Annotated in this window: 55 protein-coding genes and 1 pseudogene (2 of these 56 cut by a window edge); 15 read left to right on the plus strand and 41 right to left on the minus strand. The window is 70.1% G+C overall.

The window, feature by feature from the left end; genetic code table 11:
* From AB0H88_RS45975 to AB0H88_RS46000, 6 genes and pseudogenes are all read right to left on the minus strand, one after another.
* On the minus strand, nt 1-854 hold the 5' portion of the coding sequence (locus AB0H88_RS45975; RefSeq protein ID WP_357655551.1) for an NADH-quinone oxidoreductase subunit N. The gene continues 853 nt to the left of window position 1, outside the view; 854 of the gene's 1,707 nt are visible here — the first part of the coding sequence; it begins with the start codon at nt 852-854; its stop codon lies off the left edge, out of view.
* Nucleotides 851-2,662 carry an NADH-quinone oxidoreductase subunit M gene (locus tag AB0H88_RS45980; RefSeq protein WP_357655554.1) on the minus strand — a complete coding sequence of 604 codons (1,812 nt, stop codon included), beginning with the start codon at nt 2,660-2,662 and terminating at the stop codon, nt 851-853. Before AB0H88_RS45980 ends, AB0H88_RS45975 begins: the two co-directional genes overlap by 4 nt.
* Nucleotides 2,659-4,566, minus strand: a complete 1,908-nt coding sequence (locus tag AB0H88_RS45985; RefSeq protein ID WP_357655557.1) for an NADH-quinone oxidoreductase subunit L — start codon at nt 4,564-4,566, stop codon at nt 2,659-2,661. The genes AB0H88_RS45980 and AB0H88_RS45985 overlap by 4 nt, the downstream gene beginning before the upstream one ends.
* 203 nt (nt 4,567-4,769) lie before the next feature.
* Nucleotides 4,770-5,054, minus strand: a pseudogene (gene nuoK, locus AB0H88_RS45990) (NADH-quinone oxidoreductase subunit NuoK); the annotation flags it as partial.
* Nucleotides 5,054-5,617, minus strand: a complete 564-nt coding sequence (locus AB0H88_RS45995; RefSeq protein ID WP_357655559.1) for an NADH-quinone oxidoreductase subunit J — start codon at nt 5,615-5,617, stop codon at nt 5,054-5,056. The pseudogene nuoK and the gene AB0H88_RS45995, both read right to left, overlap by 1 nt.
* Nucleotides 5,614-6,465: a 4Fe-4S binding protein gene (locus AB0H88_RS46000; RefSeq protein ID WP_357655562.1), complete on the minus strand. Its 852-nt coding sequence runs from the start codon at nt 6,463-6,465 to the stop codon at nt 5,614-5,616. The genes AB0H88_RS45995 and AB0H88_RS46000 overlap by 4 nt, the downstream gene beginning before the upstream one ends.
* A gap of 208 nt (nt 6,466-6,673) precedes the next feature.
* Between AB0H88_RS46000 and AB0H88_RS46005 the strand changes: the two genes are divergently transcribed.
* On the plus strand, nt 6,674-7,873 hold the full coding sequence (locus AB0H88_RS46005; protein WP_357655564.1) for a serine/threonine-protein kinase: 1,200 nt from the start codon (nt 6,674-6,676) through the stop codon (nt 7,871-7,873).
* Between the two features lie 92 nt (nt 7,874-7,965).
* Here AB0H88_RS46005 and AB0H88_RS46010 read toward each other — a convergent pair whose 3' ends face one another.
* The 5 genes from AB0H88_RS46010 to ndhC all read right to left on the minus strand — a co-directional run bounded on the left by AB0H88_RS46010 (nt 7,966) and on the right by ndhC (nt 11,509).
* Complete coding sequence (locus tag AB0H88_RS46010) at nt 7,966-8,934, minus strand: hypothetical protein (protein ID WP_357655567.1); 969 nt, start codon at nt 8,932-8,934, stop codon at nt 7,966-7,968.
* Between the two features lie 129 nt (nt 8,935-9,063).
* Entirely contained in the window at nt 9,064-10,005 is a 942-nt protein-coding gene (locus AB0H88_RS46015; RefSeq protein ID WP_357655569.1) for a complex I subunit 1 family protein, read from the minus strand.
* Nucleotides 9,998-10,531: an NADH-quinone oxidoreductase subunit C gene (locus AB0H88_RS46020; RefSeq protein WP_357655571.1), complete on the minus strand. Its 534-nt coding sequence runs from the start codon at nt 10,529-10,531 to the stop codon at nt 9,998-10,000. The genes AB0H88_RS46015 and AB0H88_RS46020 overlap by 8 nt, the downstream gene beginning before the upstream one ends.
* On the minus strand, nt 10,528-11,007 hold the full coding sequence (locus tag AB0H88_RS46025) for an NADH-quinone oxidoreductase subunit B family protein (protein WP_357655695.1): 480 nt from the start codon (nt 11,005-11,007) through the stop codon (nt 10,528-10,530). The genes AB0H88_RS46020 and AB0H88_RS46025 overlap by 4 nt, the downstream gene beginning before the upstream one ends.
* A gap of 130 nt (nt 11,008-11,137) precedes the next feature.
* Nucleotides 11,138-11,509 carry an NADH-quinone oxidoreductase subunit A gene (gene ndhC / locus AB0H88_RS46030; protein WP_357655572.1) on the minus strand — a complete coding sequence of 124 codons (372 nt, stop codon included), beginning with the start codon at nt 11,507-11,509 and terminating at the stop codon, nt 11,138-11,140.
* A gap of 85 nt (nt 11,510-11,594) precedes the next feature.
* Here ndhC and AB0H88_RS46035 point away from each other — a divergent pair, with 85 nt between their 5' ends.
* The 4 genes from AB0H88_RS46035 to AB0H88_RS46050 all read left to right on the plus strand — a co-directional run bounded on the left by AB0H88_RS46035 (nt 11,595) and on the right by AB0H88_RS46050 (nt 17,339).
* Nucleotides 11,595-13,070 (plus strand): polysaccharide deacetylase family protein, encoded by a 1,476-nt coding sequence (locus AB0H88_RS46035; protein WP_357655575.1) that lies wholly within the window; start codon nt 11,595-11,597, stop codon nt 13,068-13,070.
* Between the two features lie 245 nt (nt 13,071-13,315).
* Nucleotides 13,316-15,160, plus strand: a complete 1,845-nt coding sequence (locus AB0H88_RS46040) for a 2-oxoacid:acceptor oxidoreductase subunit alpha (RefSeq protein WP_357655578.1) — start codon at nt 13,316-13,318, stop codon at nt 15,158-15,160.
* A complete protein-coding gene (locus tag AB0H88_RS46045) occupies nt 15,153-16,199 on the plus strand; it encodes a 2-oxoacid:ferredoxin oxidoreductase subunit beta (protein ID WP_357655579.1) in 1,047 nt (348 codons plus the stop codon). The genes AB0H88_RS46040 and AB0H88_RS46045 overlap by 8 nt, the downstream gene beginning before the upstream one ends.
* Before the next feature lie 72 nt (nt 16,200-16,271).
* Nucleotides 16,272-17,339, plus strand: coding sequence for an acyltransferase (locus AB0H88_RS46050; RefSeq protein ID WP_357655582.1), 1,068 nt, complete (start codon nt 16,272-16,274; stop codon nt 17,337-17,339).
* 35 nt (nt 17,340-17,374) lie between these two features.
* Here AB0H88_RS46050 and AB0H88_RS46055 read toward each other — a convergent pair whose 3' ends face one another.
* From AB0H88_RS46055 to AB0H88_RS46075, 5 genes are all read right to left on the minus strand, one after another.
* Nucleotides 17,375-18,250, minus strand: a complete 876-nt coding sequence (locus AB0H88_RS46055; RefSeq protein ID WP_357655585.1) for a Gfo/Idh/MocA family oxidoreductase — start codon at nt 18,248-18,250, stop codon at nt 17,375-17,377.
* On the minus strand, nt 18,247-19,560 hold the full coding sequence (locus AB0H88_RS46060; protein WP_357655587.1) for a hypothetical protein: 1,314 nt from the start codon (nt 19,558-19,560) through the stop codon (nt 18,247-18,249). Before AB0H88_RS46060 ends, AB0H88_RS46055 begins: the two co-directional genes overlap by 4 nt.
* A gap of 11 nt (nt 19,561-19,571) precedes the next feature.
* Complete coding sequence (locus AB0H88_RS46065) at nt 19,572-20,864, minus strand: hypothetical protein (RefSeq protein ID WP_357655588.1); 1,293 nt, start codon at nt 20,862-20,864, stop codon at nt 19,572-19,574.
* A gap of 86 nt (nt 20,865-20,950) precedes the next feature.
* On the minus strand, nt 20,951-23,047 hold the full coding sequence (locus AB0H88_RS46070; protein WP_357655591.1) for a glycosyltransferase: 2,097 nt from the start codon (nt 23,045-23,047) through the stop codon (nt 20,951-20,953).
* Nucleotides 23,048-23,067: 20 nt separating this feature from the next.
* Nucleotides 23,068-23,889 carry a WecB/TagA/CpsF family glycosyltransferase gene (locus AB0H88_RS46075; RefSeq protein ID WP_357655593.1) on the minus strand — a complete coding sequence of 274 codons (822 nt, stop codon included), beginning with the start codon at nt 23,887-23,889 and terminating at the stop codon, nt 23,068-23,070.
* A gap of 105 nt (nt 23,890-23,994) precedes the next feature.
* Between AB0H88_RS46075 and AB0H88_RS46080 the strand changes: the two genes are divergently transcribed.
* Nucleotides 23,995-24,540 carry a dTDP-4-dehydrorhamnose 3,5-epimerase family protein gene (locus tag AB0H88_RS46080; RefSeq protein WP_357655596.1) on the plus strand — a complete coding sequence of 182 codons (546 nt, stop codon included), beginning with the start codon at nt 23,995-23,997 and terminating at the stop codon, nt 24,538-24,540.
* Nucleotides 24,541-24,593: 53 nt separating this feature from the next.
* On the opposite strand, the gene AB0H88_RS46085 is transcribed toward AB0H88_RS46080, so the two are convergent.
* A complete protein-coding gene (locus tag AB0H88_RS46085) occupies nt 24,594-25,886 on the minus strand; it encodes an O-antigen ligase family protein (protein ID WP_357655599.1) in 1,293 nt (430 codons plus the stop codon).
* A 32-nt stretch (nt 25,887-25,918) separates the two neighbouring features.
* Complete coding sequence (locus tag AB0H88_RS46090) at nt 25,919-26,644, minus strand: hypothetical protein (RefSeq protein WP_357655602.1); 726 nt, start codon at nt 26,642-26,644, stop codon at nt 25,919-25,921.
* Between the two features lie 107 nt (nt 26,645-26,751).
* Here AB0H88_RS46090 and AB0H88_RS46095 point away from each other — a divergent pair, with 107 nt between their 5' ends.
* Nucleotides 26,752-27,648: a DUF6492 family protein gene (locus tag AB0H88_RS46095; RefSeq protein WP_357655603.1), complete on the plus strand. Its 897-nt coding sequence runs from the start codon at nt 26,752-26,754 to the stop codon at nt 27,646-27,648.
* 61 nt (nt 27,649-27,709) lie between these two features.
* Here the strand turns inward: AB0H88_RS46095 and AB0H88_RS46100 are convergent, their stop codons facing one another.
* Nucleotides 27,710-28,516: a hypothetical protein gene (locus AB0H88_RS46100; RefSeq protein WP_357655606.1), complete on the minus strand. Its 807-nt coding sequence runs from the start codon at nt 28,514-28,516 to the stop codon at nt 27,710-27,712.
* A 292-nt stretch (nt 28,517-28,808) separates the two neighbouring features.
* Here AB0H88_RS46100 and AB0H88_RS46105 point away from each other — a divergent pair, with 292 nt between their 5' ends.
* Complete coding sequence (locus AB0H88_RS46105; RefSeq protein ID WP_357655607.1) at nt 28,809-29,777, plus strand: glycosyltransferase; 969 nt, start codon at nt 28,809-28,811, stop codon at nt 29,775-29,777.
* On the opposite strand, the gene AB0H88_RS46110 is transcribed toward AB0H88_RS46105, so the two are convergent.
* From AB0H88_RS46110 to AB0H88_RS46145, 8 genes are all read right to left on the minus strand, one after another.
* A complete protein-coding gene (locus AB0H88_RS46110; RefSeq protein ID WP_357655610.1) occupies nt 29,746-31,200 on the minus strand; it encodes an oligosaccharide flippase family protein in 1,455 nt (484 codons plus the stop codon). The two genes, AB0H88_RS46105 and AB0H88_RS46110, sit on opposite strands and share 32 nt — an antisense overlap.
* A 22-nt stretch (nt 31,201-31,222) precedes the next feature.
* On the minus strand, nt 31,223-32,203 hold the full coding sequence (locus AB0H88_RS46115) for a hypothetical protein (protein ID WP_357655612.1): 981 nt from the start codon (nt 32,201-32,203) through the stop codon (nt 31,223-31,225).
* Complete coding sequence (locus AB0H88_RS46120) at nt 32,191-33,474, minus strand: DUF4910 domain-containing protein (RefSeq protein ID WP_357655614.1); 1,284 nt, start codon at nt 33,472-33,474, stop codon at nt 32,191-32,193. Before AB0H88_RS46120 ends, AB0H88_RS46115 begins: the two co-directional genes overlap by 13 nt.
* Nucleotides 33,475-33,524: 50 nt before the next feature.
* A complete protein-coding gene (locus AB0H88_RS46125) occupies nt 33,525-34,547 on the minus strand; it encodes an NAD(P)-dependent oxidoreductase (RefSeq protein WP_357655616.1) in 1,023 nt (340 codons plus the stop codon).
* A 6-nt stretch (nt 34,548-34,553) separates the two neighbouring features.
* Nucleotides 34,554-35,204: a PIG-L family deacetylase gene (locus tag AB0H88_RS46130; RefSeq protein WP_357655618.1), complete on the minus strand. Its 651-nt coding sequence runs from the start codon at nt 35,202-35,204 to the stop codon at nt 34,554-34,556.
* Nucleotides 35,201-35,974 carry a sugar phosphate nucleotidyltransferase gene (locus AB0H88_RS46135; protein WP_357655621.1) on the minus strand — a complete coding sequence of 258 codons (774 nt, stop codon included), beginning with the start codon at nt 35,972-35,974 and terminating at the stop codon, nt 35,201-35,203. Before AB0H88_RS46135 ends, AB0H88_RS46130 begins: the two co-directional genes overlap by 4 nt.
* The gene (locus AB0H88_RS46140) at nt 35,971-37,188 is read right to left on the minus strand and encodes a class I SAM-dependent methyltransferase (protein ID WP_357655623.1); all 1,218 of its coding nucleotides are present in this window, start codon (nt 37,186-37,188) and stop codon (nt 35,971-35,973) included. The genes AB0H88_RS46135 and AB0H88_RS46140 overlap by 4 nt, the downstream gene beginning before the upstream one ends.
* 61 nt (nt 37,189-37,249) lie before the next feature.
* A complete protein-coding gene (locus AB0H88_RS46145) occupies nt 37,250-38,167 on the minus strand; it encodes a hypothetical protein (RefSeq protein WP_357655626.1) in 918 nt (305 codons plus the stop codon).
* A gap of 234 nt (nt 38,168-38,401) precedes the next feature.
* On the opposite strand from AB0H88_RS46145, the gene rfbC reads away from it, so the two are divergent.
* Nucleotides 38,402-39,010, plus strand: a complete 609-nt coding sequence (rfbC, locus tag AB0H88_RS46150; protein WP_357655627.1) for a dTDP-4-dehydrorhamnose 3,5-epimerase — start codon at nt 38,402-38,404, stop codon at nt 39,008-39,010.
* Here rfbC and rfbD read toward each other — a convergent pair.
* The 12 genes from rfbD to AB0H88_RS46210 all read right to left on the minus strand — a co-directional run bounded on the left by rfbD (nt 38,930) and on the right by AB0H88_RS46210 (nt 48,623).
* Complete coding sequence (gene rfbD, locus AB0H88_RS46155) at nt 38,930-39,826, minus strand: dTDP-4-dehydrorhamnose reductase (protein WP_357655629.1); 897 nt, start codon at nt 39,824-39,826, stop codon at nt 38,930-38,932. The two genes, rfbC and rfbD, sit on opposite strands and share 81 nt — an antisense overlap.
* Nucleotides 39,823-40,767 (minus strand): endonuclease/exonuclease/phosphatase family protein, encoded by a 945-nt coding sequence (locus AB0H88_RS46160; protein WP_357655631.1) that lies wholly within the window; start codon nt 40,765-40,767, stop codon nt 39,823-39,825. The genes rfbD and AB0H88_RS46160 overlap by 4 nt, the downstream gene beginning before the upstream one ends.
* A complete protein-coding gene (gene rfbB / locus AB0H88_RS46165) occupies nt 40,768-41,700 on the minus strand; it encodes a dTDP-glucose 4,6-dehydratase (protein ID WP_357655633.1) in 933 nt (310 codons plus the stop codon).
* Nucleotides 41,697-42,764, minus strand: a complete 1,068-nt coding sequence (locus AB0H88_RS46170; RefSeq protein WP_357655635.1) for a glucose-1-phosphate thymidylyltransferase — start codon at nt 42,762-42,764, stop codon at nt 41,697-41,699. The genes rfbB and AB0H88_RS46170 overlap by 4 nt, the downstream gene beginning before the upstream one ends.
* Nucleotides 42,765-42,766: 2 nt before the next feature.
* Nucleotides 42,767-44,221, minus strand: coding sequence for a sugar transferase (locus tag AB0H88_RS46175; protein WP_357655638.1), 1,455 nt, complete (start codon nt 44,219-44,221; stop codon nt 42,767-42,769).
* A gap of 268 nt (nt 44,222-44,489) precedes the next feature.
* Complete coding sequence (locus AB0H88_RS46180; RefSeq protein ID WP_225298795.1) at nt 44,490-44,840, minus strand: hypothetical protein; 351 nt, start codon at nt 44,838-44,840, stop codon at nt 44,490-44,492.
* A 101-nt stretch (nt 44,841-44,941) separates the two neighbouring features.
* Nucleotides 44,942-45,589, minus strand: coding sequence for a GntR family transcriptional regulator (locus tag AB0H88_RS46185; RefSeq protein ID WP_357655640.1), 648 nt, complete (start codon nt 45,587-45,589; stop codon nt 44,942-44,944).
* The gene (locus AB0H88_RS46190) at nt 45,586-46,764 is read right to left on the minus strand and encodes an EamA family transporter (protein ID WP_357655643.1); all 1,179 of its coding nucleotides are present in this window, start codon (nt 46,762-46,764) and stop codon (nt 45,586-45,588) included. Before AB0H88_RS46190 ends, AB0H88_RS46185 begins: the two co-directional genes overlap by 4 nt.
* Before the next feature lie 19 nt (nt 46,765-46,783).
* The gene (locus AB0H88_RS46195; protein WP_357655646.1) at nt 46,784-47,161 is read right to left on the minus strand and encodes a hypothetical protein; all 378 of its coding nucleotides are present in this window, start codon (nt 47,159-47,161) and stop codon (nt 46,784-46,786) included.
* A gap of 93 nt (nt 47,162-47,254) precedes the next feature.
* Nucleotides 47,255-47,737 carry a GNAT family protein gene (locus AB0H88_RS46200; protein ID WP_357655698.1) on the minus strand — a complete coding sequence of 161 codons (483 nt, stop codon included), beginning with the start codon at nt 47,735-47,737 and terminating at the stop codon, nt 47,255-47,257.
* Nucleotides 47,738-47,787: 50 nt separating this feature from the next.
* Nucleotides 47,788-48,147 (minus strand): MmcQ/YjbR family DNA-binding protein, encoded by a 360-nt coding sequence (locus AB0H88_RS46205; RefSeq protein ID WP_357655649.1) that lies wholly within the window; start codon nt 48,145-48,147, stop codon nt 47,788-47,790.
* Nucleotides 48,148-48,203: 56 nt separating this feature from the next.
* Complete coding sequence (locus tag AB0H88_RS46210; RefSeq protein WP_357655652.1) at nt 48,204-48,623, minus strand: VOC family protein; 420 nt, start codon at nt 48,621-48,623, stop codon at nt 48,204-48,206.
* A 130-nt stretch (nt 48,624-48,753) separates the two neighbouring features.
* Between AB0H88_RS46210 and AB0H88_RS46215 the strand changes: the two genes are divergently transcribed.
* Nucleotides 48,754-49,569 (plus strand): SRPBCC family protein, encoded by an 816-nt coding sequence (locus AB0H88_RS46215; protein WP_357655653.1) that lies wholly within the window; start codon nt 48,754-48,756, stop codon nt 49,567-49,569.
* Between the two features lie 42 nt (nt 49,570-49,611).
* Complete coding sequence (locus AB0H88_RS46220; RefSeq protein WP_357655656.1) at nt 49,612-50,244, plus strand: TetR/AcrR family transcriptional regulator; 633 nt, start codon at nt 49,612-49,614, stop codon at nt 50,242-50,244.
* 6 nt (nt 50,245-50,250) lie between these two features.
* On the opposite strand, the gene AB0H88_RS46225 is transcribed toward AB0H88_RS46220, so the two are convergent.
* Nucleotides 50,251-50,640: a nuclear transport factor 2 family protein gene (locus AB0H88_RS46225; protein ID WP_357655659.1), complete on the minus strand. Its 390-nt coding sequence runs from the start codon at nt 50,638-50,640 to the stop codon at nt 50,251-50,253.
* A 162-nt stretch (nt 50,641-50,802) separates the two neighbouring features.
* On the opposite strand from AB0H88_RS46225, the gene AB0H88_RS46230 reads away from it, so the two are divergent.
* Nucleotides 50,803-51,198 carry a cupredoxin domain-containing protein gene (locus AB0H88_RS46230; RefSeq protein ID WP_357655662.1) on the plus strand — a complete coding sequence of 132 codons (396 nt, stop codon included), beginning with the start codon at nt 50,803-50,805 and terminating at the stop codon, nt 51,196-51,198.
* Between the two features lie 50 nt (nt 51,199-51,248).
* Here the strand turns inward: AB0H88_RS46230 and AB0H88_RS46235 are convergent, their stop codons facing one another.
* Nucleotides 51,249-51,830: a helix-turn-helix domain-containing protein gene (locus AB0H88_RS46235; RefSeq protein ID WP_357655664.1), complete on the minus strand. Its 582-nt coding sequence runs from the start codon at nt 51,828-51,830 to the stop codon at nt 51,249-51,251.
* 140 nt (nt 51,831-51,970) lie between these two features.
* Between AB0H88_RS46235 and AB0H88_RS46240 the strand changes: the two genes are divergently transcribed.
* The 3 genes from AB0H88_RS46240 to AB0H88_RS46250 form a co-directional block, all read left to right on the plus strand.
* Entirely contained in the window at nt 51,971-52,915 is a 945-nt protein-coding gene (locus tag AB0H88_RS46240; RefSeq protein WP_357655666.1) for an SDR family NAD(P)-dependent oxidoreductase, read from the plus strand.
* Between the two features lie 276 nt (nt 52,916-53,191).
* Nucleotides 53,192-55,162: a prolyl oligopeptidase family serine peptidase gene (locus AB0H88_RS46245; RefSeq protein ID WP_357655667.1), complete on the plus strand. Its 1,971-nt coding sequence runs from the start codon at nt 53,192-53,194 to the stop codon at nt 55,160-55,162.
* Nucleotides 55,163-55,364: 202 nt separating this feature from the next.
* A protein-coding gene (locus AB0H88_RS46250; protein ID WP_357655670.1) for a hypothetical protein crosses the window boundary here: on the plus strand, nt 55,365-56,204 show its 5' portion. Its footprint extends 474 nt past the window's final position; 840 of the gene's 1,314 nt are visible here — the first part of the coding sequence; the start codon lies at nt 55,365-55,367; its stop codon lies off the right edge, out of view.

Raw genomic sequence — 56,204 nt, forward strand, 5'->3', positions numbered from 1 at the left:
ACCGAGAGCAGCGCGGCGACCGGGATCGGCGCGCCCTGGTAGACGTCCGCCGCCCAGGCGTGGAACGGCACCACTGCGATCTTGAACGCGAAGCCCGCCACGACGAACACCAGCCCGACCGTGACCACTCCCGGTAGCCCGTGGCCGGCCGCCAGCAGCGACGAGTATGCCTCCGGCGCCCCCACCCCCGGCGCGGGGGCCTTCCCGCTGAACACCGAGGCGAGACGGGAGAGGTAGACCGTCCCCGCGATCCCGTACAGCAGCGAGACCCCGAACAGCATCACGGCCGTCGACACGACCGAGACCAGGAAGAGCTTGACCGCCGCCTCGGAGGAGCGCCCGTCGTAGCGTTTGAGCGCGGTGAGGGCGAAGACGGGCAGCGAGACCAGTTCCAGAGCCACCACCAGCATGATCAGGTCACGCGAGGCAGGCAGGGTCACCGCGCCGACCAACGTGCACAGCAGCAGGAAATACCACTCACCCGCCGGAATGCCACCCCCGGCCAGCTGGGTCATGGACATCAGCACGACCACGACGCCCGCGACCAGCACCAGCCCGGCGAAGATCAGCGTGAACCGGTCGACCACGAAGGAGCATGCCGGCTCGCTTCCGGGGCCCGCCGCGCCGGCGAGGCTTTCGGGAACGCAGAAGGTAGCCCGCGCTCCGTCACCTCGTACGGCCTGCGCCACGACGAACCCCAGGCCGACGACGACGCCCGCGAGACTGACCAGACCGAGCCCGGTCCTGGTACGTCCCCCGCTGGGGAGGAACGCGTCGAGCATCAGCACGAGCCCGGCCACCAGCGCGAGGACCAAGGGCACCGCGATGACGGAGTAGTCGATCTGCTGGATCATGACAGGGCTCCCAGCAGGGTCTGTACGGCAGGTGTGGTGAGCGAGAGGAGCAGCTTCGGCCAGAGCCCGAACAGCAGAATCAGCACGATCAACGGCACCCAGGCGGCGAACTCGTACCCCTGGATGTCCCGTAGCACCCGCCCGCCGGCACCCCCCTCGCCCTCGGCCGGCCCCGCCGCCCCCGCGACCCGCTCACTGATCGGCGACTCGCCCGCCCACGCAGCCTGCTGACTGTCCGGCGACTCGCCCGCCCACCCAGACCGCTCACTGTCCGGCAACTCTCCCGCCCACCCAGACCGCTCACTGCCCGGCAACTCTCCCGCCCACTCGGACCGCTCACTGTCCGGCAACGCGGACCCGTCGGGTGGCCAGCCGCCCACGCCAGAAGCGCCCGTGCGCGCGATGGCCGGGACCGCCTGGGCGTGTTCGGGGCGCCCATGCGTCACGCGGGACAGCATGACGAGGAAGTACGCCGCCGTCAGCACCGCGCCCAGCCCGCCGATCACCATGAACGTCAGGAACAGCCCCCGAGGCAACCCGGCCGCCGGCTGGAAGGCGCCGAAGAGGGACAGCATCTCTCCCCAGAACCCGGCCAGCCCCGGCACCCCCAGCGAGGCGATGGCCGCGAAGGTCAGCACCGACCCCAGGTGGGGCAGCGTGGCCAGCATGCCGCCACCGAGGGCACGCATGTCGGCCGTGCCGTAGCGCTCCTTGATCGCGCCGGCGAGGAAGAACAGCAGGCCGGTGATGAGGCCGTGGGCGACGTTCGCGAACAGGGCGCCGTTGATGCCCACGGTGGTCAGCGTGGCGAAGCCCAGCAGGACGAAGCCCATGTGGCCCACGGAGGAGTAGGCGATCATGCGCTTGAGATCGCGCTGCGCGAGGCAGGCCAGGGCCCCGTAGACGATGCCGACCACGGCGAACGCCCCCAGCCACGGCGCCACCGCCGCCGCCCCTTCGGGCAGGACGGGGATGGCGATCCTGGCGAAGCCGTACGTGCCCATCTTCAGCAGTACGCCGGCCAGCAGCACCGAGCCGACGGTGGGCGCCTCGGTGTGCGCGTCAGGGAGCCAGGTGTGCAGCGGCCACATGGGCGTCTTGACGGCCAACCCGACGCCGACCGCCACGAACGCGAGGATCTGTACGGCCCTGGGCATGCCCGCGCCGTGTGCCTGGCTGAGGGCGACGATGTCGAGCGTGCCGGTACGCGCCCAGACGAGCAGCAGGCCGAGCAGCATCACGACCGAGCCGAGCAGCGTGTAGAGGATGAACTTGATCGACGCGCTCCGCCGGCCCTTGCCGCCCCAGACGGCGATCAGGAAGTACATCGGGATCAGCACGATCTCGAAGAACACGAAGAACAGCAGCAGGTCGAGCGCGAGGAACGTACCGATCATGCCGACTTCGAGCACAAGCAGGGTGAACACCAGCGCCCGCGGCCGCGCACCCCCCGCTCTCGGTCGCAGCAGCTGGCCGGGGCCGCGCGCGTCTCCCCAGCTCAGATAGACGAAGCAGAGGAACGTCAGGAGGGCGGTCAGCGCGATCAGCGGCAACGAGATGCCGTCGACGGCCAGGTGGAAGTGGATCCCCAGCCCGGGGATCCATTCCCGGTCGACGGCGAACTGCGGCCGCGCCGCCTGCCCGTAGTCGAACGTCGCCACCATCACCACGGCCAGCACCAGCGCGACACCCGACACGACCAGCCCGTAGACCCGCAGCCAGGGGCGCAACACGGCGGGCGACACCAGCAGCAGCAACGCGCCGAGCAGGGGCACCGCCAGCAGCGCCACAGGAAGCCAGCCCGTCATGCGAACACCACCGCCCCCACCACGATCAGGAGGACCCCGGCGAGTACGCCGCTCACATAGAGCTGGACGTTGCCGTTCTGGGCGAGCCGCAGCAGCCCGGACAGCCCTTGCGCGGACCGCCCCGAGCCGCGCACCGCCCCGTCCACGACCACGTCGTCTGTCCTGACCACGAGCCTGGCCAGCGCCAGGGCAGGCCGGACGAACAGGGCGGCGTAGACGCCGTCCACGTAGAACGCCCGCTCGCACGGCACACGCAGGGGGCCGAGCAGGCGGGCCGGGTCGGCAAGAGGGTCGCTGCGCCAGAACGCGTACACCACCCCGGCGCCGAGCAGCGCGAGCACGACGCTGACGGCCGCCACCCCGAGCTCCACATGGAGCCCACCGGCGAACCCGAGGAGCACGGCCGGAACCGAGAGGAGCACGATGGGCACGAGCATCGTCCGTGGCGCCTCGCGGATGTCGACCACGTGGGCCGTGCCGGGCTCGGGCTCGGGGAGCGCCACGATTCTCGCCTCGCCGAAGAAGGTGCGCAGCCAGGCTCTGGTCGCGTACGCCCCGGTGACGGCGACGGTCGCGAGCGCGCAGCCGTACAGCAGCAGGGCGGCGGCATCCGTCAGACCGCCACCCGACAGAGCGCGGTCCATGGTCAGCAGGAGCTCGTCCTTGCTGAAGAAGCCGCTGGCCGGAGGCAGCCCCGCGAGGGCGGCGAACCCGATCGTCATCGTGACGAACGTGACCGGCAGCGCCCGTCTCAGGCCGCCCATCTGGCTCATCAGGTTGGAGCCGACGTGGTGGATGACCGCGCCGGCGCACAGGAACAGCAGCGCCTTGAACGCGCCGTGCGTGAGGAGGTGGAAGATCGCCGCGCTGTCGGAGCCCGCCGCCAGCCCGCCGGCCATGTAGGAGAGCTGGCTGATCGTCGAGTAGGCGAGCACGCGTTTCAGGTCGTCCTGGGCGAGCGCGGCCAGGGCGGCGCCCAGCATGCCGAGGGCGGCCATGACGGCCAGCACGTCGAGCGTGGGACGGGCGCCCTGGAAGGCGGGGAACAGCCGCGCCACGATGAAGATCCCGGCGGCCACCATGGTGGCGGCGTGGATCAGCGCGCTGATGGGGGTCGGGCCCGCCATCGCGTCGGGCAGCCAGGTGTGCAGCGGAACCTGCGCGCTCTTACCCGCCACCCCGGCCAGCAGCAGCATGGTGGCGGTCACCAGCGTGCCCGTGGACATCTCGGGCACCTTCGCCAGCACCTCCGATATCCGGAAGCTGCCCGCGGCGCCGCCGAGCACGAAGATGCCGAACAGGAAGCCGACGTCGCCGAGCCGGGTGACCAGGAACGCCTTGATGGCCGCCCGCGAGTTGCCCTTGTCCTCCCACCAGTGGCCGATGAGCAGGTAGGAGCACAGGCCCATGACCTCCCAGCCCACGTAGAGGACGAGAAGGTCGCCGGCGTAGACGACCAGCAGCATGGCGCTGGTGAACAGGCTGATGAAGGCGCTGTAGGAGGGGTAGCGCGAGTCGTCGTGGAGGTAGCCGACTGAATAGACCTGGACGGCCAGCGCCACGAGGGTCACCAGGACGCCGAGGATGCCGGACAGGTCGTCGGCCTGGAGGGTCAGCGAGATCGGGACGGCGCCGGTGCCGATGGTGCCGTAGGTGCGGCCGACGGCCGGGCCAGGCGTCGCGCCTTCGAGGAAGGCGAAGCCGGGTGTCCAGGCCAGCCAGAGCGCCAGGACCGCGGCGGCGGCCGTGGGCACCACCGCGATCCACGCCGCCCGCGTGTTGGCCGCGGAACCCCCTGAACCCGGTCTGCTCTCCGGGCGCCGGCGCGGCCAGCGCGACAGCAGCAGGCCGGCGAAGGCCGCGACGAAGGGCAGGACGACCGCTAGGAGCGGGAAGACTGTCACAACGCGCCCCCTCGCTTGGCGGGCTCGGCCGTCGTGGCCGAGTCCCCCGCCACCTCGGGCTCGCCCAGCCGACGTGTCGGCGGGTCATCCGACGTGCTGGGAGGTGCGGGATCATCCGGCATGCCGGAGCCTGCTTGGTCGCCTGGCTTACCCGCCGAGTCCGCCGGGGCGTCCGACGTGCCTGGTTCGGACAGGTCGCGGAGCTGGTCGATGTCGACCGTACGGCGGTTGCGGTAGAGGGACAGCACGATCGCGAGCCCCAGCCCGACCTCGGCGGCGGCGATCACGATGATGAACAGCGTGAGCACCTGGCCGCTGTGCAGCCGATCGCCCAGCCACACGTCGAACGCGACCAGGTTGAGGTTGACGGCGTTGAGCATCAGCTCGACCGACATCAGCACGAGGATCGTGTTGCGCCGGGCGAGCACCCCGTAGACGCCGACGGAGAAGAGGAGCGCGGAGACGACCGCCGGGTAGACGATGTGCACTAAGAACCCCCGGTCTGCTCAGGTGGCGAACCCCCGGGTATGTCCGTGCGGGACAGCACGATGGCGCCGATCAGCGCGGCCAGCAGCAGCACCGAGAGCGCCTCGAAAGGCAGCACCCACGTGCTGAACACGCTGGCGCCCAGCTCCTTCGCCGCGCCGGCGCCGGGTTTCAGCGGTGTGTACGCCGTGCGGAAGCCGTCGATCACCATCGTGACCAGGACGGCCGCCGTCGCCACCGCCACCCCGGCCGCCACCCACCGGTTGCCGCTGTCGAGATCGGCGGAGCGGCCGATCGGGGCACGGGTCAGCATGATGCCGAACAGCAGCAGGACCACTACAGCGCCCACATAGATGAGCACCTGGACCCAGGCCACGAACTCGGCGGTCAGCACCAGGTAGCCGCCGGCGAGGGCGCCGAAGGAGACGACCAGCCAGAGGGCGGCGTGGACCAGTTGCCTGGTCGTGACAACGAGCAGCGCGGATCCGACCGCCACCGCACCCAGCAGCAAGAAGACGATCTCTTGCCCGGTGGGTGACAGATAGGAGGGCACCGCCTCGGTCACGAATCCTCCTCGGACTCCCTTGTCTTTTCCGGGTCGAGCCGCCCGGGCGGGCGGATGGATCGAGGATCGGCCATCCGGCGCCCGCGTCGGCTCGTGCCAGAAGTCTGCTCCCCGCGGTCGGGCGGCGACGACGGCCGACCCGAGCCTGTGGAAAACTCTTCGGCAGATGGTCGGCCTGTGGAAGACGGGCCGGTTTCGGTGCCGGGAACCGGTCCGGAGGCGGCATCGGCGGCCGGTCCGGGGGCGGTACTGGAGGCCGGGCCAGAAGCCGCGCCGGGTGCGGGGGCAGAACCCACGCCAGAAGCCGCCCCGGACGCGGGGGCAGAACCACCCACGCCAGAAGCTGGGCCGCTGCGGTCCGCGGCAGGACCCGCGGCGCCAGGGCGGGCGGTGGACGGGCCACGGGCCGGTCGGCGGGCAGCGGTGAGTTCCTTCGGCGGCTCCGCGCCAGGGTCGTGGGCGGGAGGGGGCAGAACCGTGGGAACCCAGGTCGCGAGCCGGTCCTTCTCGTGCAGAAGGTTCCGGATGTCACCCTCGGCGTACTCGAACTCGGGCGACCAGAACAGCGCGTCGAACGGGCACACCTCGATGCAGATCCCGCAGTACATGCACAGGGCGAAGTCGATGGCGAAGCGGTCGAGGACGTTCCGCTGGCGGGGACGTCCCCCCTCAGGGGCCGGGAGGGTCTCCTTGTGCGAGTCGATGTAGATGCACCAGTCAGGGCACTCGCGCGCGCAGAGCATGCAGGAGGTGCAGTTCTCCTCGACCAGGGCGATGACGCCGCGGCTGCGCGGCGGGAGGTCGGGCCTGACCTCGGGATACTGCTGGGTCACGGATTTGCGCAGCATGTGACGAAGAGTGACCGATAGGCCCTTCGCGAGGCCGACTCCCGGTATCCGCGCCATATCAACATCATGTCGCACTTGACCGCGCAGGTGAACGCTCCAGGCCCGTTGTCCCCAAGTTTTCCACAGCTATCCACAGGCTGACCGGAGGTTATCCACAAGATGTGTCCACACCCGATATGTGAAAGTCCTGCGCGATAGTCTTCCCGCCATGTCGTACAGCCAGCCGCCCCGTCCCAGCGGCGGAGCGTGGGCGGCGGCCATCGTGTGGGCGGTGCTGCCGCTGCTGACGTGTGGGCTGGCGACGCCGTTCACGATCGGGTTCGCGGCCTACTGGCTGCGGAGCACGTGGCAGGTCGTCGCGGCTGGTTTCTATGCCATCTGCATCGGCTCGTTCTTGCTGGCGGCCGTGACCTACGCGGAGTACGACGAATTCCCGGACCCACTGTCGGGGTTGGTCACGTTCGCGCTGGCGATCAGCTGGCTGGGCGGGGTCGTCCACTCGGGCATCCTCGTCCCCAAGATGGTCAGGGCCCGCCTCAACAGACCTGTCTACCAGCCTCCCCACCAGCACCGGAGCACTCCGCCGCCCTTCGATCTGCACCAGCGCACCACCGCGCCGAGTCACCAGCGCCGGCCGCACGAGCCCGAGTGGATCGGGCACTACCGGGTGCTCCAGCCGCTCGGGCGGGGCGGGCAGGGCGCGGTCTATCTGGCGATGGCGCCCAACGGCGTACGCGTCGCGGTCAAGGTCCTGCACGACCTCGTGGACGACGTGGCGCGGGCCAGGTTCGCCAGGGAGGTGGACTCGGCGCGCCGGGTGGCGACGTTCTCCACGGCCCGGGTGCTCGACGTCAGCATCACGGGTCAGCACGCCTACATCGTCAGCGAATACGTCGAGGGTCCGTCGCTCGAACATCTCGTACGCAAGTACGGCCCGCGCGACGAGGACAGCCTGACGCGGCTGGCGTTATCCACAGCCGGAGCGCTCGCCGCCATCCACAAGGCGGGGGTTGTCCACCGCGACTTCAAGCCGAGCAACGTGCTGATCGGACCGGACGGGCCGCGAGTGATCGACTTCGGGATCGCGCGGGCGCTCGACCAGATGACGATGACCTCGGGCAAGATGGTCGGCACCCCGCCGTACATGTCGCCCGAGCAACTGTCCGGGGCGCCGGTGGGGCCGCCGTCCGACGTGTTCAGCTGGGCTGTGACGATGATGTTCGCGGCGACGGGGCGGCCGGCGTTCGGGGAGGACACGGTGCCGGCGGTGTTCAACCGGGTGCTCACCTTCCATCCGGACCTCTCGCCGTTACCGCCCGCCCTCCGCGGCATCGCGGGCTCCTGCCTCCACAAGAGCCCCGACGACCGGCCGTCCGCGTCCGACGTGATGCTGGCCATCGTCCACTGACCCGATCCACCCGGACCTGACCCGCCGACGGCCGGTGAGGCGGCCGAGGATGCCGCGATGGACCGCTTTCGGGGTCATACGAGCCGACACGATCAGGGTGTCGCGTCCCGGGAGTTGAGGGTCAGGGCGATGTACTCCTCCCGCGACACCGCATGCACAGCCAGCCTCAGCCCCTGCCGGCGCGCGAAACGATTGGCCGCGTCGGGCAGCCATGGCCCTGGGAGATGGTGCACAGCATCTTCCCGCTTATTCAGGATGACAAGTCCGGATAAATCGTCGTAGTGGTAGAGCAGCAAGCTCACCGCGTCCGCCAGCCCCTCACCGATCCGTATCTTCGGGAGCCGCGCCTTACCCTGGTTGATCTGCAGTTTCTCGTTTGGCGTGACACTGAGGTACACCCCCGTGGCAGAGCCGAGGATCAAGCCATGATCCGCACGCCACCGCTGAACGCGAGCCGACACCGGACGCACGACGAGCAGTAGGGGGCTGAAGCCCACCGCCAGCCACTTGGCCTCCACGACGTCCAAGAGCATCCGGCCGACCGCGGAGATGCCACGCCAGGCCATCCACATACCGGTCGACGCGAGGTACACCATCGCGGCCAGCCCGGCGACGCCGACGCCGATGCTCACCGGTTTGCGGTACCTGAGGAGCAGCGGTGGAGGCTGGCCGTGGAGGCGACGCCAGCCGGGAGCCCGGGCGGCGAGCACGGCGCGTACCCGGTTCGAGGGGAGGCTGCGGGCGTCGATCAGCGGGATGCCGGTTCTCGCCACGAAGTCGGTCAGGTGCGGGAAGTGCCATTCACCCGGCAGGTCGAGGAGCACCAGGCCGTCTTCGTCGAGCGCGGCCAAGCCCTGGACCGCGTGGGTCTTGGGCTTTTTGGACGACACGAGGAACGCCTGGTCGTAGCTGTAGCAGTAAAGCCTCGCGGGTCTCAGCCGTAAGGACTGGCCGGATGCGGTGTCGGTGACCGCCAGCGCGCTGCCGTCCCACGAGATGACGGTCTTGGGGCAGCGTGCCCCAGGATGCGCCCCCGCTACCGGTCGAAGCTGAACGTCCATGACGATCGTCCTCCCCCTAGGCCCCCTAGCCCCCTATCCACATAAGACGGATAAGTCGAAGGTAAAGTTTCGGGGCCCAGGAATGCCCACGTGACGGCCCAAACGACTAATGCGGTGACCACAACCGCACTAAGTGAGGACCTTCACCACGCCCGTTAGTGCCAGTTGCGCCAGCGCCAGTGGCACCAGCACCACCCAGGCCAGTTTCTGCAGTTGGTCCTCGCGCAGCCGGGGAAAGCTCACCCGCAACCAAATCACCAAAAAGGCCAACACGAACACCTTGACCAGCGTCCACACCCACCCGGCCAGCAGCGGGCCGTGCCAGCCGCCCAGGAACAGCACGGTCGTCAGGAACGACAGCACGACGATCCCGACGTACTCCGAGAGCATGAACAGGGCGAACCGCATCCCGGTGTATTCGGTCATCGGCCCCATGATGATCTCGGACTCGGCGATCGGCATGTCGAACGGCGGGCGGCGCAACTCGGCCAGTCCGGCCAGGAAGAACACCACGCCGCCGATGGCCTGCCACGGCAGCCACCACCACTGCCACGCCGACACGATCCCCGGGATGGACAGCGTGCCCGCCGCCATCGCGACGGAGGAGGCCGCCAGCACCAGCGGCAGCTCGTACGACATGAGCTGGGCGGCCGCCCGCATACCGCCGAGCACCGAGTATTTGTTGGCCGACGCCCACCCCGCCATGATCGAGCCGAGCACCCCGATCCCCATCACCGCGAGTACGAAGAACAGCCCGAGATCGAGGTCCACGCCGACGAGGCCCTGGTCGACGGGGATGGCGATCAGGACGAGCAGGTAGGGCACCAGGGCGACGCCCGGGGCGATCATGAAGATGCGCCGGTCGGCCGCGGCCGGGATGACGTCCTCCTTCTGCGCGAACTTCACCCCGTCGGCGATGAGCTGCGCCCAGCCGTGGAAGCCGCCCGCGTACATCGGCCCGAGGCGCGACTGCATGTGCGCCATGACCTTGTGCTCGGTCTGCCCGACGATCAGCGGCAGCACGAGGAACACGACGAGAATGGCGGCGAAGCGCAGCACCACGTCAAGCATCGGGTGTCCCCCAGTCGGCGGGTACGCCGGGCGGCAGCGTCTTGCGCCGGCTCGGCGAGCCGTGCCCCGATTCGCCGGGCTCCTTGGCTCCCGGCCAGGGCTTGGCGACCCGGGCGGCGAGAATGAAGTCCTTGCGCAGCGGATGCCCCTCGAACCCGTCGGGCAGCAGCAGCGGCACCAGGTAGGGGTGGCCGTCGAAGAGCACCCCGAACATCTCGTACGTCTCGCGCTCGTGCCAGTTGGCGCCCCGGTAGACGCCCACGGCCGAGGGCAGCCGCGGATCGGCGCGCGGCACCCGGGTGCGGACGAGCACGCGCTCGCACGACTCGGGGTCGTAGACATGGGCGACCACGAAGAACCCGTCGGGCGGATCGTCGACCCCGGTCAGCCAGTCGAAGAAGGTGTGGCCGGAGTCCCTGAGGAAGGTCAGGACCTCGATCCAGTCGGCCGTGGCGACGTCGACGGTGGTCTCGCCGAAGGACGTCGAGACCGAGACCCGCTCACCGAACCGCTCCTCAAGCGTCACAACTCTCCCCCGCCCGATTCCCCGTGCGAGCGGGACCAGACGTAACGGTCGCTGAGCCGCTCCGCCGCGATCTTCTCCTGGAGCTTCATGATCCCGTGGAGCAACGCCTCAGGCCTGGGCGGGCACCCGGGCACATAGACGTCCACGGGAATGATCTGATCGACGCCGTTCGTGACGCAGTAGGAGTCCCAGTAGGGGCCGCCGGTGTTGGAGCAGGCGCCGAACGAGATCACGTACTTCGGGTCGGGCATCTGCTCATAGAGACGCTTGACCGCGGGGGCCATCTTGTCGGTGACGGTGCCCGAGACGATCATCAGGTCGGCCTGGCGCGGCCCGTTGGCGAACGGGATCACCCCGAAGCGGATGAAGTCGTGGCGGCTCATCGAGGTCGCGATGAACTCGATCGCGCAGCAGGCGAGCCCGAAGTTGAACACCCACAGCGAATATCGCCGCCCCCAGTTGAGGACGAAGCGCATCGGCTTGGGCGCCAAGCGCGAGATCGGCCCCACTGTGGGCATCGGGAGATCCGTGGCTGCCATACGACCATTGTCCCTCGCGATCTCCCCCAGGAGTAGAGAGTCCCCGGGTGATCGACCGAAAAACAACCTAAGTCCAGGCGAGTACGCGCTTCCGCCAGGCATAGAGGATGCCGAGCGCGATGAACCCCAGGAAGACGAACATCTCCACGAGCGTCGTCAGCCCGTATCCCGGCGCGTCGAAGACCGTGGCCCACGGGAAGAGGAAGACGGCGTCCACGGCGAAGACCACGTACAGGTAGGTGAAGACGTAGTAGCGCACCTGAGACTGGGCCCAGCCGTCGCCGACGGGGTCGACGCCGCACTCGTAGGTGGTCAGCTTCTCGGCCGTCGGCCTGGTCGGGCGCAGGAGGCGGTTGATCAGGAGGGCCCCGGCGACGATGGCCACGCCGATCACCAGCAGCGCGGCGACCAGCACGTAGGACCCGAAGTAGCCGTCCATGTCCTGATCGTAACCCAGTCAAAGCTCCGTCCCTATCACCCCAAAACGGGGTAAACCACGTGATCTCCCCCATAACCTGGCGCTCATGCGCAAAAAGCGATTCTTCGGAGGAATCGCGCTGCTAGTCCTCTCCGCGGCAGGTGGGGGGCTGGCCGCCACCGCCTCCCCCGAGCACGACGTCATGGTCCCCGCGGAGCCGACCATGATCGACTTTGTCGACCCGGCGACCGTGGACGGTCTGGGGACCAGGAACCTGGGCGGGGACGAGGGCGAGGACGCGGGTCGCTATGTGCACCTCGCCTACCCCCGGCTGCCGAACGCCCCCCGCCTCAACGCGGCGCTGCGCGGCGAGGCCGAGCGCGTGCTGCGCGGCTTCCGCTACGCCACCAGGTTCGACGCGGCGCGACCCCGCCCCGAGCTGAACATGGACTGGCAGCTCACCGCCGCCTCCAGCGAGATCGTCGGGGTACGGCTGCGCGCCGGCGAGTCCCTCGGCGACGGCTGGAGCAACTCCACCCGGACCCTCTGGTACGACCGCAAGACCGGCCAGGCGACCGGCTCGACGGGCCTGCTCGACGGGCAGAGCGCGCTGTACGACCTCACGCGACTGGTCAGGAGTCAGCTCGACAAGCGCGGCACCCCGACGATCGCCCACGAGTTGACGGGCGACCAGTTCGACTCGATGGCCTTCAACCATGACGGGGATCTGGTGGTGGAGTTCGACGACTGCCAGATCGGGCCGTGCTCCCTCGGTCGCGTGGCCGTGGCCGTACCCGCCCGGCAGGCAGGCCCCCTGCTGTCGTCGACCGGACGGACCGCTCAGCATGCCGTACGGACGGCCGCCGAGCAGGAGCCCCCGACCGTGCCGAAGACGGTCCCGACGCCCAGCCCGGAGGCGGCCAGCAACCAGGCGGGCTCGGTCGACTGCGCCGAGACCAAGTGCGTCGCGCTGACCTTCGACGACGGGCCCGGCCCCGAAACGCCTCGGCTGCTCGACACGCTGCACGAGGAGAAGGCGCGGGCCACCTTCTTCACCATCGGCATCAACGCCGCCGCCCGGCCGGATCTGGTGCGCAGGATGAGTGCCGAGGGGCATCTGGTGGCCAACCACACCTGGGCGCACCGGGACCTGTCGCAGCTGCCGACCAGCAAGATCGCCGATTCGCTCGGCCGTACCCAGGACGCCATTGCGGCCACCATCGGCGAGCGGCCCACGCTGTTGCGCGCGCCTTACGGAGCGGTGAGCGAGGACGTCACGGACGTGGCGGGACAGATGGGCCTCGCCATCGTCGGCTGGGACGTCGACGCGGGTGACGGGCGCGTGGACGACGCCAAGACGATCACCGGCCGGGTGACCGGGCAGGTGCGCGCCGGGAGCATCGTGCTCATGCACAACGTCAACAAGACGATCGTGGACGCGGTTCCGGACATCGTCAAAAGATTGCGCGGGAAGGGTTACACCCTCGTGACTGTTCCGGAGTTGTACGGAACAGCAGGGATGCAGGCAGGACGCCTTTACCGGTCGGGGTCGGAGAGCACGCCGCATCGCCCCCAGACGTAGGCCACGCCTTGGGGGGACGTATAGTTGGCGCTCGTGACCCGAACAGTCCTCTTCGCACGGCTGCACGTAGACCTGTGCACAATCGCCGGCGGGCTGTGTCACCCCTAGTGGTTCTCCGGTAGCCCCTGATTGCCTCCGCGTTTACCCGCATTATGTGGCGAGGAAACGTGTTGAACCTCGCGAGGATCTAGCATGGAAACTGAGAACGCGCCCACAGCCACCGGCGCGTCGAGGAGGACTGAGCTGTGACGAAGCAGGTCCAGCAACTCGACCGCGTGATCATCCGATTCGCCGGAGACTCCGGTGACGGCATGCAGCTCACGGGCGACCGCTTCACCGCGGGCACCGCGGAGTTCGGCAACGACCTGTCGACGCTGCCCAACTTCCCCGCCGAGATCCGCGCCCCCGCAGGCACGCTCCCCGGTGTGTCGAGCTTTCAGCTGCATTTCGCCGACCATGACATCCTGACGCCGGGTGACGCCCCCAACGTGCTCGTCGCGATGAACCCGGCGGCGCTCAAGGCCAACCTGGGCGACCTGCCCCGCGGCGCCGACATCATCGCCAACATCGACGAGTTCACCAAGCGCAACCTGCAGAAGGTCGGCTACGCGGCCAACCCGCTGGAGGACGACTCGCTCAACGAGTGGCGCGTCCACGCGGTGGCGCTGACCTCGCTGACGGTCAAGGCGCTCGAAGGCTTCGAGCTGTCCAAGAAGGACGCCGAGCGTTCGAAGAACATGTTCGCGCTGGGCCTGCTCTCGTGGCTGTACCACCGGCCGACCGAGCACACGGTCAAGTTCCTGGAGCAGAAGTTCGCCAAGAAGCCGGAGATCGCCAAGGCCAACATCGCGGCCTTCCAGGCGGGCTGGAACTACGGCGAGACCACCGAGGCGTTCTCGGTCTCCTACGAGGTGAAGCCGGCCCAGCTGGCGCCCGGCGTCTACCGCAACATCTCGGGCAACCAGGCCCTGGCCTACGGCCTCATCGCCGCGAGCGTGCAGGCGAAGCTGCCGCTGTTCCTCGGCTCCTACCCGATCACGCCGGCCAGCGACATCCTGCACGAGCTGTCCAAGCACAAGCGGTTCGGCGTCCGCACCTTCCAGGCGGAGGACGAGATCGCGGGTGTCGGCGCGGCGCTGGGCGCGGCGTTCGGCGGCGCGCTGGGCGTGACCACGACGTCGGGGCCCGGTGTGGCGCTGAAGGCCGAGACCGTCGGCCTCGCGGTCACCACGGAGCTGCCGCTGCTCATCGTCGACGTGCAGCGGGCGGGTCCGAGCACCGGCATGCCGACCAAGACCGAGCAGACCGACCTGCTGATGGCCATGTTCGGCCGCAACGGCGAGTCTCCGCTGCCGATCGTGGCGCCGATGTCGCCGAGCGACTGCTTCGATGCCGCCATCGAGGCGGCGCGGATCGCGGTCAAGTACCGCACCCCGGTCATGCTGCTGTCGGACGGCTACCTGGCCAACGGCTCCGAGCCGTGGCGCCTGCCGGAGGTGTCCGAACTACCCGACATCTCCCAGGAGTTCACCACGGCGCCGAACGGCGACGACGGCGAGTTCCTGCCGTTCAAGCGCGACACCGACACGCTCGCCCGCCCGTGGGCCATCCCCGGCACGCCGGGCCTGGAGCACCGGATCGGCGGCATCGAGAAGGCCGACGGCACGGGCAATATCAGCTACGACCCGAACAACCACGACCTGATGGTCAGGACCCGGGCCGCCAAGATCGCCGGGGTCGACGTACCCGACCTTGAGGTCGACGACGCCGACGGCGACGCCAAGGTGCTGGTGCTGGGCTGGGGTTCGACCTACGGCCCGATCGCGGCGGCCGTACGCCGCATCAGGAAGAGCGGCGGCAAGGTCGCGCAGGCGCACCTGCGCCACCTCAACCCCCTGCCCGCCAACACCGGCGAGGTGCTCAAGAGCTACGACAAGGTGCTGCTGCCCGAGATCAACCTGGGCCAGCTCGCGCTGCTGCTGCGGGCGCGCTTCCTCGTCGACATCATCAGCTACAACCGTGTGCGCGGGCTTCCGTTCAAGGCCGAGGAGCTGGCCGGAGTCATCCAGGACGTGATCGACAGTGACTGAGCTGATCAATGGGAAGGGCCTCTCGCTCGTCCCCAAGACGGACACCAAGCAGGGCCTGAAGGACTTCAAGTCCGACCAGGAGGTGCGCTGGTGCCCCGGTTGCGGTGACTACGCGATCCTGGCCGCCGTGCAGAGCTTCCTGCCGGAGCTCGGGCTCAAGCGCGAGAACATCGTGTTCGTCTCCGGGATCGGCTGCTCCTCCCGCTTCCCGTACTACCTCAACACCTACGGCTTCCACTCGATCCACGGCCGCGCGCCGGCGATCGCGACCGGGCTCGCCGCGAGCCGGCCCGACCTGTCGGTGTGGGTGATCACGGGTGACGGTGACGCGCTGTCGATCGGCGGCAACCACCTGATCCACGCGCTGCGCCGCAACGTCAACCTCAACATCCTGCTGTTCAACAACAGGATCTACGGTCTGACCAAGGGCCAGTACTCCCCCACCTCGGAAGTCGGCAAGATCACCAAGTCGACGCCGATGGGCTCGCTGGACAAGCCGTTCAACCCGATCTCGCTGGCCATCGGCGCCGAGGCGTCCTTCGTGGCCAGGACGATCGACTCCGACCGCAAGCACCTGCAGTCGGTGCTGCGCGAGGCCACCGCCCACCGCGGCACCTCGCTGGTGGAGATCTACCAGAACTGCAACATCTTCAACGACAACGCCTTCGAACAGCTCAAGGATCCGGAGATCCGCGACGACATCACGCTGCGGCTGGAGCACGGGCAGCCGATCGTGTCGGCGTCGAAGGCGGTCGTCAGGGCGGCGAACGGCGGCATCGAGGTGGCCGACCGCGCCTCGGTGAGCGCCGACCAGATCCTGGTGCACGACGCGCACCACCCCGACCCGTCGCTGGCCTTCGCGCTGTCGCGGCTGGACGAGCCCGCGTTCGAGCACGTGCCGATCGGCATCTTCCGCTCGATCGACCGGCCCGCGTACGACGTGCTGATGGCCGAGCAGATGGAGGAGGCCGTGGCGCAGAAGGGCTCCGGCGACCTCAGCGAGCTGCTCATGGGTGGAGACACCTGGCGCATCGGCTGAAATCCTGGGTAACGCAGCTCCTTCGCGAACCGATACACATCAGATGCATCGGACTCGCGGGGGAGCTGCGGAGTGGCCGAAGCGCACAACGGGCCTAATCTATCTCGGCTGAACGCCTTCAACCTGCTGCGCCTCCTGGGAGCGCTCGCGGTCATCGTGGAGCACAGCTGGGTGCTGACCGGCCACGGGACACCGCTGACCCCGGACAGCGGGATCGGCGTCGGCGGCATAGGCGTCGGGGTCTTCTTCCTCATCAGCGGCTACCTGATCAGCACGAGCTGGCTGTCCGATCCGTCGGTACGCCGCTACACGCTCCGCCGGGCGCTGCGCATCTATCCCGCGTACGCGCTCGTCGTCGTCGCCACGGCCCTGCTGCTCGGGCCCTTGGTCAGCGCGCTGCCCGCCGCCTCCTACTTCTCCAGCTCCGGCGCCTGGAGCTACATCGCCAGAGGGCTGCTCATCCAGCCGGTGAGCTACGCGCTGCCCGGCGTCTTCCAGGGGCTCCCCTACCCGGGCGCGGTCAACGGGTCGCTCTGGACGATCTGGGTGGAGGTGCTCTGCTACGTCGGCGTGGCCGTCATGGGTCTGCTGGGGCTGCTGCGCCGCCGAACCGTCCTGGTGGGGCTGGTGCTGCTCGCGCTGGCCGCCGCCTCGGTCGTCCACCTCACCGGCTACTCCGGTCCGCTCATCCCCCTGGTGGTGTCGGCCTACGCCGCGCAGCCCGTGGCGTTCTTCGCGCTGGGCATGCTCATCCGGGAGCTGCGCTGGGTCCCGTCGCTCTGGCTGACGGTCCCCGTGGTCCTCGCGTGGTGGCTGCTGTGGGGCACGCCGGTGGCCAATCTGGCGGCGATCGCGGCCGTCACCTGCCTCACGTTCCTCATCGCCTTCCGCGCGCCGGCGTGGCTGCACCGGCCCACCGGCTCCTACGACCTGTCGTACGGGACCTACCTGCTGGCCTTCCCCGCCCAGCAGGTGCTGGTCCAGTACGGGCTCCGGGCGCCCGCGCTCGTGTTGCTGGCCACGGTCGGCATCGTGCTGCCGCTGGCCGCGCTGAGCTGGCGACTGGTCGAGCGGCCCGCGCTGCGTCTGCGGCAGCGCAAGCCCGTCCCGGTCCCGGTCCCGGTCTCGGAGATTTCTTAGCGCGGCTTCGCCCGCACCGCGGTCCCGGAGACCCCTTAGCGCGGCTCCGCCTGCTCCAGGAGCCGCTGCAGGTGCAGGCCCCGGTGTACGTCGATCTCGTGTGAGCGCCCGATCCGTACGGCGGTGGCGAACTCCGAGCGCAGGGTCGCCCTGGTCTCCGTCGAGTCCTCCGGCAGCAGTTCGGAGTCGAGCACCAGCTTGCCCTCCGGGCCGTACAGCTCATAGCGGGTCCTGCGGCGTGGCGGGACCCGGCCGCTGATCGTCAGCTGGCTGATCACCTCGTTCTCGTGCAGGCACGTCAGCGCCAGGAAGCCGGCCCGGTTGCCCGCCGGCCTGACCTCCGTGATGCGGCCCAGCGCCGCGTCGAGCAGGTCCAGGCCGTGCGGTCCGGTGTTGTAGAGCACGCCCGCGCGGGAGCGCCACGGGCTGTCGGCGAAGGTGTCGTCGAGGAACTCGCCGGTGAGCTGCATGGCGCGGGCGCCGATGGCCGGGAAGTCGCGGGCCTGCTTGAGGAACTCGCGTACGGCGGGACGGTAGCGGTTGGTCAGCACGAGTTGCGAGGCCACGCCCGTGGCGTCCACCGCGTCGGCGAGCGCCTGCGCGTCGCGTACGGTCAGCGCGATCGGCTTCTCCAGCAGCAGCGCCCGGCCCCGCCGCGCCGCCTGGACGGCCATGGCCGCCTGGACGTCGGGCGGGACGGCGAAGACCACGGCCTCACACCGCTCCAGCAGCCGCTCGTAGGAGGTGAAGGCGGGTACGCCGAAGCGCTCGGCCAGCGCCCGCGCGGCCGGGGCGCGTCTGCTCCAGACGCCCACCAGCCGGGTCTCGGGTCCGGCGGCGAAGACGGGGGCGTGGAAGTCGCGCGCCCAGGGCCCGGCGCCGACCAGGCCCACGTTCACCGGCGCGCTCATGCCGTGACCTTGTAGACGTGGTAGGTGTTCTCCCGCTCGAAGGTGTCGGTGAAGCCGCCGTCCTTCACGGGGAGGGTCCTGTTCTCGAACATGACCTCCACGCTGGAGGCCGAGGCCAGCGCCTTGGGCAGCCGCAGCGTCTGCCGGCCCGGCTGGGCGCCCGGCTTGGGCATGGCGAAGACGTAGGAGGAGCCGTTGAGGTCCTTGAGCATGGTGTCGAGTCCCGGCGCGAAGGTGTGGACGTAGGACTGGGTGTTCAGGACGGGCGCGAGCGTGCGGATCCGCCGGTTCAGCTCCGTCACGGCCGTCCGCGTCGCCTGGGCGCACGGCTCGCGCAGCACGTGCTGGCTCGGGCAGGGCCCGGCGAAGCTGTGGTTGAAGTAGATGACGCCGCGTGCCTCGTGGATGAGGGAGTTCATCACCGCGCCGGCCACCTCGTCGCCGGTGATCGAGCGCAGGCCGTTCGACCCCGGCCAGCCGAGCTCCACGAACGCGTAGATCGGCTGCCTCTTGCCGTCCAGGGCGTCGAGCTTCCTGCCCCGGTCGACGACCATGCCGTAGTTGGCGGCCCGCGGGCACCGGTCGGGCGGCAGCTTGATGAAGTTCTCGGCCTCCGGGCAGATGCCGGTGTCGGTGTACCAGTAGACGTCGGTGGACATGACGTCGGTGTAGCCGTTGACGAACTTCCTCGCCTCGTCGTCGGACTCCCACATGGCGATGCCCTTGCCGTAGTTGGCGTAGTGCAGGCGGCCGTCGCTCTTGGGCAGCTTGTCCTTCAGGGAGCGCATCGCCGTGTAGCCGCAGGGCGGCTTGTCGGGCAGGCACACCTGGCCTTCTCCGCCGTACTTGCCGCTCCAGACGCCGTCACCCGGCCCGGCGAACATGTCGGGCTCGTCGGCGATCATCCAGCCGACCGTCTCGCTGCCCGACCCCGCCAGGGGCTTGCTGGTGATCGCCGACATCCCGTTGGCGCGGATCAGGCCCATGTCGCTGTTGGCCGTCAGCTCGACGTAGGTGTTGAGCCCGGCCTCCTTGTCCATCCGCACGTCGCGTTCCTCGACCACGGACTCGAACCAGACCCCGATGGGGAAGAACGATGGATCGGTCCAACCCGCGGCGGCCGGGGCGCTGAACCTGGAGTAATAGGCCGGGCCGCCCTCCCAGGCGACGCGCGGCAGGCCGAGATCGTCGCGGGTCGACTTGGCCCGCGCGAAGACCCAGCCCACGGCGATCACCAGCAGGGCGATCACCGCGATCAGCAAAATCCGGCTGCTCGTCCTGTTCGTCCTGTTCGTCGTTCGAGAAGTCATTGCCCTCCCAGCTACGGGGCGATCCGGTAGACGTGATAGCTGTGCTCCGCGTCGAAGGTCTCCGTGAAGTGTCCCTCCCTGTCGACCGGGATGGTCCGGTCTTCGAAGATCTCCTCGATGTGACCCGCCGCCGAAAGATCACTGGGTACGGTCAGCACGCGCGGCCCCGGAGCCTGGCCCCGGCCGAGCATCGCGAACAGGTAGTAGGCGCCGTCGTGACGCTTCAGCATGGTGTCCAGCTCGGGCGCGAAGTCGTAGGCGTACGACTGGGTGTTGAGCACCGGCGCGAGCCGCGCGATCCGGCGGTCGAGCTCGGCGACCCCGTGCCTGACCGCCATACCGCAGGCGCGCCGGAGCACGTTGTCCACCTCGCAGGCGGGGTCCGTGCCGTGCGCGTCGTAGACGATCCCCCTGGCTCCGTGGATCAGGGCGCTCATCGCCGCGCCGCCCACCTGCTCGGGGGTGAGGCCGGAGAGCGAGATGATCGCGTACACCGGCTGCCGGCGGCCGTCGGCGGCGTCCAGGGTGCGCAGCCGCTCGACGGTCGCGCCGTAGTTGGCCGCCAGGCGGCACTGGGCCGCCGGGAGCTGCAGCCACCGGGTGGCCTCGGCGCAGACGTTGGGGTCGCCGTACCAGGAGACGTCGGCCGCGACCACGTCGGAATAGCCGTTGACGAACTTGGCGGCCAGCGCCTCCTCCTCCCAGTAGGCCACGCCCTTGCCGAAGGAGGCGTACCGCAGCCGGTCGCCCTTGGGCAGGCGCCCGGCAAGCGTACGCATGACGGTGTAGCCGCACGTGACGAGTACGGGGGCGCAGACGGGCTTGGTGGTGAAGCCGCGGGCGCCCGTCCAGTGCCCGTCGCCCGGTCCCGCCCATACGTCGGCCTTGTCGGCGATCAGCCAGCCCACGGTCTCGGCGCCCGCGCCGGGCAGCGGGCGGCTGGTCAGCGCGGTCATGCCGGACTTCCTGAGCAGATCGGGGCGGCTGCCGTCGGTCAGTTCGACGTAGGTGTTGATGCCCGCGGCCCGGTCCAGCGCGATCTCCCGGCCGGTCCGCGCCGAGGCGAACCAGAGCCCCACGGGGAAGAAGCCGGGGCGGGTCCAGCCCGCCCTGACGGCCGCGGCCGAGCCCTTGTAGGCGGCGGGACCGCCTTCCCAGGGCACCGTGTTCAGGGCCATCGCCGGCGCGGGCAGCGTGCTCGCGACGGGCTTCGGCGGGACGGACCGCAGCCACAGCCCGCCCCCGACGGCCACCGTCGCGGCGGTGAGCAGCGCCGCCCACCTCGTGACTGTCAGTATTCTCACGCCCGCCCTCTTCACACCACCGCTCTTCACACCACCGCTCTTCACGCCAACGCTCTTCACACCACCGCTCTTCACGCCAGCGCTCTTCAACGCCGTGCGTCTGGTGTCTGCTCGGCCAGCGCCATGAGGTCGGCCGCCCGCGCCGACCAGGAGGCGCCGGCCAGCGAGCCGCGCAGCCGCTCCGGCGACTGCGGGCCGCCTTCGGCCAGGCAGACGCGGATGGCCTCGATGAACTGCTCAGGGGTGGTCGCGGTCCTGACGCGGTCGGCGTAGTGGGCCAGCTCGTCGAACTCGGTGCTGACCACGGGCAGGCCGAGCGCCAGGAACTCCTTCAGCTTGATCGGGTTCGCGTGCTTGATCCACTCGTTGTCCAGCCACGGCATGATCGCCACATCGAAGCCCGAGCCGTAGGCGGGGATCACCGAATAGGGGCGTAGGCCCAGCCAGTGCACGTTGGGGTGCTTGGTGAGCCGTTCGATCTGCCCGTTCGCGTCGCCGACGAGCACGAGCGACGCCTCGGGCAGGCCGAGCGCGACCCGTTCCAGCAGGTCGAAGTCCACCACGAAGTCGTCCAGGGCGCCGAAGAAGCCGATCCTGGGCCCCGGGACGGCCCGCAGGTCGGCGGGCTGCCGGTCGGCCGGTACGCGGCTGAAGTGCTCCAGGTCGACCCCGTGGTCGAGGAAGCGGGCCCGCGAACCCGCGAGCGGGCGTTCCTCGGCCATGAGCCCTCGGCTGGCGTACACCACGTGGTCGGCACGTTCCAGAAGGTCACGTTCGAGGGTCTCGATCGTCCTCGTGTCGGACTCGGGGAAGGCGGAGTGGCGGTCCGAGCGGTTGAAGATCAGCGCGCGGCGGCGCATCGGGCGTACCACGTCCCAGGCGGTGGGGATGGTCACCACGATCACCGGCACCTTCAGGCCCAGCCACCGGCAGACCGCCCGTACCTGCGTCCTGACCAGCCAGGCGTTCAGCCCGCGGCCCAGGCGCGAGCCGTACAGGGGGAGCGGGAGCGGCGACATCACCCACAGGTCCGGCTCCACCCGCCGGACGAACTTGGCCACGCTGCGCAGCTTCCTGGCGATGCGCCGCAGCACGAAGGTGGAGCGGCCGGGCATCGGCATGCGCATGCCGATGCTGTTGACGATCAGCACCTTGCGCGATCCCGCGAGGTGGCGCATGAGCTGGAAGTCGGAGTGGGCCCGGTTGTGGTACCACCAGTCCTGGGCGGAGAAGCAGACGTAGGCGGGCGGCGATGGCGGGCCGCCCGGCGGCGTCGGCCACTCGGCCATCGTCGCGAGTTCGCGCAACGCCGCCCGGTGCCGCTCCCCTGCCCGCCGGCCGCGGGTGACGGCGCGCAGCGCCTCGTTCAGTGCGACCGCCAGGCGCATGAGCAGCGCGCGGGGCCTGCCGTACCGCTGCCGGTGCAGTCGCACCCGGTTGGCGGCGGCGAGGGTCCACAGCGGGCTGGAGTTGGCCTGCTCGCCACCCAGGTGGACGGCCACCGCCGCCGGCTCGTAGCGGATCGAGAAGCCGTGGTCGCGGATCTTGAGCATGTACTCGGTCTCCTCCGAGTACAGGAAGTAGCGCTCGTCGAGCGGTCCCATCGCGTCCAGGCACTCGCGCGAGACCAGCCAGGCGGCGCCCGTCGCCCAGTCGGGCGTGCCCGGTCGCTCGTAGGCGCGCGGGTCGACGACGAGCTCGCCCAGCGGCGCGTGGCGGCCCGCTCTGAGCCCGCCGAGCAGCGCCTCTCCCACGGCCCGCAGCACTGTGGGGCGCCGGCGCAGGGACAGTTGCCGCACGCCGTCGGCGCCCAGCAACTGGGGCACCGCGATGCCCGTGCCGGGCACGGCCAGCGCCTCGCGCAGCAGGCGCACCGAGCCGGGTCTGAGCCGGATGTCGGCGTTGAGTATGAGGACGTCACAGCCGGGCGCGGCGGCGATGCCCGCGTTGACGCCCGCGGAGAACCCGCCGTTGCGGCCGGTCCTGACCAGCTCGACGGGGACGCCCGTGGCGAGCACCCGCTCCACCGTGTCGTCCGGGGAGTCGTTGTCCACGACGATGATCCGGGCCGGCTCCCCTTCGCTCAGCACGGTGTCCAGAGAGCGCAGGCACTCCTCGATGACCTGCCCGCTCTGGTAGGTGACGATCACGATGGCAAGCGGCGACCGCTCGGGAACAGTCATCAGGCACCAATCTGTGGGGATCAGGAGCGCCGGCCCAGGGCCAGCCGGTGCCATGCGGCCCCGGCCAGCAGCCTGAGCGCGAAGGGCAGGTCGTCACGCAGGTAGCGGCGTACGAGTCGACGGGGTTCGAGGGCGAGCCTGAACAGCCACTCGCCGCCCACCCGCTGAATCCCGTCCGGAGCCCGCCGGAATCGCCCGGCGGCCATCGGGATGGCGGCGCCGCAGCCGAGGTACCAGGCGTGCGGCAGTTCGGGGCGGAGCGCGGCTATGACGCGTTCCTGCTTGGGAAAGCCCAGGCCCACGAAGACGAGGTCGGGCGCGGCCGCGCGGACCTTCTCCACGGTCTCCCCCATCCCCCCGGCGAGCCGCTCGAAGCCGAAGGGCGGCGCGTACACCCCGGCCACCCGCAATCCGGGGTAACGCCCGGCCAACACCTCGCCGGCCGCCTCCGCCACCCCCGGCTCGCCGCCGAGCAGGAACACCGACCGTCCCTCGCGGGCGGCCACCTCGCTGAGGGTGAACACCAGGGAGGCCCCGGTGACGCGGCCGGGCACGCGCAGACCGCCGAGCCGGGCGGCCCACACCACCGGCATGCCGTCCGCCACCACGAGTTCGGCGCCCGCCACGAGCTCGGCGAGCTCGGGATCGCGGGTGGCGGCGCGGACGATGTCCACGTTGGCGGTCACGATCATGCCGCCCAGGCCGTCGTGCCAGGCCCGCGCGAGGTGCTCGGCGACCTCCGGCTCGGTGATGGCGTCGATCCCGACGGCGCCCACCCGCGCGCGCGGCGCGACAGGTAAGGCGCGGTTCTTTGGACCGTTCTCATCCGACGAGTGGTCCATCGGAATGCCGCACCCCCCGTCTGCCGACTCACCCTTTGGACATCGGTATCGGGCTATATCCGTTACACGCTGGCGACGGCACGGACGCCGGGCCAAGATGTGCCCATGAGAGTCGAGGAAGGCGCGCTCGCGGGGACCCTGCTGTTCGTTCCGAGCCCGCACAGTGACGAGCGTGGCCTGTTCACCAGGACGTTCGACGCCGAGATCGCGACCGAGCACGGATTGGACCCGGCGGCGTTCGTCCAGGACAGCCAGTCCCGCACGGTCAAGGGCGCGATCAGGGCCATGCACGGCCGCTCCGGCCGGGGCGAGGCCAAGCTCGTCAGGTGCGCCCGCGGCGCGGTGTTCGACGTCCTCGTGGACGCCCGGCCCGGCTCACCCACCTTCGGCGAGCGGATGTCGGTGGTCCTCGACGACGAGACCTTCACGCACCTGTACGTACCGCCCGGCCTGCTCCACGGCTACCAGGCGCTGAGCGACGCCGACGTCTGCTACCGGATCGACCGGCCGCACGACCCGGCCGAGGACATCTCCGTCCGCTACGACGACCCCGACCTGGCGATCGACTGGCCGCTCCCGGTCTCGGCGATCAGCGCGCGGGATCTGGCGGCCGGCTCGTGGAAAGAGGCACGACGGCGACTGGAGGGCTGACCTCGCGGCGCGCGGCTGCCCTTTCAGCGTCCCCGCGCGCCCGGAAGCCCGGCTCAGCGTCCCCGCGCGCCCGGAAGCCCGGCCTCGCGGCGCGCGGCCCGCATCAGCGCCCCGGCCAGGCCGATGAGCAGGAACGACAGCGCGGTGGCGGTGCTGAAGGAGTTCAGGTCGAAGGTGGCCGAGCCCACCACCGGCACGATCAGGCAGGCGGCCAGCGTCAGCCCGAGGTCGCGGGTGCGGTCGTCCACGCTGATGCTCCTGACGCGGACAGCCGACCACATCCCGACGACGAAGAGGCCGGCGAACGCCAGCACGCCGATCGCGCCGCCCTGCACGGCCGTCAGCAGGTACTGGTTGTCGAAGACCGGGTGGTGCGGCGGGAACCAGGTGCCGTTGCCCCTGCCCAGCAGGGGGTGCTGCGAGAACTCCGCGATCGCCGTGGTGTAGTCGTTGGTCCGCCAGCGCAGGCTCTCGTCGTTGTCCAGGTTGGTGAACAGCCCGGCGATCGCGCCGATCAGGCCGGGGACGAGCAGCTTCATGACGACCAGGAAACCGGCGAGCGCGACGGCCGCCCTGACGCGCCGGGCGTTGGGCCAGCCGAGGAACAGCACCGCCCCGGAGGCGGCCAGGCCCAGGACCGTCGAGCGCGAGGCGGAGAAGGCCATCCCGCAGGCGATCAGCGCCACCAGGACCCACCAGCGCCGCTGCGGCTCACCGCTCTCCCGCGCGCCGAAGGCGTAGTGGAGGGCGACCGGCAGCACCATCGCGGTCACCACGCCGAACTCGATGGGGTGCCCCGCGGTCGAGGCCACCCGGTTGAGCCCGTTGCGCTCCAGGATCGTCACCTCGACCGCCCGTATGCGGCTGCCGGGGATCTGCATGTACTGGGTCACGTCGAACGACAGCAGGAACTGGATCGCGCCGATCACCCCCATGATGGCGCCGACCACCACCAGCGTCTTCAGCACCAGGTCGATCCGCTCGCGGCTCGGCACGCCGTCCACGCCGATCAGCGCGATGCCCACCATCGCCACCGCGATGACCAGCACGTGGTCGGACAGGTCCTGCTCGTACGAGGGCAGCCACCCGGCGGAGGCGTAGGCGTAGGTCGCGAGGAAGGCGAGCGCGTAGAAGTAGATCGCGTACCGCACCGCCGACGGACCCTTGGCCGCGCCGAGCGTCCTGGTGAGGTGCGCGCAGAACCACCAGACGGCGGCGAACAGCCCGATGGCCTCCGCGTAGGTGAGGTCGAACGGCAGGCCGCCGATCACCTGGCGGGCGGGCACCAGCATGAGCACCACGGTGAAGATCGCGCACAGGGTGGCGGCGTCGGCCCTGTGGGGCACCGGCCGGACGATGGACCGCTCTATCGCCACGTTCAACGCTGCAACACCGCTTCCTCGGTCCGGACATCCGCCTCGGGCGCCGCTTCCGGCCCGTCCCGCTCGTCCCTCCTGCGCCGCAGCCCGGCCATGACGCTCTCGGCGCAGAAGGAGGCGCCGAGCGCGGCGGCCACGCCCAGCGCGAACACGGCCGCGGCGCTGCGGATCTTCCCGCCGCGCTCGGGTAGCGGCTCGGTCGGGGAGACCATCTCGTTCAGGTTGATGTAGGTCTCCGGCGGGGCCTTCAGCACCTCCTGGCGCCGTTTCAGCTCGATCTTGGCCCGCTCGGCGACCCGGACCACGATCGCCCGCGCGTCCTGGGGGACCAGGCTCTTGCCCTCGATGACCACGAAGGGCGCGCTGATGAGCAACTCGGGATTGGGGTGGCCGTTGTTGACCTTGTAGGTGGTCTTGCCGTCCGCCCGGATGCCCATCTGGCCGGCCACCTCCGTGGTGTTGAGGATCTGCACCAGGATGGAGGCCGACATGTTCAGCCCGCCGTCGAAGTTGAGCAGCGGGTTGATGATCGGGTTGGGGTTCTTGGGGTTCGGCGGCCGGTACGACCCGCTCGGCGGCACCGTGAGCACCATGACCGTCGTCGAGGAGTACTGGACGGGGATCTGGGTGTAGACGCCGTAGGCGGCGGTGAGCGTCAGCAGGAACGCGGGAGCCGCGATGTACCAGCGACGCAGGAGGACGATGATCGCGCTCCAGAAGTCCAACACAGCCCCCCAGGCATGTTCCAGCCGTACGTCAAAGCATCGGCGAGGCTGCGACCAGCGTTACTTATCGCGTGTAACGTGCCAAAGCTTCTCTCCGATGAGGGTGAGTGACCAAGCCCATGGCCTCGCTGGCCGTCGTCACCCCCAGCTATGGACCCGACGCGGATCAGTTCGCCGATCTGCACCGCTCCGTGCTGGAGTACACCCCCGAAGACACCGTCCACCACGTCTTCGTGCCGCGTGCCGACCGGCGCCTGTTCGCCGCCCACGAAGGGCCCCGCTGCCGGGTCAGGACCGTGGGAGAGCTGCTGCCGAAGCGCTACGTCAAGGTGCCCCGGCTGGGCATGTGGGTCAACGCCCTGCGCCCGTGGCCGCCCGTACGCGGCTGGGTGATGCAGCAGATCGTCAAGCTGGCGGCCACGGCGGCGATGGACGCGGACGTGGTCCTGGTGGCCGACTCCGACGTGGTGCTCGTCCGGCCGACGACGGCCCAGCGCTCCCTGGTCGGCGGCCGGACACTGCTGCACCGGCTGGAGGACGGGGTGCACCCGCTCATGACGCGGCACGTGCTGTGGCACCGGGTCGCCCGCGAGCTGCTCAGGCTGCCACCGGCGCCCGAGCCGCCGCTGCCCGACTACATGAGCCCGCTCACCTTCTGGGACCCCGCCATCGTGCGCGGGCTCCAGCGGCGGCTCGCCGAGAACACCGGCCGGCACTGGGCCGACGCCTTCGGCTCCCGGCTGCACGTGTCGGAGTTCATGCTCTACGGCCTGTTCGTGGACGAGGTGCTCAGCCCGCCGGACGGGCGCCCGCCGTCGGACACCGGCCTGTGCCACAAGACCCCCGACGAGTCGCCGATGGACCTGCCGACCGCCCTGGCCTTCGCCGATCGGCTCGGGCCCGGGGCGATCGGGATGATGATCTCCGCCAAGTCGGGCACCCCGCGAGAGGTGCGGCAGGCGGCCATCGAGCGCTGCGCCGAGGTCGCCAACCGGGTTGCCTAGCTTTCAGCGCTACGCCGAGGCCGGGTTCCCCGGCCCCGAGCGCCGCGCCAAGGCGGGTTGCCTAACCCGCGCGGCCGTCCTGGTCGGGCTTTCGCTGGTCGGGGGCGATCCCCAGGAACTCGCCGTTGATCCGGGCGAACTCCTCCGTCGCGGGGCCGTCGTCGTCGCGGTCCGCGGACGGGCCGTCGTCGGATCCGCCGGAAGCGGACGACATGACCGTTGAGCGGCCGTTGAGCGCGGGCCCCTTCGCCGTTTCCGGCTCGGCGGCGGGTTCGGGGACGTCCGCTTCGTCCTCGGCCGGCTCCGCCTGGGCGGTACGGCCACGGACGCGGCGGATCCACATCAGGTAGGCGGCGCCGAAGCCGAAGAGCAGGGCGACGACCAGCACCTCCACGGCCAGCTGGATCTTGCCGCCGCCGTCGTACGCGACCGGGATCAGCGCCACGTTGTTGACCGCGATGAACGTGCTCTTCGGCGCGCCCAGCGAGGTCTGGTAGCTGGTCAGCTCCTCACGCAGGCGCCGCTCGGCCCGCTCCAGGATGCCCTTCGCCGTCTCCGCCGTCCGGCTCACGACCTTGATGTGGATGAACGGGCCCTGCGTCACGACGCCCAGCAGGTCGGCGTTCGAACGGCCGTCGTCGATGACGATCTCGGTGCTGCCGTTCTCCTCGATCCCGAGCTTGCGCAGCTCGTCCTTGCTGTTGAGCGCGAGGATGAGGATGCCCGCGACCGTCCGCAGCCCGTCGTTGTACTGCAGCAGCGGGTTGGTCAGGCCGACCGGCTTGGTGGGATCCATCGACAGGGTGCCACCGGACGGCGGCGCGGTCAGGATCAGCGACGACTCGGTCTCGTAACGCGGTGACCCCACGAAGAACGCCACTGTCGCCAGGACGAGGGCGAGGGCGACGATGGGGGGTCCAACACGCTTGTTTCGGATAAGGCCTAACAGATCGTTCCAAAAAGCCATATTTACCCGCCCAAGCCCCCGCCAGTATGGGCCAATGCCTGGCCATAAAAAAAATGGTACAGATTGCTTATCGTGACCGGCCGAGTCGATGTTACGAATCGCCGGACCTGGTTGCCGATCGCCCTGCTTCGCGAGAACATCGGCGCGACCGTACCTCAGCCTCACCTCAGCTTCCGCTAGAAGGGCTGTCCGGATGACGTCCAGATCACCGCACGTACGCTCCTCCGCCTCACTCGTCGGCCGCGCCGAACCGCCCATCGGGGTCGGCATGCCCGTCTACAACGGCGAGCCGTACCTGGAGGGCGCGCTGCGCTCGGTCCTCTCCCAGAAAGGGGTCGACTTCGAGCTGGTGATCGCCGACAACTGCTCGACGGACGGCACCGAGGAGCTCTGCCGCGAGCTGGCCAGGACCGATCCCCGCGTCCGCTACCTGCGGCGCGAGCGCAACGTCGGCATCACGGCCAACCACAACAAGGTCGTCCACGAGACCCGCGGCGAGTTCTTCTCCTACGCCACCTCCGACGACGAGTATCACGAGGACCGCCTGGCCCTGCTCTCGGCGGCGCTGCGCCGCCACCCGTCGGCGGCGGCCGCCATCTCGGGCGTCGAGGAGATCGACGAGACAGGACAGACCATCGGCACCTGGCGCGACACCGCCCCCACCGACCAACCCGACCCGGTGGCGCGTCTACGCCACCGGCTGGACAACTACGACGAGACCATGCACTTCTACGGGCTCATGCGCAGGGAGACGCTGCTGCGGGCCCGGCCGCTGGAGGCCATCCTGCCCGCCGACCGGGTGATGATCTCGGGCCTGGCGCTGCTCGGCCCGCTGGTCGTGGTGGACGAGCTGCTGCTGCGGCACCGCAACCACCCGGGCAGCAACAGCCAGGTCAACCACGCGCGGGCCTTCCGCGCCCGCGAGATGCCCGGAGACCAGCGCTTCTTCCTCCCCAACGTGGAGGAGGGCCGCGCGCTGCTGCGGGTCATCAGGAACGCTCCATTGACCCGCCGCCAGCGACTGCGCGCCTACGCGGCGCTGCGGCCCTGGCTGCGGCGCAACGCCGTGTCCATGGCCCGCAACGTCGCCCACTCGGCCATCGACGTGGCCCGCGGCCCGCGGGGACCGCTCAGCTCGTCACCACCTCGCGAATCTTCCTGATCCGGTCCCGCGAGAGCCCGGTCACCACGTACACGATCAGCCCGGCGCCTCCGGCGGCGCAGAGCCGGACGAAGTCGAAGGCGCCCTCGGTCAGCCTGGCCACCAGCCAGGCGGCCAGGCCGGCCAGCAGGCCGCCGAGGAGCAGCCGGAGGATGCCGGGCAGGACCGGTCCGAGCACGACGCCCGAGCGGCGCAGTTGCAGCGCCGTCACGGGCAGGGCGATCAGCAGCGCGACGGCCGCGTGCGCGATCGCGACGCCCCGGATGCCGTCCAGCCGGGCGCCCGCGTAGAGCGCCGGCAGCAGCACCACGGCCCAGCTCAGGTTCATCCACACGACGAGCCTGGTCGCGCCGAGCGAGGTCAGGATGTCGAAGGCCAGCGCGGTGAGCATCCGCACCACCATCAGCGCCATGAGGAAGGACAGCGCCTGGGCGGCGGGCAGCCACCGCTCGCCGTACAGGAAGGGCACCACCAGGGGCGCCAGCACGCCGAAGAGGACCGCGACGGGCAGCACCAGCGTGATCAGCATCGGCACGATCTGCTGGACGCGCGCGGAGAACGCCTCCGGGCGCTCCTCGGCGACCCGCGAGAAGCCCGGCAGCGTGACGTGGCGCAGGGCCTCGCCGACCAGTCCTGGGACCCAGCTCGACACGTTCAACGCGATCATGTAGAAGCCGAGCGTGGTCGCGCCCAGCAGCCGGCCGATGATGATCGCGTCGGCGTTGAGCACCAGCGCCTCGATGGCCAGGCTGACCGCCAGGGGCATGCCGAAGCCCAGCAGCTTGCGCGCGATGGCCCGCTCGAAGCCCAGCCGCAGCGGCATCTTGGCCCAGACGAACACCAGGACGCCGCTCACCAGGGAGTTGGCGACCGCGCCGATGACGAAGCTGTAGACGCCCGCGCCCATGAGCGCCAGCGTGATCGCCACCGGCACCTGGACGGCGATGCCCGCCATGTTCGCCTTGGCTATCTTGTCCTGCTGGAAGCCGCGGAGCATGACCGCGCTGCGTACGTTGACGAACCCGTCGATCACGATGATCACGGTGAGCAGCCGCACCACCGGCGTGGCCGAGACGTTGCCCGCCAGGCCGGTGAAGTAGGGCGCCGCCACCCAGAACAGCGCGTAGATGGCCACGCTGAGGGTGAGGACCACGGTGGTCGCGGTGACCACCATGTCCTCCAGCTTGCCCCGCCACTGCACGACGGCCGCGACGATGCCGGCGTCGTTGATGTAGAAGAGGAACTGGTTGGCGGCCAGCGCGACCGCGTACAACCCGAAATCCTCCGGGGCGAGCAGGCGGGCCAGCACGAGGCTCAGAGTGAAGGTGGCCAGCTTGGACCCACCCCGCGCCAGCAGCCCCCACCGCAGTCCCCTGCCCGCCGATCCGGCCCGGTGATCGCTGACGGGCTCGCTCGTGCTCACTACTGGCTCACTCGCTACTGGCTCACTCACTGTCCAGCACCCGTTCGAGCCAGATCTCGCGCCAGAAGGGGAAGAACTCGCGGGGGCAGTTCAGCGAGTGGACGCCCTCGCACACCACGTCCTGCAGCACGATGCAGGGCGTCTTCATCTCCAGCATCCGTCCCGTGGGCTCGTCGATGCAGCGGTCCACCCGGGCGCGCACCCGCGCGGTCCGGCCGCAGTGGCGGGCCAGCTCGGCGTCGAAGTTCATGCCGCGGTTGGACAGGTCCTCGTTGACGGTGGCCAGGATCTCCTGCTTGGACCGTACGCGGACCAGCTCGCCCGGCTGGAGGTCGAGCGTCTGGACCGGCGTGCGGCCCCTGATCTCGCCCTTCATCGTGCCCCACGGCCGGCCGCCCTTGACGCGCAACGCAGGGGGCAGCTTTCTCCTGGTCAGGTGCTGGAACCGGTTGTACAGCCCGATTCCGGTGGCCTTCAGGGTCCTGAGCACGCCGACGTTCCGCGTCCGTACGTCCGCCACGAACTGCCCCAGATCGGCCATCGGCAGCGGTACGGGCGCCGCTCGCAGCAGTTCGGTCGCCTGGCAGGAGTAGCGTTCGGTGCCGTCCTCGCCCGGCGGCTTGCGGCTGTTGATCTCCAGCAGCGGCAGCAGCCGGGAGTCCGGCACGGCGTTCGGGGGCAGCTCGTCCGCCGCGACGCGCTTGATCCACGCCTGTTTCCAGTACATGGAGCAGGCCGTCTGGCAGCCGCCGTGCGCCGAGCCGTCGCACCGCGCGCCGAGCAGGTGCACGGCGCTGTCCATGCGCCGCAGGCCCGTCTTGGTCAGCGTGTCGCACAGTTTGTGCGCCACCTTGTGCACGGTGAGGCGCTGACCGCAGAACTTCAGCATCTCCGGCATGAACGGCAGGCCGTCCAGCTCACCGCGCTCGTCCAGCGTGGCCAGGATCTCGGCCTCGCTGCGGATCTCCACCAGGTCGCCGACCCGCAGGGTCATGCTTTCCATTCCCTCACCAACTCCGCGTCTTCGAGGCTCGCCGCCGCATCTGCCACCGCCTGGAACGGGAGGCCGGCCCGTTCCGCGATGTCCAGCAGCGAGTGCGTGCCGTCCGAGAGGTTCAGCACCCAGAGCATGGCCATCTGGGCCTGCTTGGTGTCGCTCCTGCCGCCGAGCGCCCCGTACAGGCCGCGCCGGCCCAGTTGCGGCTCGCCGTAGGGGCTGAGGTTCTCCAGGCGCCGGTCTCCCTCCAGCACCCGGGTCACCTCCCAGCAGGTCTCCAGGGTGTCCGCCAGTGACTCGGGCAGCACGAACGCCGGGTCGTCCCCCGAGGTGTGGTACTCCGGATAGCCCGCGTACGTCGATCTGGTCAGGCAGCCGACGGGCAGGTCGAAGCCGGGCGAGCAGTACTGCCGCTCGTCGTAGCCGTACGGGGAGAAGTCGAGCGTGCGGTGCGGGCGCCCGGAGGAGCGCAGCACGTGCCCCACCGCCCGGTCGATCTCCGTGTCGCCGCGCCTGCTCCGCTTGTACGTGAGCGCGCCGCCGTCCCCCGCGCACGCGAGCACCAGCCCGTGCCTGACCCGCTCGACCGCGTCCCGGTTGCGGGCGAGCCAGGTAATCGACCCGATCGTGCCGGGCGCGAACAGGAAGCGGTAGGTGTAGCGCGGCGAGGCCGCCGCCAGCCGCCGGGCCAGTTGGACGGCCACCGCGATGCCCGCCAGGTTGTCGTTGGCCAGTGACGGGTGGCAGGTGTGGCAGGAGATCAGCACCTCCTCGCTCGTGCGGCCGGGCACGACGTGCTCGGCGTACGTGAGGTGGCCGTCCGCCAGCGTGGAGTCCACCACGACCTCGTACTCGCCCTCCCGGAGGCCCTCCAGCCTCTCGTGGCGCAGGCAGAACCCCCAGTCCTCGGCGTAGTAGCTCGTCCGGTAGGGGATGAGCCCCGGCTGGTCCGGCAGTGTGTGCAGGTGGCCGCGGAGCTCGGCCAGCGGCATCCGGGCCGACACCGGCACGCTGTAGCCGACCACGTGCAGGTTGGACTCGGCGAAGTCGACGACCTTGGCGCCCGTGGGGTCCTTGACGTAGGCGTCGCGGATGTTCCACTCCTTGGGCACGTTCCAGTCGAGCACCTGCGTGCCGGTGGGCACCTCGTGCACGTTCAGCGCGATGTGCTCGCCGACGATCTCCAGGGTGCGGCGGACGCCGTCTCCCGTGATGCTCCGGCACAGCGGGTAGAGACGCTCCACCAGCTGGTGCATCTCCTTTCCGAGACCGGTCACGGGGGCATCCTTTTCGAGGCCGGTCACGAGGGCATCCTTTTCGAGGCCGGTCACGAGGGCATCAGCCGCTCGTCGACCGTTCCCGCGGCCTGCCGGTCCGACAGGCGGGCCAGGCGGGTGAAGCGGCGCTCGAAGCCTTCCCTGGTCAGCCCGTGCCGCCGGTAGGCGTCGATGAGTTCGAGCGCGCCCTCCTTCACCGAGCGGCGCGCCTCGTATCCGGGCAGCGCCGCACGGATCCGCGAGAAGTCGACCCGGTAGGAGCGCGGATCGGCGCCCGTCTCCCCCGTGATGGCCAGCGTGGCGCCGGGCACCGCCTCCACCACGGTCGCCGCGATCCCGGCCACGGTGACGTTGTTCTGCTCGGTGCCGACGTTGAACGCCTCGGCGTGTACGGCCTCGCGCGGCGCGGTCAGGGCGGCGGCGAACGCGTCCGCGATGTCCAGGGCGTGCACCAGGGGCCGCCACGGCGTGCCGTCGGACAGCACACGTACCTCTCCGGACAGATGCGCGTGCCCCACCAGGTTGTTGAGCACGATGTCCGCGCGCAGCCGGGGCGAGAAGCCGAAGGCCGTGGCGTTGCGCAGGAAGACCGGCGTGAAGTCGGCGTCGGCCATCTTCAGCACCTCGTCCTCCACGCGCACCTTGGACTCGGCGTAGGGGGTCACGGGACGCAGGGGCGCCTCCTCCGTGACCAGGTCGTCCCCGCCGGCGGCTCCGTAGACCGAGCAGGTGGAGGCGTACAGGAAGCGCCGCACCCCCGCCTCGCGGGCCAGCCGGGCCAGCCGTACGGAGGCGTGGTAGTTGATGTCGTAGGTCAGCTCGGGCGCCAGCGAGCCGAGCGGGTCGTTGGAGAGTGCGGCCAGGTGCACGACCGCGTCGAATCCGGCCAGCGCCTCGGCCGGGACCTCGCGCAGGTCCAGGGCGAGCCCTTGGGGGTCGTCGGGGTGTGGTCCGAGGACGCAGTCGGCGAACAGCCCCGAGTCGAGGCCGGTCACCTCGTGTCCCGCTCCGGCGAGTACGGGGGACATGACGGTGCCCAGGTAGCCCTGGTGTCCGGTCAGCAGTACACGCATATCCGGCTAGCCTCCTGCGAGGTCGAGAGTCAGCTTGCGGGTGTGGAAGGCTTCGGCGTACCTGTCGCCGCACTCGATGCCGCGGATGCGGGCGAGCCCGAGGAAGGCTTCGTCGTCGAACCAGGGACGCCGGAGTTGCGAGGGGTAGTGCCGCCGCAGCAGGGCGACCTTCTCCGCCGCCACCTCCGGCCGCAGCGGCTGGTAGGCGGCGGGGCGGCCGAGGTCGCCGTCCCACTTGACGATCTCGTAGCCGAGCGTCAGGTGGTCGCGGAAGGCCGTGGGTACGAGTTCGGCCAGGCCCCGGTGGTCCTGGTGGGCGTCTCCGGGGTGCGGACCGAGGATCAGGTCGGGATCGGTCCTGGCCCGCAGCAGCTCCAGCGCCTCCTTGGCCTGCTCCCAGTGCGCGGGCAGCCGGCCGTCGGGCAGCTTGAGCACGCTCAGCCGCAGGTCGGCCCCGGGGCAGAAGGCGGTGAGCGCCGCGTGCTCCTCCTCCTCGCGCTCGGTGCCCCCGCCGGACAGGACCAGCGCGTCGACCTGGAGACCGGGCCGGCCCGCGCAGAGGGTGAGCAGCGTGCCGCCCGCCCCGATGGCGATGTCGTCGCAGTGCGCGCCCAGCGCGACGATCCGGCCCAGCCGGGTGGCCGTCAGCCGGATCATGCCTCCCACAGCGCCCAGGGCCTGTCGCCGCGCGAGTACGCCTCGTCCAGCTCGATCCGCTGGTTGACGGTGTCGGTCGGCCGCCAGTAGCCGCGGTGCCGGTAGGTCATGAGCCGGCCGCGCTTGGTCAGCTCCACGCAACCATCCCCCACCAGATCCCCATTTTCCGGAATGTGATCGAAAATTTCCTGACGGAGCACGAAATATCCGCCGTTGACCCAGATCGGCATCTGGGTGACCGGCGCGATGTCCCTCGCCAGCCCGTCGTCGTCGATGTCGATGCAGTGGAAGGTGCCGGGCGGCGGCACGACCATCATGGACGCCCCCACGTCGGCGGCCGTGAAGCGGTCGACGATCTCCGGCAGCGGCGCGTCGGTGAGCACGTCGGCGTAGTTGGCCAGGAACACCTCCTCGCCGTCCAGATGGTCGCGGACGCGGCGTAACCGCTCGCCGATCGGCGACGTGACGCCGGTCTGCACGAAGGAGATCGACCAGTCCGAGATGTCCTGCGACAGCAGCTCCACCTCGCCGCCGCGCAGCCGGAAGTCGTTGGAGGCGGTCTCCTTGTAGTCCAGGAAGAACTCCGTGATGTGCTGGGCGCCGTAGCCGAGGCAGAGGATGAACTCGGTGTGCCCGAAGTGCGCGTAATAGCGCATCACATGCCAGATCAGCGGGCGGGGACCGACGAGCTGCATGGGCTTGGGGACCTCGCCGGCGGCTCCGGTGCGCATCCGCGTGCCGTACCCACCGCAGAAGAGCACGACCTTCATGGCACGATCTCCAGACTCGGGATGGGAAAGACCAGCTGACCGCCCCACTCGCGGACGTAGGAGAGCTGTTCGGTGAGTTCCTCTCGCAGGTTCCACGGGAGCACCAGGACATAGTCCGGCCGGTCCTCGGCCAGGCGCTCGGGCGGCAGGATGGGGATCCGGGTGCCCGGCGTGAACCTGCCGTGCTTGTACGGATTGCGGTCCACCGTGTACGCCAGCAGGTCCTCGCGGATGCCGCAGTGGTTGAGCAGCGTGTTGCCCTTCCCCGGAGCGCCGTAGCCGGCCACGGTCTTGCCCGCCTCGGCCGCGTCGATGAGGAAGCGGAGCAGGTCGCGGCGGACCTTGGCCACCCGGGCGGCGAACTCCGCGTACCCGGCCAGCTCGTCGAGCCCGGCCCCCTTCTCCCTGGCCAGCACGTCGGCCACCCGCTCGGTGGGCTCGCCGCCCGCCTCCTCGGGCCGGGCCCAGAGCCGGATCGAGCCGCCGTGCGTCGGCAGCAGCTCCACGTCGACCAGCGCCAGGCCACCGGTGGCCAGCGCCCGCCGCGCGGAGGCGACCGTGTAGTACTGGAAGTGCTCGTGGTAGATCGTGTCGTACTGGTTCAGCTCCACGAGCGTGAGCAGGTGCTGCACCTCGATGGAGACCCACCCGTCGTCGGCCACGAGCGCGCGCAGCCCTCGGGTGAAGCCGACGACGTCGGGGATGTGCGCGTACACGTTGTTGGCCACGACCAGATCGGCCGGCCCGTGCTCGGCGCGGACCGCCGCCCCGGTCTCCGGGTCGAGGAAGGCCGTACGGGTGGCGATGCCCTTGTCCCTGGCCGCCTGGCCCACGTTGGCCGAGGGCTCGATGCCCAGGCAGCGCACCCCTCGTTCCGCCACGTGTTGCAGCAGGTACCCGTCGTTGCTGGCCACCTCGACCACGAAGCCCGGCGCGAACCGGTCCACGGCCGCCGCCACGAACTCCCGGGCGTGCTCCACCCAGGAGGTGGAGAAGGAGGAGAAGTACGCGTACTCCGTGAACGTCTCCTCCGGCTGGATCAGCGGCGGTATCTGGGCGAGCCAGCAGCTCGTGCAGACCCGCAGGTGCAGGGGGTAGGTGAGCTCGGGCTCGTCGAGACGCTCCCGGGTGAGGAACAGCTCGCAGGGCGGCGTGGCACCGAGATCGACCACGCTCGCCAGTTCGCTCGAGCCGCAGAGCCGGCAGACGGTCACCGGCCTCGGCCTCTTCCGCGCTGTAACCAACGAGCCATGGTCCCCTCCCGATGTGTGAGATTCAGTACGAACTACCGCTGGCTCGCTCCACGTGAGCCACGGCCTCCTTCTCGTACTCCGCCGACAGCTCCTCCGGGATGCGCGCCAGGTCCCCGGCGCGCATGAAGTCGCGCAGAGTGGTGCCCAGGCACGCCGCGTCCACGTTGGGCGCGCCCTTGCGCGATCTGACGTCGTCGATGTGCACGGTGCGGAAGTCGATGCTGAAGCGCGTCACGCCCGAGGTGTTGCGCACGGTCGAGTGCAGCTGGGCGCCCGAGAACAGGAGCACCCCGCCCGGCTCCATGACGAACCTGAGCTCGCCGGACAGGTCCAGGTCCTCTTCCGGCTTCGGCTGCTCGCGCGTGTCGCTGTAGATGTGCTGGGCGGCCGACGGGCGCTCCGTCCTGACCCACGAGGCGTAGTCGTAGCGGCCGCTGCCGTTGCGCACGGCCTGGGTGAAGTACTCCGGGTGCAGGGCGAAGACGTTCTCCGGCACCACGTCGTAGACGGGGATCCACCAGTTCACCTGGTTGAACGGCGCCGAGTACCAGCAGTCGCGGTGGGCGTGGTAGGCGTAGGAGATGCCCGAGTCGAGATAGCCGTCGGAGGTCGAGGTCCGCAGCCGCGGCACGTCGAAGTAGGTCTCGTCCGGTGCGAACCCCAGCTCGTCCAGCAGGACGGCGATGAGCTCCTTGCACCTCGGATGATGGATGAAGCGCGGCTTGACGTCGGCCAGCAGCGCGGCGAACCGCTCGACCGGCATGCTGTGCTGGGCGGTGGTGGGATCCGTGCCGCCGAAGGTCTCGGCGACCAGTTCGCGGGCCAAGGACACGAGCTCGCGGGACGCGGGCGAGGCCGTATAGACGAAGACGTCGCCCTGGAAGATCCTCTCGCGTCGTGCCTGGTCGTTCATCGTGCTGCCGCTGAATACCGTGGTCATCTGGACTAGCCCCCTACACGTGCGTGGTGCGAGTCGAACCGATCTCCCCTCGTAGGTCTTGCCAGGCCGTGCGTGGGGCGGGATGGGTTGCTGGCTCCCGGAAACGTACTGATGGGGATGGTGATCCTGACCCCGCTCAGGAGCACATGCCTCAATCAACTGGCATTTCGCGACTGCCATCTCACGCGTTACACACCCTGGTGGGAACGTTCCTGCTATGTCAGGATCCGGCTCATGGATCCCCTCGGTTTCGACGGCGCCTGGCTGTTCAGCCCGCGTATCCACAAGGACGGGCGCGGGCAGTTCCTGGAGTGGTTCAGGAGCGACGAACTCGACCGCCCACTGGACCTCGCCCAGGCCAACTGCTCGGTCTCGGCCAGGGGCGTGCTGCGCGGCCTGCACTACGCGGACGTGCCGCCCGGTCAGGCCAAGTACGTCACCTGCGTCTCCGGCAGCGTCCTCGACGTCGCGGTGGACCTCAGAACCGGCTCGCCCACCTTCGGCCAGTGGACGGCGGTCCAGCTGGACGATGTCTCGCGGCAGGCGGTCTACCTGGCCGAAGGGCTCGGCCACGCCTTCTTCACGCTCAGCGAGTCGGCCACCGTGATCTACCTGTGCTCCACCTCGTACGCCCCGCAACGCGAGCACGGCGTCCACCCGCTGGACCCGGCCCTCGGCATCGTCTGGCCGGAGGGCATCGAGCCGATCCTCTCGGACATGGACGCCGCGGCACCCACGCTGGCGGAAGCGGCCGAACACGGTCTACTCCCCTCCTACGCCGACTGCCTGGCCCACTACGCGAGCGCCCCAGGGCCCCAGCAGAGCCGGCCAGGCCGCGTGTAGGGCGATGGACCACTCACGCATCGGCGGCAGCCCGGCGGCCTGCCAGTTCCCGTGCGCCAGCACGCTGTTGGCGGGGCGTGGGGCGGGCCGGCGCAGGGCCGTGCTCGGGATGGGCTCTACCCGGCCTGGATCGGCCCCGAGCAGGGAGAAGAGCTCTCTCGCGTAGTCGTACCAGCTCGTCCGCCCGGCGCTCGTGCCGTGGTAGACGCCGGGCGGGGCGTCCGCCCGGCCGAGCCGGACGATCCGCTCGGCCAGGTCGCCGGTCCAGGTGGGCTGGCCGAACTGGTCGTCGACCACGGAGACGGTCGGCCGGGAGGCTTCGAGGCCGACCATCGTGCGGGCGAAGCTGCGGCCGTGGGCGCCGTAGAGCCAGGCCGTACGCACCACGTGGTGGCCGTACTCGAGGGCCGCGTGCTCGCCTGCGAGCTTGGTCCTGCCGTAGGCGTTGATGGGCCCCGTCGGGGCGCCCTCCCCGTACGGCCCGGCCCCGGCGCCGTCGAAGACGTAGTCGGTGGACAGCTGGATCAGCCGGGCGCCCAGGTCGGCGGCGACCCGGGCGAGCACGGACACGGCCGTCCCGTTGATCGCCAGGGCCTCCTCCTCGCGCGTCTCGGCGTCGTCGACGGCCGTCCACGCGGCGCAGTTGACCACCACGTCGGGCCTGGCCGCGCGCAGCGCCCAGGCGACGGCGCCCGCGTCGCACAGATCCAGCTCGGACCGGGTGAACGGGCGGACCCGCATCCCCGGCGTCGTCCGCAGCAGCTCCGTCAGGTCGGTGCCGAGCATGCCGCCCGCACCGGTGATCACCCACCTCATGCGCGCCGCCTCAGCACCAGGTCGGTGACCGTTGCGCGATGGTCGGTCCGCGGGAGGGCGAGCGTCTCGAACGAGCGCACGGCCACCCCCTCGGAGGCCAGCACGTGGTCGATGGCGACCTTGGGGACGAGGGCGGAGCGCCCGTAGTACGGCCAGGTCATGACGAGTCCCTTCCCGGTGACGGACGCGGCGTCCTGATAGCCGGTGGCGATCAGCTCCCGCAGCACCGCGTGGTCGAGCGTGGAGTTGAAGTCGCCGGCCAGGACCCGCGGCCGCTTCGCCACCGCCGGCGGCAGGACCCGGATGCTCTGCGCCCAGCACCCCGCCAGCCAGCCGCCGGCCGGCGCGCAGGCGTGCACGCCGACGACGTCCACCTCCGAACCGTCGGGCAGCGTGAGCCGGCCGCCGACGTGCTGCCACTGGCCGGCCGCGAAGCCGAGGCCCGGGCGCAGCGGGAAGCGCGAGTAGACGGCCGTGCCCAGCTGTTCCAGGTGATACGGCAACAGGGCGCGCAGACCGCCCCGGTCGAGGCGCGCCGCGAGGGCCGGGGTGAGCTCCTGCAGGGTGAGCACGTCGGGACGGCTCCGCTCGACCGCGCCGATCAGGCTCTCGGCGGGCACCGAGCCCACGCGCAGGTTCGCGGTCATCACCCGCAACGGCTGCCCTCCTGCCTCGGGGACACCCTTCGGCACCGCGCGCGGCAGCACCACCGAGGCAAGCAGCCCGCCCACCACCAGGGCGGCGTACGTGGCGGGCCGGTTGCGCAGCGCCAGAGCGAGTGCCAGCGGCACCAGCGAGCCCGCGGCGGCATAGGGGGTGAACGACACGAGCTGCGACCATCTGAGTTTGGGCTCCCATCCAGCCACGCGGAGCACCGCCCAGCCGGCGAACGGCGACAGCAGTGCCCAGAGCGCGGAGGTGAGCCAGGTGTTCTGCTTCAACTACCGGCTCGCCTTCCACCACGCCGCGTTGCTCGCGTACCAGCTGACGGTGTCCTTGAGGCCCTGCTCGAACGGGATCTCCGGACGGTAGCCGAGCGCGCGCAGCTTGCTGTCGTCGAGTGAGTAGCGGCGGTCGTGGCCTTTGCGGTCCTCGACGGGCTCGACCATGCTCCAGTCCCGGCCGCACGCCTCCAGCAATCGCTCGGTCAGCTCCCTGTTGGTCAGCTCGGCGGTGCCCGCGATGTGGTAGACCTCGCCCGGCGCGCCCTTCTCGGCCACCAGGCGGATGCCCGCGCAGTGGTCGGCGACGTGGATCCAGTCGCGGACGTTCCCGCCGTCGCCGTAGAGCGGGACCCGCTCACCGCGCAGCAGGTTCGTGACGAACAGCGGGATGACCTTCTCCGGATACTGCCTGGGGCCGTAGTTGTTGCCGCACCGGGTGATCGACACGTCGAGGCCGTACGTGATCGCGTACGCACGGGCGACCAGGTCGCCGCCCGCCTTCGACGCGGCGTACGGGGAGCGCGGCAGGATCGGCGCGGACTCCTCCCATGAGCCGTGGTCGATGGAGCCGTAGACCTCGTCGGTCGACACGTGCACCACCTTCGGGACCCCGGCCTCCAGGCACGCCTGGAGGAGCGTCTGGGTGCCGAGGACATTGGTGCGCGTGAACTCGGCCGGGCCGTCGATTGACCGGTCGACGTGCGACTCGGCGGCGAAGTTGACCACCAGGTCGTGGCCCGGCACCACCTCGCCGAGCAGTTCGGCGTCGCAGATGTCACCGTGGACGAAGGTGTGCGGCCGCCCTTCGAGGTTGGCCCGGTTGCCCGCGTACGTGAGCTTGTCGAGCACGGTCACGTCCGCGTCGCCCAGCCCGTGGACGAAGTGCGAGCCGATGAAGCCGGCCCCACCTGTCACCAGAATCCTTGTCATGAACTGATCTGCACCTTGCTGTGATCGCCCAGTACGAGGCGGTGGGCTTTGGGGGTGTCCGGAGCGGGGGTCACCTCGACGTCGTGGCCGATGAGCGAGGACTCGATCCGGCCGACGCCCTGGATGGAGGCTCGGGGCAGCACGATCGAGTATTCGATCTCGCTGCGGCCGATCGCGCAGTCGGCGCCGATCGAGGTGAACGGGCCGACATAGCTGTCCTGAACACGCGCGCCGGGGCCGATGATCACCGGGCCCACGACGCGCGAGCGTTCGACCACGGCGCCCGGCTCCACCACGACCCGCCCGATCAGCTCGCTGGCCTGGTCCACCAGGCCGCTCACCCGCCGGTCGAGCGACTCCAGCACGAGCCTGTTCACCTCCAGCATGTCGGTGACGTTGCCGGTGTCCTTCCAGTAGCCGGAGATCACTGAGGACTCCACGCGCAGCCCCGCCTCGATCAGCCACTGGATGGCGTCGGTGATCTCCAGCTCGCCGCGTCCCGACGGCTTGAGCTCGGCCACGGCGGCGTGGATGGCCGGGCTGAAGAGGTAGACGCCGACCAGCGCGAGATCGCTCTTGGGCCGGTCGGGTTTCTCCTCCAGGCCGACCACCCGGCCGGCGACGTCGAGCTCGGCGACCCCGAACTGGCGCGGATCGCCGACCCTGGTGAGCATGATCTGGGCGGTGGGCCGCTCCCTGGCGAACCGGTCCACCAGGCCGTTGATGCCGCCCACGATGAAGTTGTCGCCCAGGTACATGACGAAGTCGTCGTCACCGAGGAAGTCGCGGGCGATCAGCACGCCGTGAGCCAGGCCCAGCGGCGCCTCCTGGCGCAGGTAGGTCACCTGCAGCCCGAACGCGGAGCCGTCGCCGACGGCCGCCTCGATCTCGGCGTGCGTGTCACCGACGACCAGTCCGAGCTCCCTGATCCCCGCCTCCGCGATCGCCTCCAGGCCGTAGAACAGCACCGGCTTGTTGGCGACGGGCACGAGTTGCTTGGCCGAGGTGTGGGTGATGGGCCGTAGCCGGGTGCCCGACCCTCCGGCCAGCACGAGTGCTTTCACCGCTAGTAGGCCCCTTCTCCACGGGTGACGACGGACCAGGTCTTCCAGAGGATCTGCAGGTCGAGGATGAGGGACCAGTTCTCCACGTACCTCAGGTCGAGGCGTACGGACTCCTCCCAGCTCAGGTTCGAGCGGCCGCTGACCTGCCAGAGCCCCGTCATGCCCGGCTTGACGACCAGGCGGCGGCGGACGTCGCTGCCGTACTTGGCGACCTCCTCCGGGAGCGGTGGCCGGGGGCCGACGAGCGACATGTCGCCGCGCATGACATTGACCAGTTGGGGGAGCTCGTCCAGCGAGTATTTGCGGAGGAAAGCGCCTACCGGAGTGATCCTTGGATCGTTCCTAATTTTGAAGAGCACCCCGTCCAGTTCGTTGGCATCGAGGAGTGCGCCTCTGAGCTTCTCGGCGTCCTCCACCATGGTCCGAAATTTCAAGACACGGAACTCTTTGCCGCGTTTGCCGACCCTGATCTGGCTGAACAGCGCGGGGCCCGGACTGGTGAGGCGGATCAGCAGCACGATCGCCAGCAGCGGCACGGCCATGAGCACCAACGCGGCTCCCGCTACGAGCCGGTCGAAGATGGTCTTGACGATCTGCCTGGCGCCGTCGAACTCGGGATGCTCCACGTGCAGGAGCGGCATCCCCGCCACCGGCCTGATGCTGATCCGCGGGCCGGCGACCTCCATGAGCGCGGGCGCGACGAACAGGTCGGTACGCGCGGTCTCCAGGCTCCACGCCAGCCGCCGAAGCGCCGACCCGTCGAACTCGGGGCAGGCCGTGACGGCGACCGCGTCGGCTCCCATCCGGTACACCACCTCGGCGACGTCACCGAACGAGCCCAGCACCGGGATGCCGTCGAGGTCGACGTCCATCCGGTCCGGCGGCAGGCAGGCGCCTACGACCCGCATGCCGTGGTACGGCTGACGACGGAACTGCATGACCAGGTCGAGAATGGATTCGCGATGGCCGACGGCGATGACCTCGCGCATGTAGTCGCCGACCACTCTCCGGCTGTGCAGCCGTTTTCGCATCCTGTAGCGGAAGTACAACGTGGACAGAAGCGCCAGCGGCAGCATCGCCATCACGAAACTGCGCGCCACGACGGTCTGCGTGGCGTAGGCGCCGATCGCGACCGCGGCCATCAACCCGGCGCCGCCGTTGAAGACGGCCCTGAACTCCTCAGTGCCCTCGCCGTGCGCGCGCTGCCGGTACGCGCCACCCATCGCCAGTGCGAAGGGCCAGGCGATGGTCAGGCCCACTCCGAGAACGAACTCGGCCAACGGAACGTACGCGCCGGACAAGAGGCGGATGCCCAGCACGCAGACGCACGCGACCAGCGCGCACGCCGTGTCGCCACCCCACAGAAGCCGTAAGTACGCACGCGTCCAGATACTTGACGCGTGACGTGGTACGGCCTCGAGGAGTACGACATCGGACTCCTCAGTCCCCACCCTCATAGCACCACCCTGAAATTCTGTGCACCGCAAGTACATGACGTTCCTTGAACCTCATGGGTTGACAAGTCCCCCATGCACAATCAAGGGCGGCGGCCCCCACTAAAGAGTAAAGATCCACTCCTGCATGGGAAATACCGTTAAATGTCCACAACCGGACGGAACTCAGGGCGGGAAAGGGTTGACGGAACGATCCAAAAGTGCTGATCGACACGTCGGCAAATGTGCGGTTTATGGCAACATTTCAGCTGGTTGCCGAAATATGACGCCGCTAGTCATATTCCAGATCCGGCAGTGCGGACGGCGGGTCGGGACTCCGCCAGACGACCACGACTCCGTCATGTGCCGACTCGGCGGCGATGTGCAACCGGTCGAGGTCGAAGTCGGGCAGATAGCGCAGACGCGCCAGAAACGTGGCGTCGGTGGCCGACCTGGGTACTACGCAGCCTTCGCCGTCGCGGTCGAGCAGGATATAGAGGACGTCCTCTCCTGACTCGGTCACCACACGGACCTCGACCACGTCCTCCCAGGCAAGGGCTTCGACGCTCCCGTCCGCATAGTGACGGGTCACGCCCTCTTCCGTGACGTACACGTAGGAGTCCGGCATCGGATTGCCGTGCATGGCCGCGATTCTTGCGACTTCTGGGGTCCCGACGCAAGAGTTCGCGATATTGGGTGCGGATCTCCATCGCGAGATCGGCTCGGCAGAGGGCCTGGAGGGGCTCAGGAGAGGCTCGGGAGAGGCCTTGCGTCGCCGCCCCACGCGTGGCTGAGGTGAGCGGCCACCGCGGCCCGCGCCGCCTCGGCGGGGCCGTCGGCGATCGCGTCGAGCAGCTCCCGGTGCTCGTGTACGAGCACGTCCCTGTCCTCGTAGACCTCGCGCAGGCGGACCAGGCCGAGCCGGGTCTCGGCGGCGAGCGCGCCGTAGAGCCGTTCGAGCCGCGGGCTGCCCACCGCCTCGATCAGTGCCTGGTGCAGCGCCATGTGCTCGGCCACCGACTCCGACCACGGCGCGTCGGCGGGCAGGGCGCTCATCCGGACCAGCGCCGCCTCCGCCTCCGGCACCCGCCGTCCCGCCACCGCCGCGGCCATCAGACCCTCCAGCGGCCGGCGTACGTACATGAGATCGTCGAGGTCGGCGATCGTTACCTCGGGGACATAGGCACTGCGATTGCGCTCACGCCTGAGCAGCCCTTCGTGCACCAGCACGGCCAGGGCCTCCCGGACCGTGGGCCTGGCCACCCCGTAGGTGGCGGCGAGCTCCTGCTCGGGCAGCGCGGTGCCCGGCCCGATCTCGCCGGAGAGCACCCTGCGGCGCAGCGCGTCGGCGAGCGCGCCGACCGCGGAGACGGGTCTGAACGGCAACGTCACGGCTGCGACTCTAACGCCTCATTGGGACACGCCGTTTCCCCCCGCGGCCCTCCGGCTCGCGCCTCTTCAGCCGCCGACCTCTCCGCAAGCGGCTTTTCGGCCGGCTGCTTTTCGGGGCGCTGCTTTTCGGGGCGCTGCTTTTCGGCCGGTGCCTCTTCAGACGCCAACCTTTCCGCAAGCGGCTTTTCGGTCGGCGGCTTTTCTGGTACGGCCACGACCACGAGGCTGATCGCCAGCAGGACGAGACCGGCGACGGACACCGGGGTCAGTCGTTCACCGAGCACCAGCAGCCCGAGCAGCGCGGCGACCGCCGGCTCGGCCAGGGCGAGTGTGGCGGCCGTGGCCACCGGTGTGGTGCGCAGTCCTCTGCCGTACAGGAAGTAAGAAAGAGCGGTGGCGCCGAGGCCGAGGTACAGGGCGGCGAGCAGCCCGCGCGGCTCGGCCAGCCACTCGGTGCCCCGCCAGAGCAGGATCGGCACCATGAGGACGGCGGCGCCGCCGAACATCACCCCCATGACCGCGTTCGACGACCCGCCCGTGCTGATCGCCCGAGCGGCGGTGACGGCGTAGAACGCGTAGAGCAGCCCGCCGAGCAGCGCGAACAGCACCCCGGACACCATCTGCCCACCCGCCTGCGCACCACCGCCCACGATCAGGGCGGCGCACCCGCAGACCGCGGCGGCGGTGGCCATGGCCCACCGCCGGCTCGGCCGCTCGCGGTGCAGCATCCAAGAGAGCAGCCCGGTGAAGACGGGCCCACTGCCGATCGCGACGACTGTGCCGATGGCCACGCCGGTGCGGGCGACCGCGGCGAAGAAGCACAACTGGTAGACGGCCACGGCAACGGCTGCGACCAGCAACCCGGGAGTCACCAGCAGCCTGGGCGTGACCCGCAGTCTGGTGACCGGCGACCTGGGCGTGAGCAGCGGGCTCCGCCCGGCTCGCGCTTCGGCTCGCGCTTCGGCTCGCGCTCCAGCTCCAGCTCCAGCTCCAGCTCCGGCTCCGGCTCCGGCTCCGGCTCCGGCGAACAGGCCGAACAGGGCGAGCGCCGTGCCGCCGATGACCAGCCGGGCGGCGGCCAAGGCGATCGAGTCGGCCGAGACGAGCAGCCCCGCCGTACCGGCCGTCCCCCAGAGCACGGAGGCACCGATGACGGCGAAAGGTCCGTTCTTCATGCCTGCCATTGTCAGACAGTCAGACAATATTGTCCAACTGCTGGTCGATGAGCTGCCCGGCCGGGGCTGCCAGCTCGCCCGCATAGTCGTCGAGGACGGCGAGCCCGTCGTGGATGCTGGACGTGGTCTTGGGCGGCAGCCCCAGCAATACGTCACCCTCGACGGAGATCACCCCGTCGACGTGGAACTCGCCGTTGGCGGCCGAGATGGAGACGGCGAAGCCGAGCTCACGGCCATCGGGGAGGGTGAACGCGGTCCCGATCCGTACGCCGGCGGGCGGAAAGAAATAGGAGAAGGGCTGGCTCCGGACGAACGGGTGGTGTAATTCGGCGAGAATCTCCGCCGCTCGGCTCAATGCCGCCAGCAGGCCGGCCGCGGCCGAGCTCTCGCTGTCCACCCCCCGAGCCTAGATCAGCTCGCCCACCCATGACCAGGCGCGAGCTGTTCAGCACTCTCCGTCCAGCCGTCCGCGGGGGTGTGCGGTGGCAGGTCAGTCGGTGGCGAGGCGGGCGTGGCGTTCGACGTCGTAGCGGCGGCCGTCGTAGCGGAGCTTCTGGCGTTCGATGCCCTCCGGACGGAAACCGGCCTTGGTGGCCACCCGGCACGAGGCCGGGTTGTTGATGCGGTGTCCCAGCTCCAGCCGGTAGAGGCCGCGCTCGCGGAAAGCCCAGCGGGTCAGCTCGACCACGGCCGCCGCCGCGACACCCCTACCCCTGGCCTCGGGCACCGTCCAGTAGGAGACCCAGCCGTTGTCGTGGCCGTCGATGCCCGTCACCGCGACGTTGCCCACGACCTGCCCGAAGAGCGTGACGGCGAACGCGTGGCCCGCACCGGGCCAGGACGCGATCCAGCCCACCGCGTCCTGGAGTGAGACGATCGGCCACGACGCCTGACCTGCCATGTCGGGCGCCTGGAACGCGCGCAGCACGGTGGGAGCGTCGTCCGCGCACCACTCGCGCAGCTCGATGTCCATATCTGTCACGGTGCCTGATACTAACCGCGCCTTCCAACTCCTTTTACGCCCTATTGCCCGATTTTATGAGCAGCCTCGAAGGGGGCGACCAACTCCTTGGGCGCCGTCAAACACCATGCCTCGGCGACCAGCTCGAACAGCTCGTCAGCGTCGATCCGCCGCAGGTGCACCACCACCCACCCGAACCGGCCGGCGGTGAACTGGATCTCGAACACATCGGGCCGCTCGGCGACCAGCGCCATCTGCTCCTCGATCGTCGCCTTGAGCCCCACGGTCTCGGTCTCTTCCCACAGATAACCGAAGCCCTTGTCACGAACCTTGAGGCTGACCCAGGTGCCACCGTGATCGCCCAGGCGCGCCTCGGGCAACCGGTCCAGCAGCTTGAGGAACTCGTCGACGCTCACACCCATGCCGTCTTGTGTAGCAAACCGCGCCGACAGTTTGCGCCCGGCCGCGTCCCTGAGCCTCAGTCGTAGTAGCGGGCTTCGATCACGTTCCCGTCGAGGTCGGAGAAGTAGATCACGCCCGGCGCGATGCCCCTGGCGCCGAAGGAGTTGGCGCCGGTGCCGGTGATCTCCACGCCGTTGCGGGCCAGCCTGGCTTCGAGCGCGTCGAAGTCGTCGCGGGCGAATGCCAGACAGAAGTGGTTCAGCGGATGACCGGCGCTGCCGCTGACACCGGTGCCCTCGTCTATGCGGTTCGCCGCGTTCTGGGGCATCAGGTCGATGATCGTGTCACCGGAGACCCGCACGCTGGGGAAGGGCGCCTTGCCGTCCCTGAACTCCTCGGCACGTACCCCGGGCAGGCCGATGACCTGCTCGTAGAAGTCGAGCGCGCGAAGCTGGTCCGAGACCCAGCAGACGAGATGGTCCAGACGCACGTCCATACAGACCTCCGGTGTGGGGGATGTTGACCTCGTCCAATATGAGTTGCCCGCTATATCGCTGTCCACTTGTCGGTTTGTGAGGGAGCCGTTCGTCGGTGGGGTGAAAACGACGAGCAGAAGGAGTGTTCTGGTGAAATATCTGCTGCTGATCTGCGCGGATCCGTCCATCGAGGTGAGCGCGGAAGAGGGCGGAGCCGAAGAGTGGGTCGAGGAGATGGACCGGCGCCGGGTCCGGCTGGAAGGACACGCTCTGCGGCCCGCTTCGGAAGGGCGGTCCGTACGCGTGCGCGATGGGCGCGTACTGGTCGGCGACGGGCCGTTCGTGGAGACGAAGGAGCAGGTCGGCGGCTTCGACATCCTCGAGTGCGCCAGCCTGGAGGAGGCGGTGGAAGTGGCGGCCAAGCATCCGGCGGCCAGGTTCGGGACCGTGGAAGTGCGGGCGTTCCAGGCCGATCACGCCGTGACGGGAGCCACCACGGAGGTTCTGGTCCGGGTCGACAACTCACCCGAGGAGGTGTGGAAGCTGATCACGGACGTCTCGCGCATCGGCGAGTGGAGTCCGGAATGTACGGGCGCGACCTGGCTCGACGATGGGGACGGCCTCGCGGTCGGGAGGAGGTTCGAGGGGCGTAACCGGTTCCCCAACGGCCAGACGGGGACCGTGACGTGCGAGGTCACGGAGGTGGAGCCGGGCAGGCGGTTCGCCTGGGCGGTGCTCGACGGCCAGCGGTGGCGGGCCTCGTTGTGGAGCTATGACCTGACCTCCGACTCCGGACAAACCATCATCAAGCACACGTTCGTCCACGCGTACGGGAACAGTGGGCTGCGTCAGGCCGTACTCGACAATCCGGGTGACGCGAGCGCCAGCATCGAGGGGCGGCTGGCCCAACTGCGGACGCACATGGCCGAGACCATCAGGGCGATGACCAAGACAGAAGCTGATTAACCGCCCAGAAACCCTTCAGTCTGTCCCTATACGCTCGACGGCATGGGACGACCGCCTCGCCATGACGTTGACCGATTGCTCGACGCGGCCGCCGAGCTGGTGGCCGCGAGCGGCCCGAGCACCGTGACCGTGGCGGCGGTCGCCCGTGCCGCCCGTGCGCCGAGCGGCTCGATCTACCACCGCTTCCCCAGCCGCTCCTCCATGCTCGCCACTCTGTGGCTGCGCACGGTCGACCGCTTCCAGGACGGCTTCCTGTCAGCGCTCAACACCGAGCCCGCCGCACGAGCCGCCCCGGCCGCCGCGCGCCACGTGGTCGCATGGAGCAGGGCGCATCCGCACGAAGCTCACATCCTGCTGTACGGCCCGGCGGACTTCGACGAACCCAACTGGCCCTTGGAGGCCCGCGAACGCCTGGAACGCAGCGACCGCCGGGTCCGCAACGCCGTCCGCGCCCTGGCTGAACGGCTGGACAGGCGCGAGCCGCGGGAGGTCGAGCAGCTGTTCCTGGCCACGGTCGACCTGCCGTACGCCACGGTCCGCCGCCACCAGAGCTCGGGCCGCCCGATTCCCGCCTACGCGGAGGACCTCGTCACCAGCTGCGCCGCCACGCTGGTGGGGCAACCAGATACGTGCCCGCCACCACACCCGCTGGATCAGGCACGGCGATCGAGGTGAATGCCGTCAGCCCTTGATCGCGGTGCCCTGGGCGGAGGCGAGGCGCCAGGAGCCGTGGGAGTCGGCGGTGTACACGTGCGTGTAGCGGCTCCCGGCACTGAACGTGGCGCCTTCGGGGCTGGTGAAGTTCATGCCGGTACGTCCGACGACGATGCCCACCTCCCCATGAAAACGGACGATCGCCTCGCCGGGAAACGAATCGATCCGCGGAAACCGGAGGGACCCGGACGCCACCAGGTCGAGGACGACCTGCTTGGTGGCGACCGCCCCGTCTTCGACCCCCACCAGGAGGAAGTCGTCCGCCAGCAGTTCCTTCAGCCGGTCGAGGTCGTTGGCCACCAGGGCGTCGAAGAAGCTCTGATCGTGTTCGAGAAGAGTGTCGCGGTCCGTGCTCATGCGGGGCGTCCGTTCGTCGGTGGTCGGGGATCGACGATAAACGTTGACGCTGGTGACAAGGTCAAATGATGGCGGCACGCCCGCGGGTCTGGCGTTACACGGGTTCGGGCATACGGAGAATGCCATGGCTGACATCGATGCCGCGATGAAGGGTTGGCGATCATGTCCGCTGCGATTCGTTCCAGAAGTGCGCCCCGTCTGGTGATCGGGCTCGTAGCCGCCGCGCTGACGCTGACAACGGTCGGCGCGGGCACTACTGCCTCGGCGGTGCCTGGGGCTCGCGATAGGTCTGTCACGGTGACCGAGCGGGAGTTCTCTCTCACGCTCTCGACGACCGGCTTCAAGCCAGGGACCTACACCTTCACGATCCACAACGCGGGGACCGCTCCGCACGGCCTGACGATCAAGGGGCCCGGGGTCGACTCGACCTCCAGCATCGTCCCAGCCGGAAAGACGACGAAGCTCTCCGTCACACTGAAGAAGGGGACGTACGACCTGTGGTGCCCGGTGGACAATCACCGCGCGATGGGGATGATGACGAAGATCAGCGTGAAATAGCGAACCCCTGGCGGCGACTCAGGTCCTCCCGGGAGCGCGAGCAGGGCGCGTCAGGGCTTGGCGTCGCGACGATAGCGCAGGCCGTCCATCAGCAGGTCGAGCAGGCGGCCCGTCCGGTCGCGCTGCTCGTCCTCGCCGACGACCAGCGCCACGCCGCCCAGGCTGGCGAGCACGTCCTCCGGCTCGACGTCCGAACGCACGGTCCCCGCGGCGGCCCCGGCCGTCAGCAGTGACCCGATCGCGCCGACCAGCCGGTCGCGGCTCTCCGCGAACGGGTTGCCGCCGGACGCGATGACCGCTCGCAGCGCGTCGGCCATGCCGCGCTTGGTCGTCATGTAGTCGACGAAGCGATCCATCCAGGCGCGGGTCGCCTGGTCGGGCGGCATCGTCCGCAGCAGGCTCGCCGCGGCCTCGCACAGCCTGGTGAGCTCGTTGCGGTAGGCGGCCTCGACGAGCGCCTCGCGGGTGGGGAAATGCCGGTAAAGCGTACCGATGCCGACCCCCGCGTCCTTGGCGATCGCGTCGAGCGTCACCTCGGGGCCCTCATGGGAGAAGGCACGCACGGCGGCGTCGAGCAGCCGATCGCGGTTGCGGCGCGCGTCGGCGCGCAGCGGTCGGGATCCGGCCTGCACGGTGACTCCTGTGGATTTCGGGGGCGAGATTTGCCAAACGGAGGAGACTCCGAATACAGTCGGAGCTAATTGGAGGCTCCTCCGTTTCACATCTTACCGTTTGGGGCTCTCCCACCGCATCCCTGACAGGACTGGGAATCATGACTGCGAACACCCGCATCACCACCCCGTTCACCGCCCAATCCACCGCGGCCGAGGTGCTGGAAGGCGTCGATCTCACCGGCCGGCGGGCCATCGTCACCGGCGGGGCGTCCGGCATCGGCGTCGAGACCGCCCGCGCGCTCGCCGCGGCGGGCGCGGAGGTGACCCTCGCCGTGCGCGACCTCGACGCGGGCGCCGCGACCGCCGCCGACATCATCGCGACCACCGGCAACAAGCAGATCTTCGTCGCCCCGCTGGACCTCGCCGACCGCGGCACGGTCGCGTCGTTCGTGGCCGCCTGGGAAGGCCCGCTGCACATGCTGGTCAACAACGCCGGCGTGATGGCCTGCCCCGAGGCGCACACCCCGGACGGCTGGGAGCTCCAGTTCGCCACGAACCATCTCGGCCACTTCGCCCTGGCCACCGGCCTGCACCCCGCGCTCGCGGCGGCCGATGGCGCCCGCGTGGTCTCGGTCAGCTCCACCGCGCACCTGCGCTCCCCGGTCGTCTTCGAGGACGTCAACTTCCGTGAGCGCGCCTATGAGCCGTGGTCGGCGTACGGGCAGTCGAAGACGGCGAACGTGCTGTTCGCGGTGGAGGCGGCGCGGCGCTGGGCGGACGACGGGATCACCGTCAACGCGCTGATGCCGGGCGGCATCCGCACGAACCTCCAGCGGTACGTCTCCGACGAGGAGCTCGACCGGCTGCGCGCCGCCGCCGGCGCCTCCGGCGCGGACGTCACGTGGAAGACGACGGAGCAGGGGGCGGCCACGTCGGTGCTCGCCGCCGCGTCGCCGCTGCTCGACGGCGTCACCGGCCGCTACTTCGAGGACTGTAACGAGGCGCTGCCGAACGACACGCACTCGGCCCGCCACGGAGTCGCCTCCTACGCCCTCGACCCGGCGGCCGCGGCGCGTCTGTGGGAGCTTTCCGTCAACGCCTGACCGGTTCGCGCCTGCTAAAATATCGACTGGATCGATCGATCCCCGGCGCCGGTGAGTCTCCCCCGCGCACTTCACTCTCCCTCGCTGTTCCTGGTAGTCCGGTGCAGAGTCCCTTTTATGGATACCAAGGGATTTCCACGTCAATTCGCCCGTACCCAGCGGTTCTCGCTCGGGGTGCCCCGGGCCTTCACTGTGTCGCCCGATGGCCGTCGGGTCGTGTTCCTCCGGACTCGCGGGGGTGAGGATCGGGGCAGCTGTCTTTGGGTCGCCGACGAGATGGGTGAGCGACTGGTCGTGGCGCCCGAGACGCTCGGGGCGGAGGGAGCCGTTCCCGAGGCGGAGCGGGTTCGGCGGGAGCGGGCTCGGGAGCGGGCGACCGGGGTCGTCGCCTACGCGGCCGATACCGCCGTACGTACCGTCGCCTTCGCCGTCGACGGGCGGCTGTGGGCGGTGCGCATCGACGGCGGCGAGGCGCGGCCCGTGCCCACCGCCGGGCCGGTGGTCGATCCCCGGCCCGACCCCACTGGGAGCCGGGTCGCCTACGTGACCGGCGGCGCGCTGCACGTCGTCGAACTGGCCGACGGACGTGACCGGCGGCTGGCCGTACCCGAGGACTCGGAGGTCGTGTGGGGGCTGGCCGAGCATGTGGCGGCGGAGTCCATGGACCGGACACGCGGCTACTGGTGGTCGCCCGACGGCAGCCGGCTGCTGGCCGCCAGGGTCGACAACCGGCCCGTTCAGCGCTGGTGGATCGCCGATCCCGCCAACCCGTCCCGGCCGCCTCGCGAGATCGCCTATCCGGCGGCCGGCACGGCCAACGCCGAGGTCACGCTGCACGTGCTCGACCTCGACGGCGGCTCCGTGGAGCTGCGCTGGGACCGGGCCGCGTACGAGTACGTGACCACCGCCGGCTGGGACGCGCACGGTCCGCTGATCGGCGTGCAGAGCCGGGACCAGCGCACGCTGCGGGTGCTGACCGCCGATCCGGACACGGGCCGGACGAAGCCGCTCCACGAGCAGCGCGATGCCGCCTGGGTCCAGCTCGTCGCGGGCACGCCCGCACGGACCGCGTCCGGTGCGCTGGTGCACACCGCCGACCTGGACGGCACTCGGCGGCTGCTCGTGGACGGCCGTCCGGTCACCCCCGAAGGGCTGCAGATCCGCTCGGTCGTGGACGTCTCCGGCGAATCTGTGCTCTTCACTGCGAATGACGAGCCCACCGAGCAGCACCTGTGGACCTATGAAGCGGAGCGCGGGCCCGTACGCCTGAGCGACGGGCCAGGCCTGCACACCGGCCAGCGGGCGAACGGCGCGTCGGCCGGTGTGCGGGAGGGCGACGCGCTGGCCGGTGTGCGGGAGGGCGGCGCGCTGCTGCTCGCCTCGCACACCGAGGCCGGTCACTCGTTCCGCGTGGTGCGCGACGGGCGGCCCGACGTGGAGATCGCCTCGCTCCAGGCGGAGCCGCTGATCGTCCCGCGCGTCACGTGGTTGCGGGCGGGTGAGCGGGAGATCCGTACCGCGTTGCTGCTGCCCTCCTGGCACCGGCCGGGGTCCGGTCCGCTGCCGGTGCTGATGGCCCCGTACGCGGGACCGGCGATGCAGTTGGTGACCCGGGCCCGGCACTGGTGGCTGGCCGAGTCGCAGTGGTTCGCCGAGCAAGGGTTCGCGGTGGTGACGGCGGACGGGCGCGGCACTCCGGGACGCGGCCCCGTCTGGGAGAAGACCGTCCATGGCGACACGCTCACCGCGCCGCTCGAAGACCAGGTCGTGGCGCTGCGGGCAGCCGCCGAGCACTGCCCCGACCTCGACCTGGGCCGGGTGGGCATCCGCGGCTGGAGCTACGGCGGCACGCTCGCGGCGGCGGCGGTGCTGCGCATGCCGGAGGTGTTCCACGCTGCCATCTCAGGGGCGGCGCCGAGCGACCAGCGGCTGTACGACACCCACTGGCGGGAGCGGTTCCTGGGCCACCCGGACGAGGAACCGGAGAACTACGAGCGCTCCTCTCCCATCGGCGACGCGGCCCGGCTGCGCCGCCCGTTGCTGCTGGTGCACGGCCTGGCGGACGACAACGTGGTGGCCGCGCACACCCTGCGGATGTCGGCGGCGCTGCTGGCGGCGGGCCGCCCGCACCAGGTGCTCCCGCTGTCGGGGGCCACGCACATGCCGACCGCCGAGGCGGCTGTGGAGGGGTTGCTGCGGCACCAGCTGGAGTTCCTGCTTACCGCGTTGAACGTCTCTTCCGGCTGACCTCACGACTTGCGGCCGGGCTCGGGTCCGAAGCCCGGCCGCGGGTCCGCCGACAGTGGCGTGACGCCCGGCCGCGGGCCCGCCGACAGTGGCGCGACGCCCGGCCGCGAGCCCGCGACCAGCGGCCTGACAGCGGGACAACAGCGACCTACCAGCGGGCCGGGCCATCGTCAGAGGACAACCTCCTCCGAAGGGACAGCTCATGACATCGACCGACGGCATCCGGATGGGCGTGGTCCGCGGCATCCAGTACGGCCTGGTCGCCAAGCCCGACACGTTCGCCCCGCAGGCCCGCGACCTCGGCGCCGGGCTGCTGCGCCTGTTCTTCTACTGGTCGCAGCTCGAACCCGAGCCGGGCCGCTACGACTGGAGCGCGGTGGACGCGGTCCTGGACCAGGTCGACGACGACACCGAGCTGTGGTTCATGATCTGCGCGGCCTCACCCTGGGGCTCGACCAGGTCGACCGACCTGTTCCCCGGCTCACCGCCCACCGACCCGGCCGCGTACGAGGCGATGCTGCGCGCCCTGGTGACACACTGCGCGGGCCGCGTGCGCTACTGGCAGTGCGAGAACGAGCCGTGCATCCCGCTGTTCTGGGGCGGCACCGTGACCGAGTACCTCGACCTGCTGGCCCTGTTCCACCGGGCGGTCAAGAGCGCCGACCCGCGGGCCGACGTGGTGCTCGGCGGCTGCCCGCCCGGCGTCTTCCCCGCCCCCGAGACCCCCGATGAGGAGCGGGACTTCTTCCTGCGGCTCGTCGCCGAGGGCGCTTACGACGTCTTCGACATCCACCTGTACGGCGACCCGTACCTGATTCCCGACACCATCGACGACATCCGCACCGTGATGCGCTCGTCCGGCCCCGAGAAGCCCATCCTGGCCGGCGAGTACAACGGCCCGCTCCTCTTCCAGTATCCGGAGGTGATGGAGCACCTGTCCGACGTCATGAACTCCGGCGCCCTGACCCCTTGGCACACCTTCACCACTGCGGACTTCAGGGCGGGCGGGGCATCCGCCGCACCCGCCCGGGAGGCGATGGAG

The sequence above is a fragment of the Nonomuraea sp. NPDC050680 genome, from assembly GCF_040654555.1.
Taxonomy (GTDB): domain Bacteria; phylum Actinomycetota; class Actinomycetes; order Streptosporangiales; family Streptosporangiaceae; genus Nonomuraea.

Coding starts and splice junctions, on each gene's coding strand:
- AB0H88_RS46200 (WP_357655698.1), bottom strand. CDS start 47,737: ATGGACATCGAGCTGCGCGAGTGGTGCGCGGACGACGCTCCCACCGTG.
- AB0H88_RS46055 (WP_357655585.1), bottom strand. CDS start 18,250: ATGAGCGCGCCGGTGAACGTGGGCCTGGTCGGCGCCGGGCCCTGGGCG.
- AB0H88_RS46075 (WP_357655593.1), bottom strand. CDS start 23,889: ATGGACCACTCGTCGGATGAGAACGGTCCAAAGAACCGCGCCTTACCT.
- AB0H88_RS46220 (WP_357655656.1), top strand. CDS start 49,612: ATGGGACGACCGCCTCGCCATGACGTTGACCGATTGCTCGACGCGGCC.
- rfbC (WP_357655627.1), top strand. CDS start 38,402: ATGGATCCCCTCGGTTTCGACGGCGCCTGGCTGTTCAGCCCGCGTATC.
- AB0H88_RS46175 (WP_357655638.1), bottom strand. CDS start 44,221: ATGAGGGTGGGGACTGAGGAGTCCGATGTCGTACTCCTCGAGGCCGTA.
- AB0H88_RS46205 (WP_357655649.1), bottom strand. CDS start 48,147: ATGGGTGTGAGCGTCGACGAGTTCCTCAAGCTGCTGGACCGGTTGCCC.
- AB0H88_RS46035 (WP_357655575.1), top strand. CDS start 11,595: ATGCGCAAAAAGCGATTCTTCGGAGGAATCGCGCTGCTAGTCCTCTCC.
- AB0H88_RS46230 (WP_357655662.1), top strand. CDS start 50,803: ATGTCCGCTGCGATTCGTTCCAGAAGTGCGCCCCGTCTGGTGATCGGG.
- AB0H88_RS46060 (WP_357655587.1), bottom strand. CDS start 19,560: ATGACTTCTCGAACGACGAACAGGACGAACAGGACGAGCAGCCGGATT.
- rfbB (WP_357655633.1), bottom strand. CDS start 41,700: ATGACAAGGATTCTGGTGACAGGTGGGGCCGGCTTCATCGGCTCGCAC.
- AB0H88_RS46005 (WP_357655564.1), top strand. CDS start 6,674: ATGTCGTACAGCCAGCCGCCCCGTCCCAGCGGCGGAGCGTGGGCGGCG.
- AB0H88_RS46070 (WP_357655591.1), bottom strand. CDS start 23,047: ATGACTGTTCCCGAGCGGTCGCCGCTTGCCATCGTGATCGTCACCTAC.
- AB0H88_RS46025 (WP_357655695.1), bottom strand. CDS start 11,007: ATGCGCTTCGTCCTCAACTGGGGGCGGCGATATTCGCTGTGGGTGTTC.
- ndhC (WP_357655572.1), bottom strand. CDS start 11,509: ATGGACGGCTACTTCGGGTCCTACGTGCTGGTCGCCGCGCTGCTGGTG.
- AB0H88_RS46015 (WP_357655569.1), bottom strand. CDS start 10,005: ATGCTTGACGTGGTGCTGCGCTTCGCCGCCATTCTCGTCGTGTTCCTC.
- AB0H88_RS46000 (WP_357655562.1), bottom strand. CDS start 6,465: ATGCTGCGCAAATCCGTGACCCAGCAGTATCCCGAGGTCAGGCCCGAC.
- rfbD (WP_357655629.1), bottom strand. CDS start 39,826: ATGAGGTGGGTGATCACCGGTGCGGGCGGCATGCTCGGCACCGACCTG.
- AB0H88_RS46080 (WP_357655596.1), top strand. CDS start 23,995: ATGAGAGTCGAGGAAGGCGCGCTCGCGGGGACCCTGCTGTTCGTTCCG.
- AB0H88_RS46240 (WP_357655666.1), top strand. CDS start 51,971: ATGACTGCGAACACCCGCATCACCACCCCGTTCACCGCCCAATCCACC.
- AB0H88_RS46245 (WP_357655667.1), top strand. CDS start 53,192: ATGGGTGAGCGACTGGTCGTGGCGCCCGAGACGCTCGGGGCGGAGGGA.
- AB0H88_RS46010 (WP_357655567.1), bottom strand. CDS start 8,934: ATGGACGTTCAGCTTCGACCGGTAGCGGGGGCGCATCCTGGGGCACGC.
- AB0H88_RS46130 (WP_357655618.1), bottom strand. CDS start 35,204: ATGATCCGGCTGACGGCCACCCGGCTGGGCCGGATCGTCGCGCTGGGC.
- AB0H88_RS46180 (WP_225298795.1), bottom strand. CDS start 44,840: ATGCACGGCAATCCGATGCCGGACTCCTACGTGTACGTCACGGAAGAG.
- AB0H88_RS46210 (WP_357655652.1), bottom strand. CDS start 48,623: ATGGACGTGCGTCTGGACCATCTCGTCTGCTGGGTCTCGGACCAGCTT.
- AB0H88_RS46225 (WP_357655659.1), bottom strand. CDS start 50,640: ATGAGCACGGACCGCGACACTCTTCTCGAACACGATCAGAGCTTCTTC.
- AB0H88_RS46125 (WP_357655616.1), bottom strand. CDS start 34,547: ATGCGTGTACTGCTGACCGGACACCAGGGCTACCTGGGCACCGTCATG.
- AB0H88_RS46115 (WP_357655612.1), bottom strand. CDS start 32,203: ATGGAAAGCATGACCCTGCGGGTCGGCGACCTGGTGGAGATCCGCAGC.
- AB0H88_RS46135 (WP_357655621.1), bottom strand. CDS start 35,974: ATGAAGGTCGTGCTCTTCTGCGGTGGGTACGGCACGCGGATGCGCACC.
- AB0H88_RS46145 (WP_357655626.1), bottom strand. CDS start 38,167: ATGACCACGGTATTCAGCGGCAGCACGATGAACGACCAGGCACGACGC.
- AB0H88_RS45980 (WP_357655554.1), bottom strand. CDS start 2,662: ATGACGGGCTGGCTTCCTGTGGCGCTGCTGGCGGTGCCCCTGCTCGGC.
- AB0H88_RS46190 (WP_357655643.1), bottom strand. CDS start 46,764: ATGAAGAACGGACCTTTCGCCGTCATCGGTGCCTCCGTGCTCTGGGGG.
- AB0H88_RS46105 (WP_357655607.1), top strand. CDS start 28,809: ATGACGTCCAGATCACCGCACGTACGCTCCTCCGCCTCACTCGTCGGC.